The organism is Plantibacter sp. ME-Dv--P-095 (assembly GCF_030209365.1).
In the GTDB taxonomy this organism is placed as follows: Bacteria; Actinomycetota; Actinomycetes; order Actinomycetales; family Microbacteriaceae; genus Plantibacter.
Genome location: NZ_JARVSB010000007.1, coordinates 396,174 through 452,529, shown reverse-complemented (window position 1 = coordinate 452,529; position 56,356 = coordinate 396,174). Strand labels below are relative to the sequence as shown.

The 56,356-nt window shown below is 69.6% G+C and carries 52 protein-coding genes and 2 tRNA genes (2 of these 54 only partly in view); 20 read left to right on the top strand and 34 right to left on the bottom strand.

Features of this window, described 5'->3' with window-relative positions; translation table 11 throughout:
• From QRN26_RS12120 to QRN26_RS12090, 7 genes are all read right to left on the bottom strand, one after another.
• Positions 1-641 carry the 5' portion of an ABC transporter ATP-binding protein gene (locus tag QRN26_RS12120; protein WP_056007581.1) on the bottom strand. It extends 229 nt beyond the left edge of the window, so the window shows 641 of its 870 coding nt (coding positions 1-641); it begins with the start codon at positions 639-641; its stop codon lies off the left edge, out of view.
• 207 nt (positions 642-848) lie between these two features.
• Positions 849-2,333 carry an aromatic amino acid lyase gene (locus QRN26_RS12115; protein WP_285037026.1) on the bottom strand — a complete coding sequence of 495 codons (1,485 nt, stop codon included), beginning with the start codon at positions 2,331-2,333 and terminating at the stop codon, positions 849-851.
• 198 nt (positions 2,334-2,531) lie between these two features.
• A complete protein-coding gene (locus QRN26_RS12110) occupies positions 2,532-3,287 on the bottom strand; it encodes an ABC transporter permease (RefSeq protein WP_056778494.1) in 756 nt (251 codons plus the stop codon).
• Positions 3,287-4,198, bottom strand: a complete 912-nt coding sequence (locus QRN26_RS12105) for an ABC transporter ATP-binding protein (RefSeq protein WP_285037025.1) — start codon at positions 4,196-4,198, stop codon at positions 3,287-3,289. Before QRN26_RS12105 ends, QRN26_RS12110 begins: the two co-directional genes overlap by 1 nt.
• Positions 4,195-4,506: a transcriptional regulator gene (locus QRN26_RS12100; protein WP_056007592.1), complete on the bottom strand. Its 312-nt coding sequence runs from the start codon at positions 4,504-4,506 to the stop codon at positions 4,195-4,197. Before QRN26_RS12100 ends, QRN26_RS12105 begins: the two co-directional genes overlap by 4 nt.
• A gap of 3 nt (positions 4,507-4,509) precedes the next feature.
• Positions 4,510-5,172 (bottom strand): hypothetical protein, encoded by a 663-nt coding sequence (locus QRN26_RS12095; RefSeq protein WP_285037023.1) that lies wholly within the window; start codon positions 5,170-5,172, stop codon positions 4,510-4,512.
• Between the two features lie 86 nt (positions 5,173-5,258).
• Positions 5,259-6,530 (bottom strand): HNH endonuclease signature motif containing protein, encoded by a 1,272-nt coding sequence (locus QRN26_RS12090; protein WP_285037022.1) that lies wholly within the window; start codon positions 6,528-6,530, stop codon positions 5,259-5,261.
• A gap of 186 nt (positions 6,531-6,716) precedes the next feature.
• Between QRN26_RS12090 and hrpA the strand changes: the two genes are divergently transcribed.
• Entirely contained in the window at positions 6,717-10,592 is a 3,876-nt protein-coding gene (gene hrpA / locus QRN26_RS12085) for an ATP-dependent RNA helicase HrpA (protein WP_285037021.1), read from the top strand.
• Positions 10,593-10,610: 18 nt separating this feature from the next.
• Here hrpA and QRN26_RS12080 read toward each other — a convergent pair whose 3' ends face one another.
• Positions 10,611-11,462 (bottom strand): sulfurtransferase, encoded by an 852-nt coding sequence (locus QRN26_RS12080; protein ID WP_285037019.1) that lies wholly within the window; start codon positions 11,460-11,462, stop codon positions 10,611-10,613.
• 210 nt (positions 11,463-11,672) lie between these two features.
• Here QRN26_RS12080 and QRN26_RS12075 point away from each other — a divergent pair, with 210 nt between their 5' ends.
• From QRN26_RS12075 to QRN26_RS12065, 3 genes are all read left to right on the top strand, one after another.
• On the top strand, positions 11,673-12,308 hold the full coding sequence (locus tag QRN26_RS12075; RefSeq protein ID WP_502927479.1) for a flavin reductase family protein: 636 nt from the start codon (positions 11,673-11,675) through the stop codon (positions 12,306-12,308).
• Between the two features lie 95 nt (positions 12,309-12,403).
• The gene (locus QRN26_RS12070; RefSeq protein ID WP_285037017.1) at positions 12,404-12,784 is read left to right on the top strand and encodes a DoxX family protein; all 381 of its coding nucleotides are present in this window, start codon (positions 12,404-12,406) and stop codon (positions 12,782-12,784) included.
• 118 nt (positions 12,785-12,902) lie between these two features.
• Complete coding sequence (locus tag QRN26_RS12065) at positions 12,903-13,130, top strand: hypothetical protein (protein WP_157579816.1); 228 nt, start codon at positions 12,903-12,905, stop codon at positions 13,128-13,130.
• Positions 13,131-13,221: 91 nt separating this feature from the next.
• Here the strand turns inward: QRN26_RS12065 and nrdF are convergent, their stop codons facing one another.
• The 4 genes from nrdF to nrdH form a co-directional block, all read right to left on the bottom strand.
• Positions 13,222-14,196 carry a class 1b ribonucleoside-diphosphate reductase subunit beta gene (nrdF, locus tag QRN26_RS12060; RefSeq protein WP_056007612.1) on the bottom strand — a complete coding sequence of 325 codons (975 nt, stop codon included), beginning with the start codon at positions 14,194-14,196 and terminating at the stop codon, positions 13,222-13,224.
• Between the two features lie 120 nt (positions 14,197-14,316).
• On the bottom strand, positions 14,317-16,422 hold the full coding sequence (gene nrdE, locus QRN26_RS12055; RefSeq protein WP_056011398.1) for a class 1b ribonucleoside-diphosphate reductase subunit alpha: 2,106 nt from the start codon (positions 16,420-16,422) through the stop codon (positions 14,317-14,319).
• 23 nt (positions 16,423-16,445) lie between these two features.
• Positions 16,446-16,859 (bottom strand): class Ib ribonucleoside-diphosphate reductase assembly flavoprotein NrdI, encoded by a 414-nt coding sequence (gene nrdI / locus QRN26_RS12050; protein ID WP_082455879.1) that lies wholly within the window; start codon positions 16,857-16,859, stop codon positions 16,446-16,448.
• An 84-nt stretch (positions 16,860-16,943) separates the two neighbouring features.
• On the bottom strand, positions 16,944-17,177 hold the full coding sequence (gene nrdH / locus QRN26_RS12045) for a glutaredoxin-like protein NrdH (RefSeq protein ID WP_056007615.1): 234 nt from the start codon (positions 17,175-17,177) through the stop codon (positions 16,944-16,946).
• Between the two features lie 354 nt (positions 17,178-17,531).
• Here nrdH and QRN26_RS12040 point away from each other — a divergent pair, with 354 nt between their 5' ends.
• Positions 17,532-18,740 (top strand): MFS transporter, encoded by a 1,209-nt coding sequence (locus QRN26_RS12040; protein WP_056007618.1) that lies wholly within the window; start codon positions 17,532-17,534, stop codon positions 18,738-18,740.
• A 28-nt stretch (positions 18,741-18,768) separates the two neighbouring features.
• Here QRN26_RS12040 and QRN26_RS12035 read toward each other — a convergent pair whose 3' ends face one another.
• A complete protein-coding gene (locus QRN26_RS12035) occupies positions 18,769-19,335 on the bottom strand; it encodes an NADPH-dependent FMN reductase (protein WP_285037015.1) in 567 nt (188 codons plus the stop codon).
• A 47-nt stretch (positions 19,336-19,382) separates the two neighbouring features.
• Here QRN26_RS12035 and QRN26_RS12030 point away from each other — a divergent pair, with 47 nt between their 5' ends.
• The 3 genes from QRN26_RS12030 to QRN26_RS12020 all read left to right on the top strand — a co-directional run bounded on the left by QRN26_RS12030 (position 19,383) and on the right by QRN26_RS12020 (position 22,356).
• Positions 19,383-20,234, top strand: a complete 852-nt coding sequence (locus QRN26_RS12030) for an aldo/keto reductase (RefSeq protein ID WP_285037013.1) — start codon at positions 19,383-19,385, stop codon at positions 20,232-20,234.
• A 23-nt stretch (positions 20,235-20,257) separates the two neighbouring features.
• Positions 20,258-21,106 carry an alpha/beta fold hydrolase gene (locus QRN26_RS12025; RefSeq protein ID WP_285037012.1) on the top strand — a complete coding sequence of 283 codons (849 nt, stop codon included), beginning with the start codon at positions 20,258-20,260 and terminating at the stop codon, positions 21,104-21,106.
• 113 nt (positions 21,107-21,219) lie between these two features.
• Entirely contained in the window at positions 21,220-22,356 is a 1,137-nt protein-coding gene (locus QRN26_RS12020) for an acyl-CoA dehydrogenase family protein (protein ID WP_369796476.1), read from the top strand.
• 15 nt (positions 22,357-22,371) lie between these two features.
• On the opposite strand, the gene QRN26_RS12015 is transcribed toward QRN26_RS12020, so the two are convergent.
• Positions 22,372-22,650, bottom strand: coding sequence for a metal-sensitive transcriptional regulator (locus QRN26_RS12015; RefSeq protein ID WP_056007632.1), 279 nt, complete (start codon positions 22,648-22,650; stop codon positions 22,372-22,374).
• 82 nt (positions 22,651-22,732) lie between these two features.
• Here QRN26_RS12015 and QRN26_RS12010 point away from each other — a divergent pair, with 82 nt between their 5' ends.
• Positions 22,733-24,010, top strand: coding sequence for a DUF445 domain-containing protein (locus QRN26_RS12010; RefSeq protein WP_056007635.1), 1,278 nt, complete (start codon positions 22,733-22,735; stop codon positions 24,008-24,010).
• Between the two features lie 12 nt (positions 24,011-24,022).
• Here QRN26_RS12010 and QRN26_RS12005 read toward each other — a convergent pair whose 3' ends face one another.
• Positions 24,023-25,048, bottom strand: coding sequence for a hypothetical protein (locus QRN26_RS12005; protein WP_285037010.1), 1,026 nt, complete (start codon positions 25,046-25,048; stop codon positions 24,023-24,025).
• Positions 25,049-25,178: 130 nt separating this feature from the next.
• On the opposite strand from QRN26_RS12005, the gene QRN26_RS12000 reads away from it, so the two are divergent.
• Genes QRN26_RS12000 through QRN26_RS11990 form a run of 3 tightly spaced genes read left to right on the top strand, consistent with a single transcriptional unit; the run spans position 25,179 to position 27,820 of the window.
• Positions 25,179-26,525 (top strand): MFS transporter, encoded by a 1,347-nt coding sequence (locus tag QRN26_RS12000; RefSeq protein WP_285037009.1) that lies wholly within the window; start codon positions 25,179-25,181, stop codon positions 26,523-26,525.
• A 49-nt stretch (positions 26,526-26,574) separates the two neighbouring features.
• Positions 26,575-27,543 (top strand): aldose 1-epimerase family protein, encoded by a 969-nt coding sequence (locus QRN26_RS11995; protein ID WP_350223922.1) that lies wholly within the window; start codon positions 26,575-26,577, stop codon positions 27,541-27,543.
• A 25-nt stretch (positions 27,544-27,568) separates the two neighbouring features.
• The gene (locus tag QRN26_RS11990) at positions 27,569-27,820 is read left to right on the top strand and encodes a hypothetical protein (RefSeq protein ID WP_056778523.1); all 252 of its coding nucleotides are present in this window, start codon (positions 27,569-27,571) and stop codon (positions 27,818-27,820) included.
• Between the two features lie 35 nt (positions 27,821-27,855).
• On the opposite strand, the gene QRN26_RS11985 is transcribed toward QRN26_RS11990, so the two are convergent.
• Positions 27,856-29,352: a serine hydrolase domain-containing protein gene (locus tag QRN26_RS11985; RefSeq protein WP_285037006.1), complete on the bottom strand. Its 1,497-nt coding sequence runs from the start codon at positions 29,350-29,352 to the stop codon at positions 27,856-27,858.
• 229 nt (positions 29,353-29,581) lie between these two features.
• On the opposite strand from QRN26_RS11985, the gene QRN26_RS11980 reads away from it, so the two are divergent.
• Positions 29,582-31,045 carry an MFS transporter gene (locus tag QRN26_RS11980; protein ID WP_285037004.1) on the top strand — a complete coding sequence of 488 codons (1,464 nt, stop codon included), beginning with the start codon at positions 29,582-29,584 and terminating at the stop codon, positions 31,043-31,045.
• 13 nt (positions 31,046-31,058) lie between these two features.
• Here the strand turns inward: QRN26_RS11980 and QRN26_RS11975 are convergent, their stop codons facing one another.
• From QRN26_RS11975 to galU, 8 genes are all read right to left on the bottom strand, one after another.
• Positions 31,059-31,721 (bottom strand): MurR/RpiR family transcriptional regulator, encoded by a 663-nt coding sequence (locus QRN26_RS11975; protein ID WP_285037003.1) that lies wholly within the window; start codon positions 31,719-31,721, stop codon positions 31,059-31,061.
• Positions 31,722-31,906: 185 nt separating this feature from the next.
• Complete coding sequence (locus QRN26_RS11970) at positions 31,907-33,082, bottom strand: mechanosensitive ion channel family protein (protein WP_056007653.1); 1,176 nt, start codon at positions 33,080-33,082, stop codon at positions 31,907-31,909.
• A 123-nt stretch (positions 33,083-33,205) separates the two neighbouring features.
• On the bottom strand, positions 33,206-34,381 hold the full coding sequence (locus QRN26_RS11965) for a N(5)-(carboxyethyl)ornithine synthase (RefSeq protein ID WP_285037001.1): 1,176 nt from the start codon (positions 34,379-34,381) through the stop codon (positions 33,206-33,208).
• Positions 34,382-34,558: 177 nt separating this feature from the next.
• Positions 34,559-34,635, bottom strand: a tRNA-Ala gene (locus QRN26_RS11960).
• Positions 34,636-34,686: 51 nt separating this feature from the next.
• Positions 34,687-35,301, bottom strand: coding sequence for a hypothetical protein (locus QRN26_RS11955; RefSeq protein ID WP_285036999.1), 615 nt, complete (start codon positions 35,299-35,301; stop codon positions 34,687-34,689).
• 146 nt (positions 35,302-35,447) lie between these two features.
• Positions 35,448-36,473, bottom strand: a complete 1,026-nt coding sequence (locus QRN26_RS11950; RefSeq protein ID WP_285036997.1) for a hypothetical protein — start codon at positions 36,471-36,473, stop codon at positions 35,448-35,450.
• Between the two features lie 97 nt (positions 36,474-36,570).
• Positions 36,571-37,224, bottom strand: coding sequence for a GNAT family N-acetyltransferase (locus QRN26_RS11945; RefSeq protein WP_285036995.1), 654 nt, complete (start codon positions 37,222-37,224; stop codon positions 36,571-36,573).
• Positions 37,225-37,345: 121 nt separating this feature from the next.
• Positions 37,346-38,239: a UTP--glucose-1-phosphate uridylyltransferase GalU gene (gene galU / locus QRN26_RS11940; RefSeq protein WP_285036993.1), complete on the bottom strand. Its 894-nt coding sequence runs from the start codon at positions 38,237-38,239 to the stop codon at positions 37,346-37,348.
• Positions 38,240-38,392: 153 nt separating this feature from the next.
• Between galU and QRN26_RS11935 the strand changes: the two genes are divergently transcribed.
• Genes QRN26_RS11935 through mscL form a run of 3 tightly spaced genes read left to right on the top strand, consistent with a single transcriptional unit; the run spans position 38,393 to position 39,849 of the window.
• Positions 38,393-38,992 (top strand): 5-formyltetrahydrofolate cyclo-ligase, encoded by a 600-nt coding sequence (locus QRN26_RS11935; protein ID WP_056780934.1) that lies wholly within the window; start codon positions 38,393-38,395, stop codon positions 38,990-38,992.
• 32 nt (positions 38,993-39,024) lie between these two features.
• A complete protein-coding gene (locus QRN26_RS11930; RefSeq protein WP_285036992.1) occupies positions 39,025-39,351 on the top strand; it encodes an FmdB family zinc ribbon protein in 327 nt (108 codons plus the stop codon).
• Positions 39,352-39,402: 51 nt separating this feature from the next.
• Entirely contained in the window at positions 39,403-39,849 is a 447-nt protein-coding gene (gene mscL / locus QRN26_RS11925) for a large conductance mechanosensitive channel protein MscL (protein WP_056778539.1), read from the top strand.
• A gap of 37 nt (positions 39,850-39,886) precedes the next feature.
• Here mscL and QRN26_RS11920 read toward each other — a convergent pair whose 3' ends face one another.
• The 3 genes from QRN26_RS11920 to QRN26_RS11910 all read right to left on the bottom strand — a co-directional run bounded on the left by QRN26_RS11920 (position 39,887) and on the right by QRN26_RS11910 (position 45,170).
• Complete coding sequence (locus QRN26_RS11920; protein WP_285037046.1) at positions 39,887-40,102, bottom strand: hypothetical protein; 216 nt, start codon at positions 40,100-40,102, stop codon at positions 39,887-39,889.
• A 16-nt stretch (positions 40,103-40,118) separates the two neighbouring features.
• Entirely contained in the window at positions 40,119-43,856 is a 3,738-nt protein-coding gene (locus tag QRN26_RS11915) for an AAA family ATPase (protein WP_285036991.1), read from the bottom strand.
• Positions 43,857-43,955: 99 nt separating this feature from the next.
• Positions 43,956-45,170, bottom strand: a complete 1,215-nt coding sequence (locus QRN26_RS11910) for an ROK family transcriptional regulator (protein ID WP_082498492.1) — start codon at positions 45,168-45,170, stop codon at positions 43,956-43,958.
• Between the two features lie 116 nt (positions 45,171-45,286).
• On the opposite strand from QRN26_RS11910, the gene QRN26_RS11905 reads away from it, so the two are divergent.
• Positions 45,287-46,489 (top strand): glycosyltransferase family 4 protein, encoded by a 1,203-nt coding sequence (locus tag QRN26_RS11905; RefSeq protein WP_082498493.1) that lies wholly within the window; start codon positions 45,287-45,289, stop codon positions 46,487-46,489.
• On the opposite strand, the gene QRN26_RS11900 is transcribed toward QRN26_RS11905, so the two are convergent.
• Positions 46,452-47,486 (bottom strand): Gfo/Idh/MocA family protein, encoded by a 1,035-nt coding sequence (locus tag QRN26_RS11900; RefSeq protein ID WP_056778541.1) that lies wholly within the window; start codon positions 47,484-47,486, stop codon positions 46,452-46,454. The two genes, QRN26_RS11905 and QRN26_RS11900, sit on opposite strands and share 38 nt — an antisense overlap.
• Before the next feature lie 165 nt (positions 47,487-47,651).
• Here QRN26_RS11900 and QRN26_RS11895 point away from each other — a divergent pair, with 165 nt between their 5' ends.
• Positions 47,652-48,149: a LysM peptidoglycan-binding domain-containing protein gene (locus QRN26_RS11895; protein ID WP_056778544.1), complete on the top strand. Its 498-nt coding sequence runs from the start codon at positions 47,652-47,654 to the stop codon at positions 48,147-48,149.
• 36 nt (positions 48,150-48,185) lie between these two features.
• Here the strand turns inward: QRN26_RS11895 and QRN26_RS11890 are convergent, their stop codons facing one another.
• Positions 48,186-49,610, bottom strand: a complete 1,425-nt coding sequence (locus QRN26_RS11890) for a CitMHS family transporter (RefSeq protein WP_056011421.1) — start codon at positions 49,608-49,610, stop codon at positions 48,186-48,188.
• A gap of 228 nt (positions 49,611-49,838) precedes the next feature.
• On the opposite strand from QRN26_RS11890, the gene QRN26_RS11885 reads away from it, so the two are divergent.
• Together QRN26_RS11885 and QRN26_RS11880 are read left to right on the top strand one after the other, a co-directional pair.
• Positions 49,839-51,578, top strand: coding sequence for a sensor histidine kinase (locus tag QRN26_RS11885; protein ID WP_285036984.1), 1,740 nt, complete (start codon positions 49,839-49,841; stop codon positions 51,576-51,578).
• Positions 51,578-52,249, top strand: coding sequence for a response regulator (locus QRN26_RS11880; RefSeq protein ID WP_285036982.1), 672 nt, complete (start codon positions 51,578-51,580; stop codon positions 52,247-52,249). The genes QRN26_RS11885 and QRN26_RS11880 overlap by 1 nt, the downstream gene beginning before the upstream one ends.
• Before the next feature lie 208 nt (positions 52,250-52,457).
• On the opposite strand, the gene QRN26_RS11875 is transcribed toward QRN26_RS11880, so the two are convergent.
• The 5 genes from QRN26_RS11875 to QRN26_RS11855 form a co-directional block, all read right to left on the bottom strand.
• Positions 52,458-53,117, bottom strand: a complete 660-nt coding sequence (locus QRN26_RS11875; RefSeq protein ID WP_285036979.1) for a ScbR family autoregulator-binding transcription factor — start codon at positions 53,115-53,117, stop codon at positions 52,458-52,460.
• A 219-nt stretch (positions 53,118-53,336) separates the two neighbouring features.
• Positions 53,337-54,179, bottom strand: a complete 843-nt coding sequence (locus QRN26_RS11870) for a LysR family transcriptional regulator (RefSeq protein WP_056007693.1) — start codon at positions 54,177-54,179, stop codon at positions 53,337-53,339.
• 115 nt (positions 54,180-54,294) lie between these two features.
• A tRNA-Arg gene (locus QRN26_RS11865) sits at positions 54,295-54,369 on the bottom strand.
• A gap of 26 nt (positions 54,370-54,395) precedes the next feature.
• Positions 54,396-54,893 carry an HNH endonuclease gene (locus tag QRN26_RS11860; protein WP_056007696.1) on the bottom strand — a complete coding sequence of 166 codons (498 nt, stop codon included), beginning with the start codon at positions 54,891-54,893 and terminating at the stop codon, positions 54,396-54,398.
• Positions 54,894-55,322: 429 nt separating this feature from the next.
• Positions 55,323-56,356 carry the 3' portion of a CHAP domain-containing protein gene (locus tag QRN26_RS11855; protein WP_285036975.1) on the bottom strand. Its footprint extends 130 nt past the window's final position, so only the last 1,034 of its 1,164 coding nucleotides appear in the window; the start codon falls outside the window, past its right edge; the stop codon is at positions 55,323-55,325.

Genomic DNA, 56,356 nt, shown 5'->3' with positions numbered 1-56,356 from the left:
TGGCCGCCCTTCTGCAGGATGACGACCTGGTCGCCGAGGAGGAACGCTTCGTCGATGTCGTGGGTGACGAACACGATCGTCTTGGCGATGTCGCGCTGCAGGCGGAGCAGCTCCCGCTGGAGTTCAGCCCGGACGAGCGGGTCGACGGCGCCGAACGGCTCGTCCATCAGGAGGATGTTGGGGTCGATCGCCAGACCTCGCGCGACCCCGACGCGCTGCTGCTGCCCGCCGGACAACTGGCTCGGGTAGCGGTCGGCGAGCGAGCGGTCGAGTCCGACGGTGTCGAGCAGGGTGAGGGCGTCCGCCCGGGCCTGCTTCTTGTTGATGCCGGTGAGCATGGGCACCGTGGCCACATTGTCGATCACGGTGCGGTGCGGGAGCAGGCCGGAGTTCTGCATGACGTACCCGATGCGGCGACGCAGCCGGACGGGGTCGACCGCCGAGACGACCTCGTCGTCGATGACGATGCGGCCCTCGCTCGGATCGACCATGCGGTTGATCATGCGCAAGAGGGTGGTCTTGCCGCAGCCGGAGGATCCGACGAAGACCGTGGTGGACCGCGACGGGATCGTGAGGGAGAAGTCGTCGACCGCGAGGGTGCCGTCGTCGAAGCGCTTGGAGACGTGTTCGAAGGAGATCATGCTGGACCGATGCCTCTTCTCTGCACGGCTGTTCGTGACAGGTCGTCTTCCAAGGGTCGTCGCCGCCGCGGTCGGTGGCTCGCTGAACGTCTCTCGGTCGGTGGTCCGAACCTACCGGAGGGTACCGACATCGCCCACCCCCTCGACACGTGTCGAAATACATGGCATGCGACGGCGCGCACCGGCACCGTCCGGCCGACGGGTCCCTCAGGAGCGGTCGACGCCGAGCGCGGCGAGCGCCGCCGCGACGAGCTGCTGACCATGCTGCTCCTGCTCGATCGCCGACCGGAGGCCAGCGTGGGCGACCGAGAACCCGACGGACCACTCGTCGTGCTCCGCCGGACCGAGCGCGTCCGCTGCGACGACCGCCTCGACCGCCAGGACGTCCGCGAGGAGGGCGGTCGAGCGTTCCAGCAGTCGGAGGGAGGTCCCGGCGAACGAAGCAGGATCGTCCGCGGCCTCATCCGGCACGCCGGTGGCGACGACCGGGGTCGCGAGCACGCGGAGCTCGGCGACGAGGTCCGCCGCCGACTGCCGGAGCCGATGCGGGACGAGCCGGTGCCCGGTTTCGCGGTGGTCGACCTCACCTCCGTCGATGCGTGCGAGCCGTCGCTCGGCGGCAGCGGCGGTGTGCGCGACGGCCGCGCGGAGCCCGTCGAAGGCACGGGCGAGCCGCGCGCCATGCAGCAGACCGCCGCTCCGGAGGACACCCGACGCCTGATCGACGAGCGGATCATCCGAGGCCGTTGCGAGCGTCGCTTCGACGAGCAGGACGGCCGCCGTGACCTCGTCGGCGAGGGCACCGTTGATCTGCGGGGTCGCCCGGAGCCGCAGTCCGTCCGGATCCCGTTCACCGCGCGCACCGTCCGCGCGCACCGGCGTCGCCAACAGCTCGGTGATCCGCTCGGCGCTCGCCCGGGTGCCCGCCGACGGGCTGCCGGCGAGGACGGTCGCGTCGAACGCCGGTCCTCGCTCGCCGAGTCCTGACGGCGCACCGGCCCGCGACGAGAGTGCGCTCGTGGTGTCGGCCAGCCGACTGAGCGCACCGAGCCGGTGGAGCGCGAGTGCGCCGACGCCGAGGGAGTAGGCGTTGTGGTGCACGAACGCGAGCGCCTCGTGCACCGCGAGGCCGAGCGGTGCGAGCCCGACCCGCGACAGGGCGACCCGTGCGGAGAGCCGCTCGCCCGCGAGGACCGCCTCCCCCTGTCCGATCACGAGCGTCGCGACGGGCGCGAGGTGGGTCTGGTCGCCGTCACCGACGGATCCGATGGACGGGATCACCGGGGTCACGCCACGGTTGAGGAGTTCCGCGACGAACACGGCGGTCTCGAGGCGGATCCCGGATGCGCCACGCGTCCATCCGGCGAGCCGGGCGGCGACCACCGCCCGAGCTCGGTCCACGGACAGCGGGAGACCGATGCCGCCACGGCGGTCATGGACGACGCGCTCCTCCACCGCCGACGCGTCGAGCGTCGCGGTGCGCGGGGCCACTCGTCCCGCGCCCGGGCCTCGGGACGGTGGGCCCGGCGCGTCGACTCCGACCGCCGCCGTCTGCCGGTCGACGATGGCCCGCCCCGCACCGATGCGGTCGAGCGCCGCCGTGTCGAGGACCACGATCGCGTCGTCGCGGGACACGGCCACGAGGTCGTCGACCGAGATCGGACCGGTGCCGAACACCACAGGCGCTCCCATCAGCGCGCACCGGTCGGCCGGTCGGCGGCGTTCATCTGGTCTGCGCTGCTGGACACGGGTCGCTCCATCCGCTCGTCGAGGGGCCGTGGACCGGCCGGGATGGACGTCAGCGTACGAGCGCCTGGCGACCGGCGCACGGCGTGTGTCGACGTATGACGGGACGTGGGGACGGCCGGAGCGACGGGGTGCCGGCGGACCTCAGCGGTAGCGGCGGCCCTCGTCGCGGCGGTAGAGGGCGAGGACCACGACGGTGAGGACGAGCGTCCACGCGAGGACCCCGACCCACGACCACCACGGCAACTCGCCGCCCTGGACCGCCCAGACGACGAGCTCCCGGGTCTGGCGGCTCGGAAGGAACATCGACAACCGGTCGAGCCACGGGGCGAAGAGGAACGGCGGGATGAACAGTCCGCCGGCGAAGGCCAACGAGAACATGGCCACCTGCACCACCGCGATCGCGGCCTTGCTGGGGAGGGCGTACCCGATCGCGGTGCCCAGGAGCATGAACGGCATGGCACCCACGATGAGCGCCACGACGCCGCCGAGGAGTCCCAGCGGGGTCGCGGTGGCCGCGGTCAGGAGCGCACCGAGCACGACGACCGGTACGACGGCCGCGAACCCGAGGAGGCCGACCGAGCAGAGGTGCGAGAGGACCCGGGCGACACCCGTCACCGGGAGCGTGCGGAGATACGGATCCCACGCCTGCTCCCTCGCCTGGGCGATGGTCAGCCCGAAGCCGAACAGGGCGTTCGCGAGCACCGCGAAGACGATGAGGGAGATGACCGCCTGGGTCGCGATGCGGGGGTCGCCGGCGACCTGCGCCTGCGGGACGACGAAGAACAACAGCGAGAGCGCCGGGAACACGAGCGAGCCGATCACCGCGATCGGGACGCGCACCGTTTCGAGCAGGGAGTACCGGGCGTGCAGGGTGGTGAGCTGGAGCGTCGTGGCCATCAGGCGGCGCTCCGTCCGACGATCGCCCGGGCGTCCGCGGTGAGGGTCAGGAACGCCTCCTCGAGGGTCGCGCCGCGGACGGCGAGATCGGTGAACGGGACCTGCGACCGGACGAGATCGCGCACGAACGCGTCGGCGTCGCGGACGTCGAGTTCGACGGCGTCCCCGTCCCGGCTCGCCTGGACGACCCCGGCGAGCCGCTCCACCGACGCGGGGTCGGTGCTGCGGAGTCGCACCCGGTGGATGCCGACCAGCCCGAGCACCTCGCGCAGCGGCGCATCGGTGATGACCCGTCCGCCGCCCAGCACCACGACACGCTCGGCGAGTGCCTCGATCTCCTCGAGGTAGTGGCTGGTGAGGACGATCGTCGCACCGAGCTCGCGTTGCCGGCGGATCGCGTCCCAGAGGGTGCGGCGTGCGTCGACGTCGAGGCCCGTCGTCGGCTCGTCGAGGAGCACGAGACGCGGTTTTCCGACGAACGCGAGCGCGACCGCGAGGCGCCGCTGTTGGCCGCCCGAGAGCGAGCCCGTCTGGCGTCGGATGAGCTCGCCGAAACCGAACTGCTCGGCCAGGACGTCCGTCGGCACGCGGTCGGCGAAGTGCCGTCCGACGAAGTCGACGACCTCGCCCACCCGCAGCGTCGGCGGGAGTGCCGTCTCCTGCGGGGTCGATCCGAGCCGGGTGCGGTTGACCGCCTGGGCGGGATCGCCACCGAAGAGGGTCACGGTGCCGCTCGTCGGACGTCGCGTGCCCTGCAGCAGGGAGAGCACGGTGGACTTGCCGGCGCCGTTGGGGCCGAGGAGCCCGACGAGCGAACCCGGCTCGATCCTGAGGTCGACGTCGTCCAAGGCGGTCACGTCGCCGTAGCGTCGCGTCACGCCCTCGAGGGTGGCCAGTGGTGTGGTCGTCATGATGTCCCCGTTCCCGTCGCGCCGCCGAGCATCGCTCGGAGCCCGGTCATGTAGTCCTCGAACGCGCGGCGCCCGAGCGTGGTGAGTTCCAGGTAGGTGACCGGAGTGCGTCCCCGGTGGGTCTTGGTGACGAGGACATAGGCGCCGTCCTCAAGTTTCCGCAGGTGGGTGGACAGGTTTCCGGCGGTCATGTCGAGCATCTCCTGCAGGCGGGGGAACGACATGCTGCTGTCGGCATCGATCGCCGCGAGTGTCGACATGATGCGCAGGCGGGCTTGTGCGTGGATGAGGGGGTCGAGTTCGTCCATCGGTCACACCGCCGATCGGTGGGCACGCCGACGGCGGGTCGCCTCGAGGAAGGTCGCGTACACGAGGAAGCCGCCTCCGCCGGCGATCGCCATGATGAGCGCGTTGCCCGGCGAGCCGAAGAACGGCGCGGCCATGCCGACCACGATGATCCAGATGCCCATGCCGTACATGAGGCGGTCGCGCCACACCGCTCCACCTGCGAGGTACAGCAGCCCGACCACGAGGCTGTAGATGGCCGGGTAGAAGATGGCGGCGAGTGCGGGTGCCATCCCCGCAGCGAACAGGGCGCCGCCGAACACGGCCGCGGCCGTGCACCCGATCGCCCAGGCGATGCCGTACATGGTCCCCTGCACCTGCTGGGCTCCCTGGATACCCCGCGACACGCGGGAGCCGATGATCGACGACGAGACGATGCCGCCCACCATCAGGATCCCGAAAAGCCACCCGGCGACCATCGGCGGCGTGGTGAACCAGGGGTTCTCGTCGCTCGCGGACCAGAGCGCGAGGAACCCGACGGTCCACGCGACACCCCAGATGTACACGATCGCGATGGTGGGCCTCGTGAAGATGTCGTCGACGCGGCTCGCCTGTCGCTCCTGCAGCGCGAGCATAGCGGCCGGGTCGAGCGCGTCCGAACCATCGGTGGGTTCCATCGGTGAAGTCATACCTACTTTGTAACGCAAACCACTCTGCGATGCAACCCTATTTGCAGCACGAGCACCTCTCGACAGGCTCAAGGACCGGCGGGGGTTCAGAACGGTGCGGGGTCCGGCTCGGTGCGGTGGTGTTTGCCGTCGGGTGTCGTCCAATCGAGGACACCGCCCGGCCGGTGCTCGAGGTCCCAGCCGGGAAGGTGCTTCATGCGGTGGTGATGTCGGCACAGGCAGGCGAGGTTCCCGACATCTGTGGTCCCGCCGTCCTGCCAGGCGACGGAATGGTCGAGGTCGCAGGCCATGGCTCGTCTTCCGCAGCCGGGTGCGCGACAGGTGCCGTCTCGGAGGCGCACTGCCCGTTGCAGGTCGGCGGGGACTTGGTACTGGCCGCGACCGACCGAGAGGACGGCGCCGGTTTCCGGCTGGACCAGGATGCGGGTCATACTGGGCGCGTTGACTGCGATGCGGGCGGCGGTCTCGGGGTCGATCGGCCCGTATCCGTCGAGGGTGGCGGGTGCGTCGGAGACACCGGCCATGCTGAGTGCCGGGACGGTGATCTGCACGGTCGGCTTGATGTGTTCCTGCACCTCGATCGGGTGCGGGAGGACGGGGTTCGATGCGACGTCATCCGGGGTGACGCCGGTGAGCGCCAGGGCCGCGAGCGCGTCGGCCTGCAATTGCCCGCAGGTGCGCTGGTCGCCCGCGCGACGCGCTTCGGACGCTGCGCTCTCGAGGCGCTCGACGATGCCCTGCGCGATGGGTGCCGTGGTGAACAGGTGCACCCAGGCCATGCCGTCTGAGGCCGGCTCGAACTCGATGCGGCGGTCAGCTTCGGAACGCAGTGCACGCGCGGTGATGGACTCGGGGTGGAGTCGCTCGCGGAGGTCCTTTGCGCGCTTTTTGAGCCGCGCGGCGGTCAATCGCTCGGCCATCGGGAGCACCTCGGCGAGGAAGGACGCGCGACCGGCGGACGGGACCTCACGCAGTTGGTCGGTGATCGTGCGCGCATGCCGCCCGGAAATCGTGCCCGCTTCGAGCGCCACCAACACAGACGGCGCCTCGTTCACGAGCCGCTCGGCGTCGTCCGTCGCGTGCAGGACTGTCCGCTCGGCCGAACGGGTCGCCATCGCGAGCATCGCGCACGTTGAGCGGCGCGACAGTGCCCGGCGCTCTGCGGGCGGATAGATGGCGGGAACCACCGTGTCTGCGAGGGCGTCGGCGTAGGCCGCCGACCGGGCCAGCAGCCGGGCCTCCTCGGCGTCCAGAGCCGCGCGCCGGCGGTGGATGTCCGCGAACGTGTCCGAGAACTCCGCGAGCTGCGCGGCGTACTCGTCGCCAGCTCGAACTACGGACGTGGTGCTCTCGGCCATGGATCGAGTCCACCACGGACCACTGACATTCCAGATGCCGAGTTCGCGCTGGTGTGGACGTGTCCCGTGAGCACGTCGACAAGCTCAGTGACCGGGTCTGGTCGGAGGGATTCGACCGGGTCGCTGAGCCGCTCGGCCACCGGGAACGGGCCTCACCGTCGCCCAGCCCGATACGATGGAGGGCTGATGTCCGACCTCCGAATCTCCTACCCGCCCGAGCTGCCGGTGAGCGCCGCCCGTGCGGACATCGCGCGCGCCATCTCCGAGAACCAGGTGGTCATCGTGGCGGGGGCCACCGGCTCGGGCAAGACCACGCAGCTGCCGAAGATCTGCCTCGAACTCGGTCGGGAGTCGATCGGGCACACGCAGCCGCGTCGTCTCGCCGCCCGCACCATCGCGGAGCGCATCTCCGAGGAACTCGGCCAGGAGCTCGGTGGCATCGTCGGGTACCAGGTGCGCTTCACCGATCAGGCGTCGAAGGCGACGAAGATCAAGCTGATGACCGACGGCATCCTCCTCAACGAGATCCACCGCGACCGGCTGCTCCGCAAGTACGACACGATCATCATCGACGAGGCGCACGAACGCAGCCTGAACATCGACTTCCTGCTCGGCTACCTCAAGCAGCTGCTCCCCCAGCGCCCCGATCTCAAGGTCATCATCACCTCGGCCACGATCGACCCGGAGAGCTTCTCGCAGCACTTCGACGGCGCCCCCATCGTCGAGGTCTCGGGCCGGACCTACCCCGTCGAGATCCGCTACCGCCCGCTCGTGGCCGACGAACCCTCCGACGACGACGAGGACGCCCCGGAATCGGAATCGGCGGACCGCGACTACCTCGAGGGCATCAACGCGGCCCTCGACGAGCTCGCCCGCGAATCGATGGGCGACGTGCTCGTCTTCCTGTCCGGCGAGACCGAGATCCGCGACGCCGCAGACGCGATCCGCGGCCGGAACCTGCCGGGCACGGAGGTGCTGCCGCTCTACGGGCGCCTGTCCTCGGCCGACCAGCACCGCGTCTTCCAACCATCCTCCGTGCCGGGCCTCCGCCGCCGCATCATCCTCGCGACCAACGTCGCTGAGACGAGCCTCACCGTCCCCGGCATCAAGTACGTGATCGACGCCGGCACGGCCCGCATCTCCCGCTACAGCGTCCGTTCGAAGGTGCAGCGACTCCCGATCGAGGCGATCTCGCAGGCATCGGCGAACCAGCGCTCCGGGCGCTCCGGCCGCACGAGCGACGGCATCGCGATCCGCCTGTACTCCGAGGAGGACTTCGCGAAGCGACCGGAGTTCACCGAGCCCGAGATCCTCCGCACCAACCTCGCCGCGGTCATCCTCCAGATGATCTCCCTCGGCCTGGGCGACATCGCTGCATTCCCGTTCCTGCAGCCGCCGGACGCCCGCGGCATCAAGGACGGCGTCGACCTCCTGGCGGAACTCGGCGCGATCGAGACCCGGACCTTCGCCGACGGCTCAGCTCGCGGCGGCGGCCCCCGCCTCACCCGGGTGGGACGCGACCTCAGCCGCCTCCCCATCGACCCGCGGTTCGCCCGGATGGTCGTCGAGTCGAAACGCCACGGCGTCTCCCGCGAGGTGCTGGCGATCGTCGCCGCCCTCACCATCCAGGATCCCCGCGAGCGCCCACTCGAACACCGCCAGAAGGCCGACGAGTTGCATCGCCGGTTCGTCGACCCGACGAGCGACTTCCTCGCGCTGCTCAACCTCTGGAACTACCTCGAGGAGCAGCAGGACGAACTCTCGTCGAGCGCGTTCCGCCGGCTCTGCAAGAACGAGTTCCTGAACTACCTGCGCGTCCGCGAGTGGCATGACGTCTACCGCCAGCTCCGGCAGCTCGCGAAACCGCTCGGCCTGACCATCGGCGAGGCGTCCGTCAACCCCGACGGCATCCACAAGTCGCTGCTCGCCGGCCTCCTCTCCCACATCGGGTTGAAGGACCAGACCGTCGCGCCCGTCGTGAAGGGTCGTGGGGCGCCGCCGGCGACGAAGACCGCCAAGAAGGGCGACTACATCGGCGCCCGCCAGACGCGGTTCGTCCTGTTCCCGGGCTCCGCGCTCGCCAAGAAGCAGCCGAACGCCGTCATGAGCGCCGAGTTGGTCGAGACGAGTCGGCTCTTCGCCCGCACCAACGCCTCGATCGACCCGGCCTGGGCCGAGCAGATCGCCGGCGACCTCTGCAAGCGCTCCTACAGCGAACCGCACTGGGAGAAGAACCAGGGTTCCGCCGTCGCCTTCGAGAAGGTGACGCTGTTCGGCGTGCCCATCGTGCCTCGGCGTCGGGTGCAGTTCGGGCGCATCGACCAGGAGCAGGCGCGCGAGCTCTTCCTGCGCCACGCCCTCGTCGACGGCGAGTGGACGCACGACATCGGCCGCGACAAGCTGTTCGACTTCCACCGGGCGAACCGCCGACTGCGCAAGGAGCTCAGCGAGCTCGAGGAACGGACCCGCCGCCGCGACATCCTGTTCGACGACGAGGCCGTGTTCGACTTCTACGACGCCCGGGTGCCGGCGGACGTCTCGACCACGCGCGGCTTCGAGTCGTGGTGGCGCAAGACCCGCACGGAGCAACCCGAACTGTTGACCATGCGTCAGGAGGACCTCCTCCCCGAGGACGCCCCAGCCGTGGACGAGGACCGCTTCCCCGCCGAATGGGTGCAGGCCGACCAGCGACTGAAGCTCAGCTACCGCTTCGAGCCGGGTAGCGACGACGACGGCGTCACCGTCATCGTGCCCCTCGCCCTCCTCGACCGGCTCTCGCCCGCCGGGTTCGACTGGCAGGTCCCCGGACTCCGGCGCGACCTCATCACCGCGATGATCAAGGCCCTCCCGAAGGCGCTACGCCGCAACATCGTCCCGGCGGCCGACTGGGCGACGAAGCTCATCGCCGAGCTCCCGGCCGACGTCCCCGCGGTCTCGGCCGACCGTCCCTCCGCCGAGGACTCCTTCGCCACCCGGCTCGCGAACGCCATCAAGCGACTGTCGTACATGGACATCTCCGCTTCGGACTTCGAGATGGAACGTGTCCCGGAGCACCTGCTCGTGACCTTCCGGGTCATCGACGAACGCGGGCGCGCACTCGCCCGCGGCAAGGACCTCGTCGAACTGCAGCACCGGTTGAAGCAGCGCACGCGCGCGAGCGTCGCGAAGGTCGCCGCCGCCCGGGTCCCGAACGCGATCGAGCGCTCCGGGTTCACCCGATGGGACTTCGACGACCTGCCGCGATTCATCGACATCAGGCAGGAGGACGGCGTCATCCGGGGCTACCCCGCGATCGTCGACGACGGCACGAGCGTCTCCATCCGGATCATGAGCACGGAGGCCGACCAGGCACGCGCCATGCCGTCCGGTGTCCGCCGGCTGCTGCTGCTCGCGATCCCCTCACCGACCGCCTACGTGCAGCAGCACCTCAAGCCGAACGAGAAGCTCGCCCTCGCGACGAGTCCGTACCGTTCGACCCCCGCGCTTTTCGAGGACTGTCTCGCCGCCTGTATCGACGACGTCCTGTACCGGGTTGTGCCGGACGGCCAGGTGTTCTCGAAACTGCAGTACGAGACGCTCCGCGACCGCGTGTCGGCGTCGGTGATGGACCGGATGTTCCAGACCGTCGCGATCGTCGCCCGCATCCTGCAGGCCGCGCGCGACACCGAGAAGGCGATGAAGGCGGCGACGAGCATGACCCTGCTCGCCGCCCTCACCGACATGCGCGGGCAGCTCGACGGTCTGGTGTTCCCGGGCTTCGTCTCCCGGACGGGGTCCGCTCGACTCGAGCACCTGCCGCGCTATCTCGCCGGCATCCGCTATCGCGCCGAGCGCCTGACGGACAATCCGAACCGCGACCGCGTCTGGATGACCGAGGCCCAGACGGCGCTCGCCCGGTTCGAGGCGGCCGGCGGCACGATCCCCCTGCCCGCCGAGGCGCCTGAGCACCTCGTGAAGGCGCGGTGGATGCTCGAGGAGCTGCGGATCAGCCTGTTCGCCCAGCAGTTGGGCACGGCCGAGTCGGTGTCGCTGCAGCGCCTGCAGAAGGTCCTCGCGGGCTAGCGTGCCCGCGGCACGCGCTCAGGCGTCGGGGCCCGTCGCCACCGGACGTTCGGGGTGGTTGGCCCACTCGCTCCAGGACCCCGGGTAGAGGACCGGTTCGAAGCCGGCGAGCGTGAGGGCGACGGCGTTGTGCGCTGCCGTCACGCCGCTCCCGCAGTACGTGGCCACCGCCGCACCCTCCGTCACGCCCGCAGCGAGGAACTGGTCGCGGAGCACCTCCGGCGACAGGAACCGTCCGTCCTCGTCGACGTTGGCCGTCGTCGGCGTGTTGATCGCGCCGGGGATGTGGCCGGCACGCGGATCCACCGGTTCGACCTCCCCGCGGTACCGCTCGCCGGCGCGGGCATCGAGCAGCACGCCGCCGTCGCGCGTCCACGTGGCAGCGGCATCGATGTCGATGCTCGGGAGGCCATCCGGCGTCAGCGTCACCGTGCCCGGCTCCGGCACGACCTCGCCGCGTTCGACGGGCAGTCCGGCGTCCGTCCAGGCCCGGAACGCCCCGTCGAGGATCCGGACATCGGCGACACCGGCGTTCCGCAGCACCCACCAGGCTCGCGCGGCCGACAGGCTCTTCAGGTCGTCGTAGACCACGACGACTTCGCCGTCGTCGATCCCCCACGACCGTGCGGCGGCCTGGAGCGCTTCGAGAGCGGGCAGCGGGTGACGGCCATCGACCGGCTGCTGTCCGGTGGGCACGTGGTCCGCCAGCTCGTGGTCGAGGTCCACGTAGACCGCGCCGGGGAGGTGTCCCTCGAGGTAGGCGGGCCGTCCGTCCGGAGCGTCGAGTCGCCACCGCACGTCGAGGACACGCACCGGCGTCTCCGAGGCGATGAGGGCTGCGAGGTCGTCCGGCGCGATGAGGAGGGGCATGCCCTCCAGCGTACGCAGCCGGAGTGGCGGCGTCCGCTGCGGACCCGTCCGTCCGCCGTCACACCGGGTAACAGAGTTGCAGTGGCTCCCGGATGCGCGAAACGTAGCCTGTGCAGCGTCCGCGGAATCGGACGCCGCACCAGCCGTCCACAGCCGTTCGAAGGATCCCCCGTGAGCTCAGTCCACCCGGCAGCCGCCTCCGTGACCGCCTTGCCGTCCCCCGTCGACGGCGGTGAGGTCGCCCCCGGTTTCGCGTCCCTCTCCCCCGACGACTTCAAGGCCGCCTTCAGACAGCACCCGGCCGGGGTGTCCGTCATCACGGCGGACGACGGTTCCGGACCCGTGGGCCTCACGGCCACCTCGGTCTTCTCGGTGAGCGCGGAGCCACCCCTCCTCGTGTTCTCGGTCTCGTCGCTGTCGTCGAGCGCACCGACCATCACCGCCTCCGACACGGTCGTCGTCCACCTGCTGGGCTCCGAGCAGCTCCACATCGCGAAGCTGTGCGCCACGAGCGGGATCGACCGGTTCGCCGACACCTCCATCTGGGACCGCCTCCCGACGGGTGAGCCGTACTTCACGGGCAACGGGGTGTGGATCCGCGGGCGCATCGTGAACCGCATGGAGGCGGGGACGTCCACGGTCATCGCGGTGCACGCCCTCGAGTCGAGCGTCTCGCAGACGCAGGCGGAGACGCAGACGCCGGCGGACCCGGCCCGGACCGAGTCGGCCGCGGCGGCTCCAGCCCCGGCCACGCCGGCGTTCAGCCCCAGCTTCGACGGAGCGCCACTCGTGTACCACAACCGTACCTGGCACCGTCTCGACGCGAACTCGCAGATCGACGGCTGAGGTTCGGCGGCTGAGCATCTGTGCAGGCCGAACCGGCGTCGTGCCCGTGATCTGCGGATAGCGTGGTGACATCACCATCGTCGAGAGGACCCCGCATGGCTGGATCGAAAGCCCGTACCGCCGCCCGTCTGCTGCTCGGAGGCGCCCTCGTCTTCGCCGGCATCAGCCACCTGACCTTCGCCCGCAAGGACTTCCAGGCGCAGGTGCCGGAATGGGTGCCGGTCGACGAGGACACCACGGTGCTGGCATCGGGCGTCGTCGAGATCGCCCTGGGTGCAGCCCTGGCCTCAGGCGTCAAGCGGAACCTGGTGGGCAACGTGGCCGCGGCGTTCTTCACCGCGATCTTCCCCGGCAACCTGTCGCAGTGGATCAACCGCCGCGACGCGTTCGGCCTCGACACCGACAGCCGCCGGTTCACCCGCCTCTTCTTCCAGCCGGTGCTCATCGCCTGGGCACTCTGGTCCACCCGCCGCTGAGCTCGTGAACGGCGCATCCGACGCCGCCGGGCATCGGATGTCCCGATCCACCGGCGAGTCGACGATTCCTCCCGTCACGGCAGGTATGGTCGACAACACCGCACACCCAGGGAGAACGATGCTCACGACCGAAGCGACCATGGACGAGCTGCTCGTCGCCGAACCCGTCGACGCTCCGAGCGCCGGACGGAACGGCGTCGTCAGCCTGGTGTCGCTCGCCGTCATCATCACGATCGTCGTGACGGCCGTCGCCGTCCTCTTCTTCCCGGTCGTCCAGGGCGTGACGGCGTTCTTCTACTTCTTCCTCGCCGCGGCCGGCGGCATGGGCGGCGCGCTCGGCGGCTGACGCCGAACGATCGACCCCGGAAACGACCGAGGGCCGGATGGAATCATGGATTCCATCCGGCCCTCGTGCATGCAGCGCGGGTGCGCGGTGACTAGAAGTCCCAGTCCTCGTCTTCCGTGACCACGGCCTTGCCGATCACGTAGGAGGAGCCGGAGCCCGAGAAGAAGTCGTGGTTCTCGTCGGCGTTCGGCGAGAGCGCCGACAGGATCGCCGGGTTCACGTCGGTGACCGTCTTCGGGAACATGGCCTCGTAGCCGAGGTTCATGAGCGCCTTGTTGGCGTTGTAGTGCAGGAACTTCTTGACGTCCTCGGTCAGGCCGACCTCGTCGTAGAGGTCCTGCGTGTACTGCACCTCGTTGTCGTAGAGCTCGTAGAGCAACGAGAAGGTGTAGTCCTTGACGTCGTCGCGCTCGGCCTGCGTCAGCTTCTCGAGGCCCTTCTGGAACTTGTAACCGATGTAGTACCCGTGCACGGCCTCGTCGCGGATGATGAGGCGGATCATGTCGGCCGTGTTGGTGAGCTTCGCGCGGCTGGACCAGTGCATGGGCAGGTAGAAGCCGGAGTAGAACAGGAAGGACTCGAGGAGCGTCGAGGCGGCCTTCCGCTTCAGCGGGTCGTCACCGTGGTAGCGGTCGAGGACGATGGACGCCTTCTTCTGCAGGTTCGGGTTCTCGACCGACCAGCGGAACGCCTCGTCGATCTCCTTCGTGCTGCTGAGCGTGGAGAAGATCGAGGAGTAGCTCTTGGCGTGCACCGACTCCATGAACGCGATGTTCGTGTAGACGGCCTCCTCGTGCGGGGTGATCGCGTCGGGGATGAGCGCGACGGCACCGACGGTGCCCTGGATCGTGTCGAGCAGGGTGAGGCCCGTGAACACCCGCATGGTGAGCTGCTGCTCCTGCGGCGTCAGGGTGTTCCACGACTGGACGTCGTTCGACAGCGGGATCTTCTCGGGCAGCCAGAAGTTGTTGACGAGGCGGTTCCAGACCTCGACGTCCTTCTCGTCCTCGATCTTGTTCCAGTTGATCGCCTGGACGCGGTCGACCAGCTTGAGCTTCTCTGACATGAATTGGTGTCCTCTATGGGGAAGTGGGGTCGGCCCGTCGACGAGCTCAGGGACCGGGGTGACGCGGGTGGCCCGCCGACAGGCTCAGGGACCATTCGGTTCCTGAGCCTGTCGAAGGGGTTAGAGCATGCAGCTGACGCAGCCGTCGACTTCCGTGCCCTCGAGCGCGAGCTGGCGGAGACGGATGTAGTAGATGGTCTTGATGCCCTTCTTCCACGCGTAGATCTGCGCCTTGTTGATGTCGCGCGTGGTGGCGGTGTCCTTGAAGAACAGGGTCAGCGAGAGTCCCTGGTCGACGTGCTGCGTCGCCGCGGCGTAGGTGTCGATGATCTTCTCGGCGCCGATCTCGTAGGCGTCCTCGTAGTACTCCAGGTTGTCGTTCGTCATGAACGGCGCCGGGTAGTACACGCGACCGAGCTTGCCTTCCTTGCGGATCTCGATCTTCGACGCGATCGGGTGGATCGACGACGTGGAGTTGTTGATGTACGAGATCGAACCGGTCGGCGGCACGGCCTGGAGGTTCTGGTTGTAGATGCCGTACTCCTGGATAGACGCCTTGAGGGCGACCCAGTCGGCCTGCGTCGGGATCTGCACGCCGGCCTGCTCGAACAGCTCGCGGGCACGGGCCGTCTCCGGCTCCCAGACCTGGTCGGTGTACTTGTCGAAGAACTCACCGGACGCGTACTTCGAGTCGGCGAAGCCGTCGAAGGTCTCGCCGCGCTCCTTCGCGATGAGGTTCGAGGCGCGCAGCGCGTGGAACACCACCGTGTAGAAGTACATGTTCGTGAAGTCGATGCCCTCGGCGCTGCCGTAGTGCACCCGCTCACGGGCGAGGTAGCCGTGCAGGTTCATCTGGCCGAGGCCGATGGCGTGCGACTTGTCGTTGCCGTCCTCGATCGAGCGCACCGAGGTGATGTGGCTCTGGTCGGACACCGAGGTGAGGCCGCGGATGGCGGTCTCGACGGTGCGACCGAAGTCGGGCGAGTCCATCGTCAGCGCGATGTTCAGCGATCCGAGGTTGCAGGAGATGTCCTTGCCGATCTCCTTGTAGGAGAGGTCCTCGTTGTACGTGGTCGGCGTGTTGACCTGCAGGATCTCCGAGCAGAGGTTCGACATGTTGATGCGGCCCTTGATGGGGTTCGCCTCGTTGACGGTGTCCTCGAACACGATGTACGGGTAGCCGGACTCGAACTGGATCTCCGCGATGGTCTGGAAGAACTCGCGGGCGTTGATCTTCGTCTTCTTGATGCGCGAGTCGTCGACCATCTCGTGGTACTTCTCGCTCACCGAGATGTCGCCGAAGGGCACACCGTAGACGCGCTCGACGTCGTACGGGGAGAACAGGTACATGTCCTCACCCTTCTTCGCGAGCTCGAAGGTGATGTCGGGGACGACGACGCCGAGGGACAGCGTCTTGATCCGGATCTTCTCGTCGGCGTTCTCACGCTTGGTGTCGAGGAAGCGCAGGATGTCGGGGTGGTGCGCGTTCAGGTACACGGCACCGGCGCCCTGGCGGGCACCGAGCTGGTTCGCGTAGCTGAAGGAGTCCTCGAGGAGCTTCATCACGGGGATGATGCCGCTCGACTGGTTCTCGATCTGCTTGATCGGAGCACCGGACTCGCGGATGTTGGACAGCGACAGTGCGACGCCGCCGCCGCGCTTCGAGAGCTGCAGCGCGGAGTTGATGCCGCGGGCGATCGACTCCATGTTGTCCTCGATGCGGAGGAGGAAGCAGGAGACGAGCTCGCCGCGCTGCGCCTTGCCCGAGTTGAGGAAGGTCGGCGTCGCCGGCTGGAAGCGTCCGGCGATGATCTCCTCGACGAGCGCGATCGCGAGCTGCTGGTCGCCGTCGGCGAGGCCGAGGGCGGTCATGACGACGCGGTCCTCGAAGCGCTCGAGGTAGCGCTTGCCGTCGAACGTCTTCAGCGTGTACGAGGTGTAGTACTTGAACGCACCGAGGAAGGTCTGGAAGCGGAACTTCTTCGAGTAGGCCAGGTCGTTGAGGTCCTGGATGAAGTCGAACGGGTACTTGTCGAGCACGGCCTGCTCGTAGTACTCCTTCTCGACCAGGTAGTCGAGCCGCTCCTTCAGGGAGTGGAAGAACACCGTGTTCTGGTTGACGTGCTGGAGGAAGTACTCCCGCGCGGCCTCACGGTCCTTGTCGAACTGGATCTCGCCGTTCGGGCCGTAGAGGTTGAGCATCGCGTTGAGCGAGTGGTAGTCCATCTGGCTCGTCGACGGTGCGTCGATCACTGAAACTGGCGCTGCTGCCAAAATGATTCCAATCCATTGTGGACGGTGGTGACATCGTCCTGGGTTCCGAAGAGTTCGAAGCGGTACAGGTGCGGGACCTTGCATTTGCTGGCGATCACGTCGCCGGCGAGACCGTAGGCCTCACCGAAGTTCGTATTGCCGGCGGCGATGACCCCGCGGATCAGGGAGCGGTTGGCCTCGACGTTGAGGAACCGGATCACCTGTTTGGGCACCGCTCCGTCGCCGTTTCCCCCGCCATAGGTGGGGGTCACGAGGACGTAGGGCGCCGTGGCGTGCACGGCTTCGTCTTTCGCATACAGCGGGATCTGCAGTGAGGGCAGATCGAGCTTCTGCATGAAGCGGTGCGTGTTGCCGGAGATGCTGGAGAAGTAGATCAGCCGTGGTTCCACGGTGGGCCTCCTCGTCGGATTCCGGACGGGCGGATGGTGCGGTGCTGCTGGGGCCGGCTCATGGTGACGCCTGCGACCGAGGGCTCAAGCCAGACGTGCAGCGAGCTCTTCGATCTTGTCGGGACGGAAGCCCGACCAGTGGTCTTCCTCGGTGATGACGACGGGCGCCTGGAGGTAGCCGAGCGCCTTGACCTGCTCGAGCGCGTTCTCGTCGACCGACAGGTCGAGGATGTTGTACTCGATGCCCTTGTTGTCGAGTGCGCGGTACGTCGCCGTGCACTGCACGCAACTGGGCTTCGTGTAGACCGTGATTGCCATAGCTCTTCGTGCCTTCCCCTCTAAATCCTGGTGATTCCCGCGGCGTCTGGCGCCGGGGTTCCAATACTACATATAGATGAAGACCTTCGGGCCAACCACAAGGGCTAGTAGTTACAGCCCTGTAGTTTTCCACCGGGTTCTCCACCGTTTCGGGCGAGTTATCCACCGGTTCTCCACTGGGTACAACGCTCGGCGGCGACGCGAAAATCCCGGATTCTCGGCCTTTTCTCCCCCGTGTGAGGGATATCTATCCACAGGTGGAATTCTCCTCGGGACCACCGACACCGACCGCCGTCTTGGGCGTGTCGTGGGCGTGTCGCGGACGTCCGGACGGGTCCATAGACTGGTCTCCTTGTGAGCAGCTACCGTGACCTTCTTCGTACCCCCGGCGTCGCCCGGATCATCGCAGCGCAGCTCACGGCTCGCTTCCCGTTCGGGATGCTCTCGCTCGCGTTCCTCCTCCACATCGAGCAGGTCACCGGGTCCTACGGCGCAGCCGGACTCGTCCTCGCCGCGACGAGCATCGGCCAGGCGATCGCCGGCCCGCTGACGAGTCGGTGGATGGGCGTGTGGGGTATCCGCAAGGTGCTCCTCCTGACGCTGGTGGTCTGCGCCGTCTCGGTCACGACCATCGCCCTCGTGCCCATGAGCGTCCCGGCGTACATGGCGGTCGGGTTGGTCGCCGGCCTCAGCACCCCGCCGGTGCAGCCCGCCGTGCGCACCATCTACCCGAAGCTCGTGACCTCCCAGCAGCTGACGCCGCTCTTCTCACTCGACGCCTCGGCCCAGGAGATCATCTGGGTCCTCGGGCCCGTCGTGACGACCTTCGTCTCCACGCAGGTCGGCACCGTCTGGGGCATCGTCCTGGCCGCCGCGATCATGATCGTCGGCTGCCTGTGGTTCATCTTCTCCCCCGAGGTCGGTCGGGTCCGCATCCCGAGGAGCCGTCGCAAGCTCGGTCAGGTGCTCAAGCGTCCGCCGGTCCTCCTCGCCACGGTGGTGGGCTTCCTGCTGATCGGCGCCTGCTCGGCCGTCGAGGCGGGCGTCGTCGCGACGTTCGGCCACGACGGCCTCGAAGCGGGCATCGTCCTCGCGATCTTCTCGGTCGGGTCCCTCGCGGGCGGTCTCGCCCTCGGGCACACCCCCATCGGCCCCTACGCCCTGGCCCGCCGCATCTTCATCGTCTTCGCCGGACTCGCCGTCGCGAGCCTCTTCCTCAACGCCTGGTGGTTGTCGGTCACGCTCTTCGTCGCCGGGATCGGCATCGCCCCGGCCCTCGCCGTGCTGTTCGCCATCGTCTCGGCGAGCGTCAAGTTCAGCGACACGGCGGAGGCCTACGGCTGGGTCGGCACCGGTCAGCTCATCGGAGCGGCCATGGGATCCGCGGCCGCCGGGTTCCTCATCGACGGTTCAGGAGCCGTCGGCGCATTCTGGGTCGCCGGGATCTTCGCGCTCTTCGGCTTCGTGATCCCCTGGGTCGGTCACCGCTGGCACCCGGACCTCCGCGGACGCGATGCGAGCCCCATCCCCGACACCGAGCCGATCAACACGCACCCGTCCTGATCGTCGAGCGGGTCGGCCCGCCGGTCCGTCAGTCGGCGGAACGCAGGGGCGCGAGCGCTCCATCGAGGGCGGACACCTCGTCGAGCAGCATCGGCAGCACCGCCGACTGACGGTCGTTCGGCGAGAACACCCCGTCGGCCATCTGCCGGGCGACGTACGGGATCTCGACGTTGGCACCCGTGCTCACGAGACCGAGGGCCTGGAGCACGGGCCGCAGCGCGACCACGCCCCTCGTCCCACCGGACAGCCCGCCGTAGCTGACGATCCCGACGGGCTTCCTCGCCCACTCGTGCATCAGGTAGTCGAGTGCGTTCTTCAGCGCCGGTGCGAAGCTGTAGTTGTACTCGGGCGTCACGAACACGAAGGCGTCGGCCCGGTCGACCCGCTCGCTCCACGCGATCGTGTGCTGCTTCGTATACGCGCGCTTCCGAGGATGCGCCGGTTCGTCCATGAAGGGCAACGCCAGCTCGCGGAGGTCGACCGCGTCGACGGTGAACCGCTCGTCGGCGCGGGCCACACCCACGACCCAGTCGGCGACGGCACCCCCGACCCGCTCGGAACGGACACTCCCGGTGACGATCATGAGGTGCGGCATGGGCTCCCTTTCGACGGCGACGGTGCCCTGTCGAGGATACTGGTGACATGGCAGCCACCACCCCGACCGTCGTCCTCAACGACGGGCGTTCCATCCCCCAGCTCGGCTTCGGCGTCTACAAGGTCGCGGACGCCGCCAGCACGGACATCGTCCGGACCGCGCTCGAGGTCGGGTACCGACACATCGACACCGCATCCCTCTACGGGAACGAGCGGGGTACCGGCGTGGCGATCCGCGAGTCCGGACTTCCCCGCGACGAGCTGTTCGTCACGACCAAGGTCTGGAACACCGACCAGGGCTACGACGAGACGCTCCGCGCGTTCGACACGAGTCTCGACCTCCTCGGCCTCGATCACGTCGACCTCTACCTGATCCACTGGCCCGCGCCGAAGCAGGACCGCTATCGCGAGACCTGGCGCGCACTCGAACGGCTCAGGGCCGAGGGTCGGGCCCGTTCCATCGGCGTCTCGAACTTCCACCGCAGCCATCTGGAACGCCTCCTCGAATCCGCCGAGATCACGCCGGCCGTCAACCAGATCGAACTGCACCCCTTCCTCCCCCAGCGCGAACTGCGTGCCGTGAACGCCGCTCACGGCATCGCGACGGAGGCCTGGTCGCCGCTCGCGCGCGGCCGGTTCTTCACCCCCGCCACTGACGGTTCCGACGCCACGAGCGACCTCGGGGCGATCGCCCGCAAACACGACCGCACGGTCGCGCAGGTCGTCCTGCGCTGGCACCTGCAGCTCGGCAACATCGTCATCCCCAAGTCGGCCACGCCGGCGCGGATCGCCGAGAACTTCGCGGTGTTCGACTTCACCCTCGACGCCGACGACCTCGCCGCCATCTCGGCGCTGGAGAACGGCGAGCGCACCGGCACCGACCCGGACCGGCTCGACTGAGCTCGAGACCGTAGGCTGAACGCATGACCGAGCCCGTCGTCGACACCGCGTCCAGCCTCGCCGCCCGCACGATCACCCCGGTGGCGCTTCCGCGCCACCGTTGGGGTCGTCATGACGCTCCTGCCCGCGCGCTCGTCGTCCACGGCCTCGGGAGCAACGGACCGAGCACGTGGCGGATCTGCGCCGCCCTGGCAGACCGCGGGTGGCTCGTCGAGGCGGTCGACCTGCGCGGACACGGCCTGGCCCCACGATCGTTGGACTACCGCGTCGAGGCGTACGCCGCGGACCTGCTGGCGACGCGACCAGTGCCGTCGGCGATCGACACCCGGGGCAGCTGGGATCTCGTCGTCGGGCATTCGCTCGGTGGAGCGGCCACGGCGGTCGCGGCGGCGGCGGATCCCCGCTGGACCGCGGCGCTCGTGCTCCTGGATCCGGCCATCGCCCTCGACGACCACGACGCAGAGACCATCCGGGCCAGCCAGGAGGCGGCGTTCGCCGACAACACGGCCGCATCCGTCCGCGCGAAGAACCCGGAGTGGCACCCGCTCGACGTCGAGCTCAAGGTCCAGGCGGTGTCGCAGGCGAGCCGGTGGGCGATCGAGCAGACGAGCGAGCAGAACCACCCGTGGGATGTGCGGCCGGCGGCCACCTCCCTCCGGAACCCGACCTTCGTGATCGCCTCCGACCCAGAGGTGTACAGCCTCGTCCGCGGCCCGCTGGCCGCACAGATCCTCGCCAATCGTCAGGTGAGTCTCACCGTCATCCAGGGCGCCGGGCACAACGTGCACCGGGACCGCCCCGCCGAGACCACGAAGGCGATCGGCGACTGGGCCGAGTTGCAGCTCGAGCAGCGATCTCGTCACGAGGTCTGATCGCCGCACCGCCCGCAGACACCCGTGTCATCGTCGGACCCCGGTGCGACAATGGTCCCGTGACCGTTCCCACGCAGTCAGACCCCGCCGCTCGCGCGTTCGATCCCAGCTCCGTGCTCGGCGACCAATTCATCGAGCGCATCCGTGAACGCGCGGCCGTGGCCGACCGCGAGAACGCCTTCTTCGACGAGGACCTCGTCGAACTGCGGGCGTGCGGGTACCTGCGCGCCCTCGTCCCCGTGGATCTCGGTGGTCTGGGCCTCGGGCTGAGCGAGGTCACGCAGCTGCAATCGCGGCTCGCCACCGCAGCCCCCGCGACCGCGCTCGCGGTCAACATGCACCTGGTGTGGACGGGTGTCGCGCGGCTGCTGCACGAACGGGGCGACGACTCGCTCCGGTTCGTCCTCGACGGCGCGGCGGGCGACGAACTCTACGCGTTCGGGGTGAGCGAGGCCGGGAACGACCTCGTGCTGTTCGGGTCCGACACCGAGGCCCGGCCGGGTCCCGACGGTTCGTACCGATTCCACGGTCGCAAGATCTTCACCTCCCTGTCCCCGGCCTGGACCTGGCTCGGGACGACCGGCCTCGACTCGACCTCGGCCGACGGCCCGAAGGTGGTCTACGGGTTCGTCGAGCGCTCTCGGGGCGGCTTCGAGATCCTCGACGACTGGGACACCGTCGGGATGCGCGCCAGCCAGAGCCGGACGACCCTGCTCCAGGGCGCCGAGGCGAGCGCCGAACACGTCGTCCGCCGTCTCGACCCCGGGCCGAACCCGGATCCCATCGTGTTCGGCATCTTCGCCTGTTTCGAGACCCTGATCGCCGCGGTCTACACGGGTGTCGCGGAGCGTGCGCTCCGGCTCGCCGTCGAGACCGCGCACCGCAAGACCTCGAAGAAGGCCGGTGGCGCGAGCTACGCCTCGGACCCGGACATCCGTCGCCGGATCGCCGCTGCCGCCATCGCCTACGACGGCATGCTGCCGCAGCTGGCGAGCGTGGCTCGAGACCTCGACGACGGCGTCGACCACGGGTCCCTCTGGTTCCCGAAGCTCGTCGGGCTCAAGGTGCGCGCGACGGAGACCGCCCGCGAGGTCGTCGACCAGGCGATCAGGGTGGCCGGCGGCGGGAGCTACTTCGCTGCGAGCGAGCTCGGCCGTCTCTACCGCGATGTCCTCGCCGGGATGTTCCACCCCTCCGACGACGAGTCAGCGCACGCGACCGTCGCGAATGCCTGGCTCGGCCCCGCCTGACGTCCTGCGCCGGGGTCAGCCCCGGTTGTTGCTGAGCTCGAAGACACGCAGGAGCTCGGCGACCGCAGCGTCCTTGCTGTCGCCACCCTCCTCGAACATCTGCGTGACGTGCGTCAGCAGGTGGTTCTCGACGAGGAGCTTGTTGAGCGAGCCGAGCGACTTCTGGATGGCGAGCGACTGCGTGATGATGTCCATGCAGTAGTCCTCGTTCTCGATCATCTTCTCGAGCCCGCGCATCTGTCCTTCGAGGATCTTCGTGCGGTGGAGGGCGCGCTTCTTGATGTCTTCGATCACCGGCTCAGGGTACCACCAGGGGGTACATCAGCGGCCTCGCGAGGGGACGCTCTCCCACACCGCGCGAGCCTAGGATGGGCGGATGACGAGCTCCCCCGCCCTCGAACTCACCGCCGCCGACGCGGACCGCGCCAGAGCCCTGCGCTCGATGAAGCGCCTGGCCACCGGGCTGCTCCTCGTCATGGCGGTCATCTTCGCCGTCGCGTTCGCGCTCGAGGGTCGCTACCCGTGGCTGGCGTACGTCAGAGCCGCCTCGGAGGGCGGGATGGTGGGCGCCCTCGCCGACTGGTTCGCGGTCACCGCCCTCTTCCGCCACCCCCTCGGCATCCCGATCCCGCACACGGCGATCATCCCGAAGCGCAAGGACGAGATCGGGGTCAGCCTCGGTGAATTCGTCGAGGACAACTTCCTCTCAGAGGAGGTCGTGCGACAGAAGCTCGCCACCGTCAGCCTCTCGGAGAAGCTCGGTGGGTGGCTGTCCGAGCCGGCCAACGCCGAACGCGTCACCGCCGAGGCGTCGGTCGCGGTCCGTGGGCTCCTCGAGACCCTGTCCGACGACGACGTCCGCGAGGTCATCGAGGCGCTCGCATCGAAGCACCTCATCGATCCGCAGTGGGCGCCGAACATCGGCCGGTGGGTCGAACACATCGTCGGCGCCGGAGCGCACCACGACGCGGTCGACCTTCTGCTCGACCGGACGGGCGAGTGGTTGGGCAGCAACCCGAAGGCGTTCGAACGCCTGGTGTCGAGCCGGCTCCCCACGTGGGTGCCGTCGTTCGTCGACCGGCTGGTCGACGACAAGCTCTACCGCGAGGCCGTGTCGTTCGTGCACGCGGTCCGGGCCGATCCCGACCACCAGCTCCGTCACGCGCTCGACGGCTACCTGGCCGAGCTCGCCGAGCAGCTGCAGACCGACGAATCGACGATCGCGCGCTTCGAGAACGCGAAGCACGAAGTCATCGACAGTCCGCGGGTCCGCGAGGTCGCCGGGAAGACGTGGACCGCCGCGAAGACGGCCTTCCTCGAGGCGCTGGACGCCCCCGACAGCGAGCTCCGCAAGCGTGTCGCCGGCACCATCGCGGACGTCGGCCGACGACTCTCCACCGACGAGGCGTTCGCGACCCGGGTCGACACACGCGTCGCCGACGCCCTGTCCTATGTGGTCACGCGGTACCGGCACGACATCGCCAGCATCATCACCGAGACGGTCGAACGCTGGGACGCCCGCGAGACGACGCAGAAGATCGAGCTGCTCGTCGGACGCGACCTGCAGTTCATCCGCCTGAACGGGACGATCGTCGGCGCCCTGGCCGGCCTCGCCATCTTCACGATCGCGCAGGCCGTCCTCCGGGCGTTCTGACGGCCCGTCCCGTCAGCGCTTCGGGAGGAGCTCGACGGAGATGAGGTTGACGACGTCGCTCGCGAGCTGGTCGAGTGCGGCCTGATCACGGCAGGTGAAGGTGAAGACCACGAGCGTCCCCATCTTCGTGAGTGAACGGACACCCCAGTAGGTGCGCTCCCCCGACGCCTGCGTCCACGACAGCACGCGGAACTCGATGAGCCCACCGCCGCTGTTGTAGTTGAGCTGTTCCGTCGTGCCGTCGGCCTTCACGTAGTCGGCGCCGACGTACTTCGCCAGGTAGGCGTCGCTCGAGCGCTCGTCGTCTCCGACGGCGATCTCGTCCTGCGTCAGCGCGATGTTGCCGAGCCGGACCTCGCACGAGGTCGAGGCGTTGGTGTAGATGTCGATGCCGTTCTTGTCCTTGCCACCGGCCGCCCACGACGAGTCGAAGTCGTTCGTCAGGTACGCCGTCCACTCGGTGGGGACCTCCTGTCCCGCAGCGAAGTCGAGATCCGGCGGGATGGAGACGTAGGTCTTCGTCGGCTCCGGCGTGGCGTCGGTCTCCGACGGCGTCGGCGACGCGGTCTTCGTCGGCGTCGCCGAGCGGGTCGGGCTCGGGTCAGCCACCGGCGCGCCGCCCTGCGCGAGCACGAGGGAGACGACCGTGATGATGGCGGCGATCACCACGACGGGGACGCCGACGGCGAGCGCGATGATGAGGCCGGTGCGCTTGTGCTTCGGCGGTCCGTAGGGCGGCTGCTGCGGCGGCTGCTGGCCGTACGGGTTCTGCTGCTGCGGCTGCTGGCCATACGGGTTCTGCTGCTGCCAAGGCTGCTGGGGCTGCTGCTGCGGGGTCGGCTGCTGCTGCCAGGTGGGCTGCTGGCCATTCGGCTGCTGCTGCCAGTTCTGCTGCGGGTTCGGGTTCGGCTGCTGCTGCTGCTGCCAGTTGGGCTGCTGGCCGTTCGGCTGCTGCTGCCAGTTCTGCTGCGGCGGGTTCGGCTGCTGCGGCGGCCGGCCGTCGGGGTACTGCGGGTCGGGCGGCGGGACATCGGTCACGGCAGTGGCCTTTCGACGGAACGGCGGGCGGAGCGGCTGAACTGCCCGGCCGCATGCCTGCAGTTCGTTGCCGTCAGCCTATCTGCGACAGAGCGGCCCCGGTGGGTGCATCCTGCACCAGAATGGTGACGTGTCCACCGCGCCCACAACCCCTCGCAGCCGCAGCGAGCGCCTCGATGCGCTCCCGTTCACGAAGGCGCACGGACGACTCCTCGTCGGTTCCGGTGTCGGATGGGCCCTCGACGCCATGGACGTCGGGCTCGTCTCCTTCGTCCTCGCCCAGCTCGCCGTCCAATGGCAACTCGGGAACACCGAGCTGTCCTGGATCGCCTCGGCCGGGTTCCTCGGGATGGCCATCGGCGCGACGCTCGGCGGGCTCCTCGCCGACCGCGTCGGCCGCCGCCACGTCTTCGCCATCACGCTGCTCGTCTTCGGCATCGCGACGGGCGCCTCGGCGCTGGCCTGGGGGCTCGGGGTCCTGATCGTGCTGCGCTTCGTCGTCGGCCTCGGGCTCGGCGCGGAACTCCCCGTCGCCTCGACCCTCATGAGCGAGTTCGCACCGCCGCGGATCCGCGGCCGGATCATCGTCTTCCTCGAGGCGTTCTGGGCTGTCGGGTGGATCGCCGCCGCGCTCATCGGCTACCTCGTCGTGCCGACGAGCGACGACGGCTGGCGCTGGGCGCTCGCCATCGGCGCGCTCCCCGCGATCTACGCCGCCATCGTGAGGACACGCCTGCCGGAGTCGGTGCGCTTCCTCGAATCGCGCGGCCGCCACCGCGAGGCCGAAGCGGTCGTCCGCGAGTTCGAGGCCTCCGCCGGCGTCGACCACGTCGAGGTTCCCGGCGGCACCGCGGGCGACACCCCCGCGAGTTCCGGCCTCTCCGCCGGGCAGCGGCTGCGCGGCCTGTGGGTGCCGGAGCACCGCCGAGACACCGCATCGCTCTGGATCGTGTGGTTCTGCGTGAACTTCTCCTACTACGGAGCGTTCATCTGGATCCCGACGATCCTCGTCGCCTCCGGTTTCTCGCTCGTCCGGTCCTTCGGCTTCACGCTCATCATCACGCTGGCCCAACTCCCCGGCTACGCGGTGTCGGCCTGGCTCATCGAGGCATGGGGTCGGAAGCAGACCCTCGCCACCTTCCTCGCCGGTTCGGCCGTGTCCGCGGTCCTCTTCGGCACGGCGACGACCGAGCCGATGATCATCGTGTTCGGCATGTGCCTGTCCTTCTGCAACCTCGGCGCGTGGGGCGCGCTGTACGCGACGACGCCGGAACGGTATCCGACCCAGCTGCGCGCGACCGGCGCCGGGTGGGCGGCCGGGATCGGGCGCATCGCGTCGATCATCGCCCCGCTCTCGGTCCCCGTCCTGCTCGTGGCCGGCCACGCGCTGCTCTTCTCGGTGTTCGCGGCGTTCTTCGTCGTCGCCGCGGTGGCCGCGCTGTTCCTCTCCGACCGGCGCGGGCGCTCCCTCGACTGAGCCGCCGGACGACGCGCTCGGAGCGGCCGCCGTACGACAGAATGGGGCCGTGATCGAATCCACCCCCGCCGCGTCCCCGTCCGCCACCGTCGACCGCCGACCGATCTCGGGTCGACGTGTCGACCTCACCCATGGGGCGTACACCGCGTCGATCGCGTCGGTCGGCGCCTCCCTGCGGTTCCTGCGGCACGAGGGACGCGACCTGGTGGTCCCGTTCGACGCCGACGAGGTCCGTCCGGCCTTCCGGGGTGCGATGCTCGCCCCGTGGCCGAACCGTGTGGTCGACGGCCGGTACACCTTCGCGGGGGTCGAGTACCAACTCGCCCTGACGGAGCCCTCGCGCGGGCACGCGCTCCACGGCCTCGCCGCCTGGTCCGATTGGGAGCTCGTGGCCTCGTCGACCGCGTCCGCGACGTTCCGCGTCGTCATCGAGGCGCAGGACGGCTACCCCTTCCGCGTGCAGGTGGCTGCGACGTACACGCTCGACGACGACGGGCTGCGCACCGAGGTCGAAGCGGTGAACCTGGGCGACACCGACGCCCCGTACGGCACGGGACCGCACCCCTACCTCGTCGCCGGCGAGGGTCGGGTCGACGACTGGACCCTGGAGCTCCCGGCATCGACGGTGCTGACGGTCACCCCCGACCGCCTGAGCCCCGTCGCCGTGGAGGACGTGGACGGCGCCGACACCCGGCACTTCGACTTCCGGACGCCGCGCAGCATCGGCGACACCTTCATCGACCACGCGTTCACGGACCTCGCGACGGACGCCGACGCCGGTCAGGTCGTGGTCCGGGTGACCTCGCCTGCCGGCACCGGCGTCACCATGCACTGGGGCGACGGGCTGCCGTGGGTGCAGGTCCACACGGCCGACCAGCCCGTCCCGGAGCTCGACCGGCTGGGCCTCGCCGTCGAGCCGATGACCTGCCCGCCCGACGCCTTCTCGACCGGCACGGACCTCGTCGTGCTGGCCCCCAATACACCACACCGGGTGTCCTGGACCATCGCAGCACTCTGACAGCGGTCGGCGTTAGGCTGACGACATGTCACAGACGCTTGCGAAACTCATCGGTGGTCCGCTCGACAGCGAGATCATCCCGCTCGAAGACGGCCAGGACGGCGAACTCGTCCTCCCCTACGGCGAAGGCCAGCTCATCTACCGCCCCGCCGGCGAGGCCACGAACACCGGCGACCACGACGGCCCGACGACGACCGCGTACGAGTACGTCGAGTCCACCGAGGAGATCTCACCGACCAACCGCAACGGGAACGGCGACGACGACTCGATCGGCTGACCCGACCCGACCATCCGGACGCCGGCGACTGATCCTCAGTCGTCGGCGTCCGTCGTCTCCGGTCCTTCGTGATCGACCGTCACGGTGAAGGTCTGGACCCGCAGCGGCACCACCGGGGTCATGCGGACCTCCAGTCGGAGCCTCCCCTGCTCTCCCTCGACGAACCAGACGAGATGGTCCGGCGAGTCGCAGACGGGCATGGCCCGGCCGGACGCCACCTCGGCGATACCGCCGACCGCCGCGACGGCCGCCTCGGCCGCGGTGCGGCGTTCGTCCAGCGGGACGTCGAGCGCGACGTTCTCGGCGAACAACGACGCGGCGACCCGGTCGTCCCAGTGCGACAGCAGCCCGGTCGCGGTCATCGACGCCACCAGGGTCTCCGGCCACGGACGGATCGCGGGTTCGGCGAGTTCGCCGGATGCCTGCGCTTCGGCGAGCGCCAACCGGAGCACCTGTTCGGCGGGCTTCGCCACGGCCGCGTATCCGGCGTTCTCGAACGCGACGACCCCGAAGCCCGAGGCCGGGTGCCAGCGCATGTGCGCGCTGTAGCCCGGGTATCCACCGGAGTGCGACACGAGCGGCCCGAGCGTGGCGTCCTCCTCCACGAAGAGCCCGAAGCCGTAGCCGAGCGCGAGGCGCGGCGGGAGGCCGTCGAGCGAGGGGCGCGGCGGGGCGAGGCGGTGCAGCTGCTGCATCTCGCGGCGACTCGCGCTCGACAGCGGACCGCTCTCGTCACCCGTCCAGGCGGCGTCGAGCCAACGGACCCAGCCGATCAGGGTCGTCGCCGAGGCGAAGAGTCCGCCGATCGCGGAGAAGACCCCCGGACCCGAGAACGGGACCTCGACGAACCGGTCGTCCGCGTCGACGGCTCGGTCCCGTCGGACGCGGTGACCGATCGCCGTGACCGCTCCGCCGTCCTCCGGGTGCTCGCGGTCGGGTCGCTCGAACACGGCACCGAGCCCGAGCGGCTCCAGCAGGAGTGACGTCACCGCGTCCACGAACCGCCCGCCCGTCACCCGCTCGATCACCTGACCGAGGAGCGCGTAGCCGAGGTTCGAGTAGGCGAACGCCGTCCCCGGCACGGTGACGCACCGCACGCCGCGCACCAGCAGCCGACGGAACTCCGCAGGGGTGATCGACTCCTGGCGGTCGGCCCACGGATCGTCCGTCCCAAGCCCACCCGACATCGTGAGCAGCATCCGGACCGTCGGCCGGACGGCCGTCCCACCGGGCGTGGCCGGGGCGAACTCCGGGACGAACGCGTCCACCGGGGTGTCGAGGTCGAGCCGACCGGTGTCGCGGAGGATGAGGAGGACGGCAGCGGTGAAACTCTTCGTGCAGGACGCGATGCGGAAGAGGGTGTCCTCGTCGGGCACGTCGCCACCTCGGGTGCTCTCGCCGAAGCCGCGCGAGAAGCGGATCCGATCGCGATCGAACACCGCGACGTACGATCCGGGAGCGACGCCGCCGGCGATCCGGTCCTCGAACACGCGGGCGATACCCGTCTCCGTGCCGTCCTCCACCAGGTGCATCTCGTCTCCTCCTCGGCGGCGGCGCACCGCCGTCCGCGGTCCACTCGCCGTTCGAGCGTACGACCATTCCGCGACGACGATCACCATCGGCCGGGGTGCCGGGCGTACTGTGCTCCTCCGTTCAGATGAAGTCAAGGGGGCGAGATCCGCTGCGTCGGATCCGCGCCTCGGGAGTAGCGTCATCTCCCGGATCGACCGTCGAGGGGACGGCCGTGGAAGGAGTCGTTCCATGTCGAGCACGTCGACCTCCGGGCAGCCGGGTCCCGTCAAGAGTCTCGTCCCCGCCAGGATGGACCGATTGCCCTGGACCAGGTTCCATTGGATGATCGTCGTCGGTCTCGGGTTCTCCTGGGTGCTCGACGGACTCGAGATCCAGATCGTCGCCTCGGCCGGCTTCCAGAAGTCCCTGGGGCTCTCGGCTGCCGAGGTCGGGCTGCTCGGGACGATCTACCTGCTCGGCCAGGTCACCGGCGCCCTCGTCTTCGGGCGGATGGCGGACCGACTCGGGCGGAAGAAGCTCTTCATCCTCACGCTCGCGATCTACCTGGTCGCGAGCGGGATCGCCGGCCTGTCGCCGACGTTCTGGTTCCTCGCGATCTTCCGTTTCTTCGCCGGGATGGGAATCGGCGGTGAGTACGCCGCGATCAACTCGGCCATCGACGAACTCATCCCGTCGAAGTACCGAGGCCACGTCGACATCGCCATCAACGGCACGTACTGGGGCGGTGCCGCACTCGGATCGGCCGCGAACCTGTTCCTGTTGAACACCGACTACTTCGCCGAGGACGTCGGCTGGCGGATCGGCTTCTTCATCGGCCCGGTCCTCGGCCTCATGATCATCTTCCTCCGGCGGCACATCCCCGAGAGCCCGCGCTGGCTCATGACGCATGGCCGGGAGCAGGAGGCGGAGGCCACGGTCGACGACATCGAGGACACGGTCCGCAAGCAGGGCGGCACGATCGACCCCGTCGACGACTCGAAGGCGCTCACGGTGCAGGCGCAGGGGCACATCCCGATCCGCACGATCTTCGGCGTGCTCTTCCGGACCTACCCCAAGCGCACCTTCGTCGGGCTCGCGATGATGATCACCCAGTCGTTCCTGTACAACGCGATCTTCTTCACCTACGCGCTCGTCCTCCAGAACTTCTACGGCACGAGCCCGTCGTCGACCCAGTACTACTTCTTCCCGTTCGCCATCGGGAACCTGCTCGGGCCGCTCCTCCTCGGACGACTCTTCGACACCTGGGGTCGTCGCCAGATGATCTTCCTGACGTACGGGGTCTCGGGCGTGGTGCTCGCCGTGTCGGCCGTCCTCTTCAACGCCGGCGTCCTCGATGCGACGACGCAGACGATCTTCTGGTGCGTGTCGTTCTTCTTCGCCTCGGCAGGAGCATCCAGCGCCTACCTCACGGTGAGCGAGATCTTCCCGCTCGAACTCCGCAGCCAGGTCATCGGGTACTTCTTCGCGATCGGTCAGATCGCCGGCTCGGTCGCGCCACTGCTGTACGGGATCCTCATCGGCGACGGCACGGACCGGGGCCCGCTGACGGTCGGGTACTTCGTCGGCGCCGGGGTGATGATCCTCGGCGGTCTCATCGCCCTCATCTTCGGCGTCGACGCGGCCCGGAAATCGCTCGAGGACATCACCGAACCGCTGTCGATCGTCCGGGACGGCAAGCGCCCCGGGAACTGACCGTGGCCGCGGTTCAGCCCTCCTCGTCCACGTAGACCCCGAGGGTCTCGGCCAACCGCTCCCGCTCCACCGCACGTCGGCCGGCGCCCTTGGCGCTGGCCGTCGTGAGCGTCGCGAGGAGGTGCAGGGTGAGCGCGATCCCGATCGAGGAGCTCGGGTGACCGTCGTCGGCTCGCCCGACCACGATCGTCTCGTCCGCGTAGGGGGTCAGCGGGGAGTCCGGGGCGTCGGTGATGAGGACGAGGCTGCCGCCCGCCTGCGCGAAGGGGACGGCGGAGGCGATCGTGTACTTGCGGTACCGCCGCAACGACACGGCGATCATCACATCGCTCGATCGCACGTCGCTGAGGACGTCGAGGGGGCGGACGATGGTGCCGTCGATGAGGGTGACGTTCGCCAGACCGTAACTCAGGTCGGCGGCGAGCAGGGACGCGTAGGTGAACGACTTCGACGCCCCGATGAGGAACCGTCGGCGGGCGGACACGATGAGTGCAGCCGCACGTTCGAGTGCGCCGTCCGTCTTCGCCCAGGCGAGCGAGTCGTCGAACTGCTTGCGCTCCTGGTCGAGCAGCCGGTGCTTCAGCACGGAGGCGGACCGTCGTTCGAGTCGCTGCTCCGGCCGCTCACCCGGGACGGCCGTGTCCTCCTCGGTGAGGAAGCGGATGTCGTGGTTCACGCGGGGTCTCCTTCGCCTGCAGACACCGTCGTGCGATCAGGCGTCGTCCGTCCAGGTCGGCAGGGGCACCGACGGCCCGCCGGCAGGTCGCCCGGCGAGGTTCCCTCGATGGTAGCGAGCGGAAGCGCATACAAGATCGCCGGAACGACAACGATTCGGTGCAGACCGACGCGGCCGGTCCGCGATCAGCGTCCGCCCTGCTCGTCCGCCTCGGGCAGCGTGATCGAGGAGGTGAAGAGGCTCGCGCGCTGCTCGGCCTCCACGCTGCCGCTGAACAGCCCGACCGGTTCCGTCACCGGACCGCCGCGCTTCGGGACCGGGCGCGGCTCCTGCTCCACCATCTGCACGCGGTTGCGCGGGATCGCCGACGGGTTCTGCGCGAGGATCCACTCCACCATCTGCTCACGCACGAGGCAGCGCAGGTCGAAGAGTGTCGGTGCGTCCACCGCTGTGACGAGGATGCGGATGCGCACGTACCCGCCGACGGCGTCGGTGACCTGCAGCACCTGGGCCCGGCCGTCCCAGAGGTCGGTGCGGTCGAGGATGCGCTCCAGCTCGGTGCGCATGACGGCGGGACTCACCCACCAGTCGAGGTCGAACTCCACCGAACCGAGCAGCTCGCTGGTGTTGCGGGTCCAGTTCTGGAACGGCGTCGACGTGAAGTAGGTGGAGGGCAGCACCATCCGCCGGTCGTCCCAGATGCCGACGACGACGTAGGTGAGCGTGATCTCCTCGATCCGCCCCCACTCCCCCTCGACGATCACGACGTCGTCGACGCGGATGGCGTCGCTGAAGGCGAGCTGGATCCCCGCGAAGACGTTGCCCAGGACGGACTGTGCGGCGAGGCCGGCGACGATGCTGACGACGCCGGCCGAGGCGAGCACACTCGCTCCGACGCCCTGCACGCCGGGGAACGTCAGCAGGATCGAGGCGACGCCGACGATGACGACGACCGCGATCGCGAGCCGCCTGACGAGCGCGAGCTGCGTCTGCATGCGTCGGGCGACCTTGTTGTTCGGGACGTCGATGCGGTACCGGGCCTGTCCGAGCCCGATGACGAAGGCGAGGAGCGCGGCGACCAACCAGGTGGCAGCGGCGATCACGGCGATCCGGAAGCCCTGATCGATGAGCCCGCGGACGTTCTCGTCGGGCAGCGTCGCCGCCACCGCCAGCCACACCGCCACGAGGATCACGAGCGCGCGGAACGGGTGCCGTGCGCTCCCCGCGAGCGCGGCCGGCCAGTCGCGCCGTCTTGCCGCCAAGCGGAACGACACCGAGACGACGGCGAGCACGACGAGTGCTGCGACGGTGGCGATCCCCGCCGCTGCGGCGACACCCCACCAGCTCTCCCAAACGAACATCCGTGCCTCCTCGAGCTGGTCCTGCAGTCCTTGGTCGCGCCCTGCTCCTGCAGCGCGCAAGCGTCAAGCGTAGGGGCGCTCGTCCGCCGGGATCGACCGCTTGTGCGGCCTGCCACGAACCTCTCAGGCCGAGATGATCGGGTGCGGGTACTCCATCGTCCGATGCTGGAACTCGGCGATGGCCTCGTTCCGGAGGACACCGTCCTGGATCTCGACGGCGCGGTCGACGGTCAGGTTGTCGGCCCACGCCGCCGGCCCGGCGAGCACGACGGGCAGGAACGGCAGGAGGGCCTCGCTGTTCTCCCAGCTGGACGAGTTCCAGAGGAGCGAGGGACTGTGGTCGACGGCGTAGTAGTTGATCTCGCCCCGCCCGACGGTGAACATCGGGTCGTCGAAGCCGGTCGTCCGCGCCCACTCGAAGGCCATCCCCTCGTCGCAGGAGACGTCCACGATGAGGCTGCCGGGGCGGAAGGCACCCAGGTCGTCCTCTCGCAGGTACAGCAGCGGGGCGTTCGGGTCCTGCAGGGTGCAGTTCACGACGATGTCGCTCTCCGCGAGGAACGGGGCGAGCGGGACGCGCCCCTCGTCGGTGATCACCTCGCTGAGGTAGGGGCCGTCATCGTGGTCGAACTGGATCATGCGGGCGGAGTGGATGGGTGACGCCACCGCCGCCACCCGACGGTTGGTGAGCACCCGCACATCGTGGACGCCGTGGGCGTTGAGCGCGGTCACCGCGCCTCGGGCGGTCGCGCCGAAGCCGATGACGACGGCAGTCAGGCGACGACCGTAGCTGCCGGTGGAGCCGCAGAGCTCCAGGGCGTGGATCACCGAGCTGTAGCCCGCGAGTTCGTTGTTCTTGTGGAAGACGTGCAGCCCGAAGCTGCCGTCGGCGGCCCAGTGGTTCATCGCCTCGAAGGCGATGAGGGTGAGCCGTTTGTCGATCGCGAGCTGGGTGAGCGGGGTGTCCTGGACGCAGTGCGGCCAGCCCCACAGCGTCTGCCCGTCGCGGAGTTGCTGGACATCCTCGAGCTGCGGCTTCGGGAGGAGGACGACATCGGCCTGCGCGATGACCTCGGCGCGCGTCGCGAACGAGCGGACGTACGGTGCGATCTCCTCGTCGGAGACGCCGAATCGGGTGCCATACCCATGCTCGACGACGATCCGGGACCGGAACTCCTCCGGGATGCGTTCGAAGTGCGCCGGGTGGATCGGGACGCGCCGTTCGTCGGGTTTCAGCGAGGTGCCGACCACCCCGAGGACGCTGTCGTGCTGCACGGTCGGTTCGGATCCTGCTGGCATGACTGCTCGTCCCGTTCACGGGAGCCGAGGCGGCGCCGTGCCCCTGACCGTACAGGACGCAGCGCGGAGGGGACGCTCGGGGGCACGCGCGCGGCCCGGGAACACGACCGCTCCGAGAAGACGACCGCTCCGGAAGACGACAGCCCCACACCGTGAGGTGCGGGGCTGTCGTCGTGTTGGTGGACCCAAGGGGATTCGAACCCCTGACCCCCTCGATGCGAACGAGGTGCGCTACCGGACTGCGCCATGGGCCCAACTACTCGTCCAGGCTAGCAGACCCCGCGACCCGTTTCGAACCGGCGGAGCTACTCCTCGTAGGGGTTCGGACCGTCGTCGACCGGCATGCGGCCGTCCTGTGGATTCGCCGCGATCAGCGCCGCGAGGTCCAGGTCGCGGAACCACCGGAGCCGCTGACTCCTCGCGCGCCGGTAGTGCTCGTCGACGACCGGTTCGTCGAGCACGCGGTCGAGTTTCGCCTGGATGGCACGCTCCAGATCGCCCCAAGCCCGCTCGCGGGCGGACTCCGCGATCGCCGCGACGAAGGCCTCGTCCTGGCTCACCCGACGGAGTTCTGCGGCGAGCCCCGAGTAGACCTCGCGACGACGCGACAGCGCACTCAGATCGCCCGCGCGGTAGTCGTGCTGGTGGCGGGCGCTCCCCCGACGCTGGAACGCCGTTTGGCGGGCCTCCCGCGCCAGGTCGGCGTACTCCTCCTGCTCGTCCGCCATGCGCCCGAGCTCCCGGCGGACGGCGGCCTGCGTCGCCTCGGCGTCGTAGGAGGCGCCATCGCGGAGCGCTCGCTCGATGATCCAGTTCGTGACCTCGACCACCGTCCACGAGCGGGCGATCAGCAGGCCTTCCTCGACCGCGTGCTCGACCGGCGGCGGAGCGACCTCGGGAGGCGCGACGTAGGGCTTCATCGGCTTCCGCCGGCCTTTGCGCCACACGCCCATCGGTCACCTTTCGCGTTCCAGGGCGCCGACGAGACTGGATCGACGAACCCCCTCCACGAGTCTATCCGGAGCGGGTGACCGGTTCATGAACGACCGGAGCGGAGGGCCGTCGGTCAGCCGGCAGCGCGGCGACGCTGCAGGAGCGTGGAGCCACCGGCGGCGATCTCACCCTCGTCGACGACGCCCATGGCGGCGAACCGGCTCGGAGCCGGCTGTGGCTCGATCCGTTCGGGCTGCGGGGCGGCCACGGGCTCCGGGCGACGGACGATCGTCGGCATGGCCGGAGCGAGTCGCTCGGCTCGCGAGGCGATGGCCTCCTGCATGGCGGCCTGACGGAGCCGGTCGTACGCGTCGGCTTTCGCCAGCTCGGCTGCAGCGGACGAGCCCTCTGAGAGGTGCAGCGGCTTGGGGATGGCCGTCGGGGTCCACGTCTGCGCCTGGGAGGCCGCCTTGACGGGCTCGTTGTACTCGAAGAGCGCCGACTCGACCCGCCTGGTCGTGACCGCGACCGCGGGCACCGGCGCGACCGCACGGTGGGCGATGCGCGACATGCGCGAGAGGGCGGACAGCGCGAGCAGCCCGACGACGGTGGACGTGACACCGAGGACGAGGCCCCCGCCGGCCAGGAAGGAGGTGACACCGGAGCAGAAGCCGATGATCGAGGCGACGAGCACCGTGGTGGCGAGCAGCCGCGAGCGGCGTCGGCTCCTTGCGAGCTTCGCGGCCCGCGCATTGCGCTGGACGGCTCGGGCTGCGGCGGCGGCTGCACGACGAGCGTCCTCCGCGGCACGAGCGGCGGCCTCGGCCTGCACGGCCTTCGCCTCTTCCTCGCGCCGGATGCGGTCGGCTTCGGCGAGTTCGACCCGCGCCGCGGCTTCCGCCGTCGCCTTGGTCCTGGCTTCGAGCTGCTTCAGCAGCTTCCGCTGGGCCGCGACCTCGCGCGAGGTGGCCTCGAGGCGGACGGCCTCCGGCACCTCGGCGGTCTCGGCCAGCACACGGAGCGTCTGCTGGAGTCGGATCGCGTTCCGCTCACTGGCGGAGAACTGACTGTCACGCACCCATGAGGGCACCAGGTACACCAGCCACAGCATCGCCGCGACCAGAATGATCACCCCACCGCTCAGGAATCCGCCGTCCATGTTCATGACCGTAGCGGGTGGACACCCGTTGACCGATCACCGGCGGGGTGTGTCCGCGGATGGATCTCCAAACCGACCGAGGTGGGGTGGAGCGGCGTCAACGCCCGGGGAAGGGCACGGACGCGGCGATGCGGTCCGACTCGGGGATCACACAGGCGTCCTTCGGGACCTGGCCGTCCAACCACCGGTTCAGGACACCACCGGGGACCTCCTCGCGCACGAGCGCGAAGCAGAAGTGGTCGCGCCAGTCGCCGTCGATGTGGATGAACCGACGCCGGAGTCCCTCGTAGCGGAAGCCCAGCTTCTCGACCACGCGGAGGCTCGGTGCGTTCTCCGGGCGGATGCAGATCTCCAGGCGGTGGAGCTGGAGGGCGGTGAAGCAGTGGTCCGTCGCCAGGGCCGTGGCGATCGGCGTGGCGCCGAGCCCGGCGAAGCGCTGCGATACCCAGTACCCGATCGATGCGGACGCCAAGGAGCCGTAGGTGATGCCGGAGACGTTGAGCTGGCCGGCGAACTCGCCGTCGACCTCGATGACGAACGGGAGACCGGCACCGGAACGTGCGTGATTCTGCAGCGACCGGATCGCCGCACGACTGTCGGCCGGGACGGGGCCGTAAGGACTCGTGGCCTCCCACCGGCGCAACCAGGCGCGGTTCTCCGCCAGCTCGCGCTCGAGCGGCCTCGCATCGCGGACCTTGATGGGCCGGATGCTCACTCGTCCGCTGCTCAGAACGGGTACGACCTGCACCACCTTGCCACCCCTCTCGCGTCCTGTGGCGAGCCTAGCGGAGCACTCCCCGAGTCACTGACGCAGCCGCGCCCCGACGCCCGCTTTCGCGGGCCCGGGGCGCGTCGTGCGTCGCCGACCGTCCTCAGTCGAGGTCTCCGGCGAAGTCCTTGAGCCACGGCCGCAGCTCGGGACCGAGGTCCTCGCGGTCGACCGCGAGCTGCACGATCGCCTTGATGTAGTCGAGGCGGTCGCCCGTGTCGTAACGACGGCCGCGGAAGATGACGCCGTAGACACCGCCGGTGCCTTCGACGTCGGAGGCCATCTCCTGCAACGCGTCCGTGAGCTGGATCTCGCCGCCCTTGCCCGGCTCGGTGCGCTCGAGGATCTCGAACACCTCGGGCTTCAGCACGTAGCGTCCGATGATCGCGAGGTTGGACGGGGCGTCCTCCTTGGCGGGCTTCTCGACCAGGCCGGTGACCCGCACGACGTCGGCGTCGTCGGTGGCCTCGACGGCAGCGGCGCCGTAGAGGTGGATGGAATCGGGGTCGACCTCCATGAGGGCGATGATCGTCGCGTTCCGCTTGTCCTGCTCGTCGAGCATGCGCTCGAGGAGGACGTCGCGCGCGTCGATCAGGTCGTCGCCGAGGAGCACCGCGAAGGGCTCGTTCCCGACGTGGCGCTTGGCGCGGAGGACGGCGTGGCCAAGTCCCTTCGGGTCGCCCTGGCGGAGGAAGTGGATGTCGGCGAGTTCGTTGGACTCGTTGACCTTCTCGAGGCGCTGGGTGTCGCCCTTCTTGGCGAGGTTGAGCTCGAGCTCCGTCACGCGGTCGAAGTGGTTCGCGAGCGCGTTCTTGTTCCGGCCGATGATCATGAGGACGTCGGCCAGGCCGGCGCTGACGGCCTCCTCGACGACGTACTGGATGGCCGGTTTGTCGACGACGGGGAGCATCTCCTTGGGCAGCGCCTTCGTGGCCGGGAGGAACCGGGTGCCGAGACCTGCTGCGGGGATGACTGCTTTGGTAACTCGAGTGGTCATAGGGGAAAACCTATCGTGTGGAGCCGGTGAAGTCGCCGAAGAGGGCCTCGAACGGGGGTGAAATCCCCTCGACCCCTGGACGAGGCGGCAGTTGTCGGGTATGTCGCCGCGCAACGAGCCGAGGCCGACGCCGAGCCGTTTAGAATGGGACCCATGACGAGCCCCGCAGAGCACGAGAAACGAGCGCTCCGCGCCGAGCTCCGCGAGCGGCGTGAGCTGCTCACCTCGCTTGAGAAGGAGCGGTCGACGACCGGGCTGACCGACAACCTTAGAGCCCTCGTCTCCCGACTCGGAGCGACCTCCCTGGCCTGCTACCTCGCCTCACCGAGCGAACCGGACACGCGTCCGTTCCTCCAGTGGGCCCAGGAGGCCGGCATCCGCATCCTCTTCCCCGTGACCCGCACCGACGGACTCCTCGACTGGACGATCGGCGAGGACGGCATCGAGACGGTCGGCTTCGCCGGCACGCCTGAGGTCGTCGGCACCACGCTCGGTCCCATAGCCATCAACGACGTCGACCTGATCCTCGTGCCGGCAGCGGCCGTCGACGGCAGTGGCATGCGGATGGGCTGGGGTCGCGGCTACTTCGACAAGACGCTCGGTTCGATGGAGCGCTGCCCACCCGTCTACGCGGTCCTCTACGACACCGAGATCCTCGACGAGGTCCCGAGCGAGATCCACGACGAGCCCGTCGGCGGCGCGGTCACCCCGAGCCGCATCATCGACTTCGACCAGGTCCGACCGCGCCGCTGAGCGCGCCGACCCGCCACATCCCAGGAGACCCCGTGCCCACCTACGCGTACCGCTGCACCGAGTGCGGCAATGCCTTCGACATCCAACAGGCGTTCACCGACGACTCGCTCACCGAGTGCCCGGCCTGCTCCGGCAAGCTGCGGAAGCTCTTCAGCGCGGTCGGCGTGACCTTCAACGGGTCAGGCTTCTACCGCACGGACTCCCGCGCCGGTGCCGGCAAGGGGTCGAGTTCCATCCCCGCGTCCTCGGGCAGCTCGGAGGGTGCGTCGAAGTCCTCCTCGTCCGACACAAAGGGCTCCTCCGGTGCGTCCTCGTCGTCGAGCCCGGCTCCCGCGTCGACTGGGAGCAGCTCGTCCTGAGCCGGTAGCGTAGCGAGGGTCCGTTCCATCCCCGATCATCAGGGAGACCCCATGCTCAAAGGTTTCAAGGAGTTCATCCTCCGAGGCAACGTGATCGACCTGGCCGTGGCCGTCGTGATCGGGGCCGCGTTCACCGCGATCGTCAACTCGCTCGTCGAGAACATCTTCAACCCGCTGCTCGGCGCACTCTTCAAGGCCGAGAGCCTGAAGGACGCTTTCGTCGTCAAGATCCCGACGCTCGACGGGCAGACGGCTGACTTGCAGTTCGGCGCCTTCCTCGGTGCCGCGATCCAGTTCGTGCTCATCGCAGCCGTCGTCTACTTCGTCATCGTGCTGCCGATGAACCACTTCAAGCGCGTCACGACCAAGCCGACGATCGCGGACGAAGCGGCGGCTCCGAGCGAGTTGTCCCTGCTCACCGAGATCCGCGACGTCCTGAAGACCGGCACGAGCGCACCCCTGCCGCCCGCACGCGACGACACGACCGACGGCCGCTAGCCTGCAGCCTGGCAGTCCTGTCGACGTCCCGTCCCACTCACCAGTGGGGCGGGACGTTGCGTTGCAGCTCGGCGTCGTTGCCACCGCCGCCGGCGGGTTTCGCCGGACCGCCCCAGGCCTCGTCGGTGTCCTCGGAGGCCTTCACCGGGCCAGCCGGGAGCTGCGGCGCCGGATCCGTCCCGGGAGCGCCGGGCCGGATCGCCCGCCTCGACCCTCGCGGGCGGACGATTCGCGGCTCCTGATCGTCCTGCATGATCAACGTCCGATCATCAGTGGCGCGGGACCTGCACGGCGATCGGCGCGGTGTCGAGGTGTTCGGTCGTCGTGAGCCCGAGCACGCCCGCGACGCGCTGGGCGACCGCCTCCGCGTCGGCGAACAGGTCGAAACTGTGCACGCGGACGTAGTGCCAACCGAGACGGCGGAGGACGTCGGGGCGGAGCCGCAACGACTCACGAAGGCTCGCGTCACCCAGTTCCTCGTCGCACTCGACGACGACGGCCCGGCCACCCCATGAGGCGACGAGGGCGAGCTTGCCGCGGTAACCCATGTCGACCCGCATCCCGAGCGTCTCCAGACGCGTGGCGAGGTCGACGAGCATCGGCTCGGCCTCGTGCGTCGCCTGGTCCTCGGAGGCACGCCGGGACGTGTCCGTGAGGATGCGGGCGAGCGCGAGGATGCCGTGCTGGATCCGGTTCTGATCGAGGTCCTCAGGACGCACGCAGGAGACGATCACCATGGACCGTCGGGCGCGCGTCATCCCGACCGCGAGCAACCGGTCGCCACCGGGCTGGCCCAGCGCACCGAAGTCCGACAGGACCCGACCGTGCGGCGTCAGTCCGTATCCGATCGAGAAGATGACCCGATCGCGGCTCTCGGCCACGGACTGCTCGAGCGTCAGGACGGTGAAGGGTTCCGCGCGCTCGCGGAGGAGGAAGTCGGAGAGGTCGGCACGACGCGCGAAGGCGGCGAGGACGGCCTGCTGGACGCGCACCGCGTGCTTGTCGCTCGCCGTGACCACCATGAGCGACTCGCGCGGACGGTTCGACGCGTGCTCGAGGACGAGTTCGACGACCCGTTCGACCTCGACGTCGACGCTCTCGACGGCGCCGGTGACGGGGTCGGGCATGCCGAGTCCACCGGGCACGTAGTCGAGGCTCAGGCTGCCGTGCCCCAGGAACGAGCCCGCCCACGGGAGGGAGTCGATCTGGCCGCCGTAGAAGCGCTCGTTGACGAGCTCGGCGAGGTCCTCGCCGCCGGCGCGGTAGGACCGCGTCAGCATGAGCGTCGGCAGGACGGAGCTCAGCTGCTCGAGCGCGGACTCGCGGTGCAACTCGGCGAGGTCGGCGTGCGGCTCCGGCGTCGCCTCCTGATCCGTCAGGCGGATCTCGAACGGGGACGGGCTCTGCGTGACCGGGTCGCCGAACGCGACGACCTGACGTGCGCGGCGGATGGCGTCCACGTTCTCGGCGAGCAGGGTGGCCCCGGCGTCGACGAGGAAGACGGCGTCGAAGGACGCGCTCTCGGGGATCCGCGGCACCTCGTACGGCGAGACGAGCCAGACCGGCGCGAGGACGCGTGAGAGCGTGGGTGCCGCCTGCTCGAGCTCGGCGGCTCGAAGCGGTCGGTCGCGCTTCAGGAGCGACCGGAGGGCCATGCCCTCGGTCGCGTGGTCGACGAGGCCGATCTTCCAGGTGTCGGCGAGCAGCGAGGCGAGCAGCTGACCGGAGGCGGAGGCGTGCGCTTCGTCCACGAGTCGGAAGTCGGACTCGAGGCGCTCGACGACACTCGTGTTCGCACCGAGCAGACCGCGGTCCTCCGTGAGGACGAGTTCGAGCAGGGACTGCCACCAGGCGAGCTCGAGCTCGTCGGCCAGGCGCGTCCGCGGCACGTGCCGCTGGGACAGGTCGATGATGAGCTCGCCGAGCCCCTGCTCACGCAGACCCGCGAGGATCGCGGTGCGCTCCTGGAGGTTGTGCAGCACCTCGGATTCGGCGGCGAGCTCGGAGATCGTCCGGACGAGGCTCGGGATGGCGAGGCGTCCGAGGCGGTCCGGGGTGTCGGCGATGCCGAGCGGCTGGTCGACGAGTTCGAGCTTCCCCGCGACCATGGTGTACGTCTGCTCGACGTCCGCGATGCCGAGCGGCACCTCCGGGGGCGCGCCGGTCGTCACGTAGCGCTGCCAGAGGGTGCGCTGCTGCTGGATCCTGCGGAGCGCGGCGTTCATGTCCGGTACGTGCGCGCCGGGTCGCAGGTACTCCTTGGCGAGCGCCTTGAGACGACGACGGCTGGCCGAGGACATGGCCGTCGAGTCCTTCCGTGGGCTCGTCGCGACGATGAGGTCGGCGAGCGAACGGTCGAAGACGTCGGGCTGGAAGCGGTCGAGCGTCTCGCGGATGTCGGCGAGGAGTCGGAGGTAGATGCCGAGTTCGTCGATCGACTCGAAGGGACGCATCTGCGTCTGGCCGATGAGTCCGTAGGCGCGCTCGAGCAGCTGCGGCAGATCCTTGCGGTGCAGACGCTTGGCGAGCTCGTGGGTCTCCTGCGCCTCGGCGGTCGTGTCGAACGAGGCGCCGTACCACGGCGAGTCGCCGGGACCGTATCGGAACTCACCGAGGGCGGCTGCGCCCTCGAGCGCCTCGGCCGCGCGAGAACGACCGGCGGCGAGCCCCACGAGCGTCTGGCGGTCGAGGCGGACGAGGGTCCCGGGCGGGTTCGGCAGCTTGGAGAGCTTGGAGAGCGCCTCGAGGGCGTCGATGACGGAGACCCGGAGGTCCGGGTCCTTCGCCTGCAGCGAGGTGCGGTAGTCGATGAGGACCCGACGCAACCGCACGAGGGCGTCGTCGACCTCCCCCACCTGCGGCGGGATCGCGCGCTCGTTCCGCGTGATCGCCTGGATCAGGTCGCGGCGGAGGGTCGACGGCGACGCGCACAGGCCGGGGAGTCCGACCTTCGTCAGCCGGTGGCGGATGCCCTCGAGGGTGGAGCGGCGAGGGCTCACCACGAGGACGCGCTTGTGCTGGGAGGCGAGCACGCCGATGGCGTTCACGATCGTCTGGGTGCCGCCGGTGCCCGGGAGCGTGGTGACGACGAGCGAGTTGCCGGCGCCGATCTGCGCGATGACGTTCTCCTGCTCCACGTCGGCGTCGAGCAGCAGGGTGTCGGTCGACGGCGGGCGGTCGTCCTGTCCGGGCGCGTCCACCGGGGTGAAGCTGCTGCGAACGAGACCGACGGCGCCCTCGTCGCCGGCGACGGCGTCGAGGATCGGATGGTCGAGCTTGGCGGCGTCGTCCAGCAGCGAGTGCCCGACCGCGGCGAAGGACGAGACGAGCAACCGGGGCTGGACCGTGAACCATTCGAGCCCTGCGGCGAGCGAGCGGAGGCGGTCGATCACGGGCTGCGGCTTGAAGACGCCACCGGACTCGCTCAGGGCGACGAACTCGTCCGGGTCGAGGACGATGCCGAACTGCTCACGGAGCGCACGGACGAGCTCAGGGTTCGCCGTCGTGGTGCCGCGGAGTTTGACCTCGAAGTCGCGGCCGTATCGCCGGATGGCGAGCGGCCGCAGGAGGACCGGGGCGCTGAAGTCCTCGCCCTGGTGCGTCCACTGGGCCAGCCCGACGGCGAGGTGCACGGCGTCGATGCCGCGGACGGTCGCAAGCTCGATGCCCTTCGTGGTGATGCGGTCGGCGGCACGCTTCGCTCCGCGGAGGGCGATCTCGTCGCGGATGAGGTTCGACAACAGCGTCGACTTCCCCGAGATGAACTGCGGCAGGCCGCCGGGGTGGGTGGAACTCAGTTCGACCCGGGTCGTCGGAGCATCGACGAAGTGCAGCAGGGGCGAGGGTCCGCCGACCGTGCTGAGCTGCTGACGCCACGCGTTCAGCGCCGTGTCGACCACGCCCGCCGATGCCGCGACGGGACCCTCGCGGAGTTGCGACTCCGCTGCTTCCCGTTCGACTCCGGACGTCACGTCGCCGTCATCCCGTCTCTTCTCTAGCCGCCACACCCTTGCACCATACGTGCCAGGTAGGCGAAACGCCGGGAAGCAGTACGGTTTTTCGTCGAGTCGGTCCAGGAATTGTGCGACGCGCGCGGCCGGCGTCCGTCAGGAGACGCCGAGGAGGCCGGAGAGCACCATCACCGCGGTCCCGCGCAGGACGATGTCCGAGCCCTGCTCGCTCATCCGGATGCGGACACCGCTGTGGAACTCGGTCATGGTCCGCGCCCGGACGGTCTCGATCGCCGCGTCCAACAGCACGCCGCCGAGCAGCTCCTCCGGACCGCTCACGACGATCTCCGAGAGGTTCAGGGCACCGACGATGGCGGCGAGCGAGATGCCGAGGCGTTCCCCGGCCGCCCGGAGGATCTCGTCGCGGCGACGTTCGACCTCGGTGATCGGCAGGCCACTCCCGTCGACCTCGTCGAGCAGTTGCCGGAGGTGCGGGACGGCCAGCCAGGCCTCGAGGCACCCGCGCTTTCCGCAGGCGCAGAGGGGGCCACCATCGGTACCGACGACCACGTGGCCGATCTCGCCGGCCGCGAACCGACTGCCGAACAGCGGGTGGCCGCCGACGAGCAACCCGGCGCCGACGCCGTTGCCGACGCTCACGAGCATGAGGTCGCCGTCCGCCCCACCGAAGCTGTACTCCGCGAGCACCGCCGCGTTGGCGTCGTTCGCGACGAGCACCGGGACCTGGGCGACCTGTTCGATCGCGCCCTGGAGGTCGACGTCCGTCCAACCGAGGTTCGGGGCGCTGCGCACCGTGCCGGTCATGTCCACGACGCCCGGCGAACCGACGCCGAGGCCGAGCACCTCCACCGTCGCCTCGTCGACGAGGTCGGCGGCGAGCGCCACCGCCTTCGCGATCGCGGCCTCCCCCGTCGCCCCGTCGAGCGGCACCTGCAGCATCGTCACGATGTCGCCGTCGAGCGTGAGGACGGCACCGCGGAACAGCTCGGTGTCGGAGAGGTCGAGGCCGACGATCTGGAACTCGGCGCGGTTGATGTCGATGAGGGTGGCGGGTTTGCCCGGGCGCGCGGTCTCCCGCAAGCCGACCTCGACGATGAGGTTGTCGGCGATGAGCGAGGCGACCAGATCGGAGATGCTCACCCGGGTGAGGCCGGTGGCACGCGCGATGTCGGCACGGCTCATGGCGCCGCTCGCGAAGAGCGTCTGCAGGACGAGCGCTCGGTTGTGGCCGCGGGCGTGCTCCGGCAGGACCTTGGCGTTCGGCCGCAGCCGTCGAGCCGGGGTGTACGGGAAGGACTCGATGCGCTCCGACGCGATCCCGCCGCCGTGTCCGAATCCGCCTGCAGTCATGCGATAAGTAAAGCAGGCTGCGCTTCATCGTGCGGCACCGCGATGTCACCCGATGGTCACCGTCGCGTCTCCTCTCGGGCACCTCCGGGACCCGTCCGGCGCGGAGCATCATGGGTGTGAGGATCGCAATCGTGACCGAGTCGTTCCTGCCGCAGATGAACGGCGTCACCCACTCCCTGCTCCGCATCATGGAGCATTTCGCGGACCGCGGTGACGAGGTGCTCGTCATCGCCCCGGGTGCCGGCGCCTCGACGCCGAGCCACCACGAGGGGTTCCGGGTCGACGGCGTGCCGTCGATCCCCCTCCCCCGGTACCGCAACGTGCGGGTGGCCGCGGGTGGTGTCGGCCGTATCACCGAGCTGCTGCGCGGCTTCCGGCCGGACGTCGTCCACCTGGCCTCCCCGTTCGTGCTGGGGTGGCGCGGGGTGCAGGCGGCCGAGCGACTCGGCGTCCCGACCGTCGCGGTCTACCAGACCGACATCCCCGCGTACGCCGGACGCTACGGGTTCCCGGTGGCGGAGTCACTGCTCTGGCAGCACGTCGAACGCCTCCACGGCAAGGCGACGATCACCCTCGCACCCTCGCGACAGTCGATCGCGCAGCTGGAGGCGCACGCGATCCCCCGCGTCCGCCTCTGGGTCCGCGGTGTCGACGCGGCCCGGTTCTCACCGGAGCGGCGCAGCGAGGCCTGGCGTCGGTCCATCGCGCCGAACGGTGAGCGGATCGTCGGATACGTCGGGCGTCTCGCCGCGGAGAAGCAGGTCGCCGACCTGGCGGTCCTCGGCGGCCTCCCTGGCGTGAAACTCGTCGTCGTCGGCGAGGGACCGCTCCGCGCCGCACTCGAACAGCGGCTCCCCGACGCGGTCTTCACCGGGTTCCTCGGCGGCGAGGAGCTCGCGGTCGCGATGGCGGGACTCGACGTCTTCGTCCACCCCGGGGAGTCGGAGACGTTCTGCCAGACGATCCAGGAGGCGATGGCGTCAGGCGTGCCCGTGGTCGCGACCGGGCGCGGTGGTCCCGTGGACCTCGTCGACTCCAGCCGGACCGGGTGGCTGTACGAACCCGGCAGGCTCGAACAGCTGCGCGGCTTCGTGCAGGACCTCGTCGGCGACGAGGTGAAGCGTGCGGCGTTCGGAGCTGCGGCCCGAGCCGGCGTCCTCCCGCGCAGTTGGAAGAGCGTCAGCAGCGCGCTCATCGGCCACTACAGCGATGCCATCGAACTCCACCAGGGAGCGCGGGCACAGCGCGGTGGACTCGACCCTCGGTCGCCGGTCCCCCGCGTCATTCGTCCGGGTAGCGGACGCCGATCTGACGCCTGACCTCGTCGAGCGTCTCCATGATCGCGACCGTCTCGGCCAGCGGCATGATCTCACCGGAGAGACGACCCTCCGAGACGAGCCGTTCGAGCTCCCAGGCCTGGAAGTGCATGCCGCGACCCTCGACCTCGGAGCGGTAGGTCTCGACGACCTCCCCGCTCGTGTCGAACACCCGGAACGTGGTCGCCGTGTACCAGACCCGATCGAACTCGATCCATCCCTCGGTGCCGACGATGGCGGCGCGGTTCGGGCCGACGGTGTTGCTCGCGGAGAGGGTGTTCGCCACTTGACCGTCCGCGTAGCCGAAGAGCGTCGCGACCTGCATGTCGGCACCCGTGTCGCGCAAGGCGGCGGTCGCCTGGATCGACGTCGGGGTGCCGAAGACCGCCGAGGCGAAGGAGACGGGGTACACGCCGAGGTCGAGCAGGGCACCGCCGCCCAGTTCGAGGTTGTTCATCCGGTGCTGCGGGTCGTCGGAGAGCAGCTGTGTGTGATCGGCGACGAGGCTGCGCGGCTGACCGATCACACCGTCCGCGAGCAACTCGCGGAGGCGGATCATGTGCGGGAGGAACCGGGTCCACATCGCCTCGAGGACGACGAGGCCGCGCTCTGCGGCGAGCGCGACGACCGCCTGCGCCTCGGCCGCGTTGAGGGTGAAGGGCTTCTCGATGAGGACGTGCTTCCCGGCGTCGAGGGCGAGGACCGCCTGCTCGGCGTGGAACGGGTGCGGGGTCGCGATGTAGACGACGTCCACTTCGGGATCGGCGACGAGGGCCTCGTACCCGACGTGGACGTTCGGGATGTCGAACTCGGCGGCGAACGCGGCCGAGGTCTCGGCGGACCGCGAGGCGACGGCCCTGACGTCGAATCCGTGTCGGCGGAGGTCGGCGGTGAAGCTCTTCGCGACGCCCGCGGGGCCGAGGATGCCCCATCGCAGGCCGGCTGAGGAACCCGCGGCTGCACTCCCCGGGGATGGCTGGTCGGTGTGCTGATCCGTCATGGCTCTCCTTCGATGCGCGTTCCAGCAGCCTACTGGAGGGCGTCGATCAGGCCTCCGGGTTCGGGGATAGCCCTGCTCGCTCCAGCCGTGCTGCGCCGTAGGCTGAAGACTCGACCACGTCCGCCATCCCGCCGCGGACCCGGTCCGGCTGTTGGGGGAAGCACTGTGGGGGCAATCGAATCGAGCGGACGCCGACGCGCCGTCCGCAGCGCCCGGGCCGTCGCGCTCGGTGTCGCCGGGCTCCTCGCGCTGAGCGCCTGCGTCGCAGCGCCTGCAGCACCCCCGGTCACCGTTGTCGTCACCGAGCGGCCTGACCCGTCGCCGTCCGTCGCTCCCGTGCCGACCCAGACGGCACGCGACGCCCTGCCGCCCGAGCCGGCACCCATCGTCCCGAACGCCCCCGCGGAACCGGCGGAACCGATCCCGGAGGGTCCGGCGTACGACCTCGGACCGCGCGATGGGGCGCTCGGTCCGGTCGTCTCGGACGCCGACGGCAATCCCGTCAGCTACACCGTGGTCGCGGGTGACGTGTTCTTCGACATCGCCCAGCGCTTCGACCTGCCGCAGCAGCAGTTGCTCCGGATGAACCCGTCGATCCCGGGGTTCGGTCTCGACATCTACATCGGCGACATCGTCAACCTCGATTGGACGACCACGCGCTGAGTGCCCGGCCGGCCACCGCCGGTCAGCCCCTGCCGCTCAGCCGAACGGGATCGTGCCGACGAGCACGCCCACCACGAGCATCACGAGGGACACGATCGCCGCCCGCCAGAGGACCTTCTTGTGGTGGTCGCCCAGGTTCACACTCGCGAGCGAGACGAGCAGGAGGATCGCCGGGACGAGGGGGCTCTGCAGGTGGACCGGCTGTCCGGTGATCGACGCCCGCGCCATCTCGACCGGTTCGATGCCGAACGTCGACGCGCTCTCCGCGAGGACCGGCAGGATGCCGAAGTAGAACGCGTCGTTGCTCATGAAGAAGGTCATCGGGATGCTGAGCACGCCGGTGATGACGGCGAGGAACGGCCCGAGCTCGTTCGGGATGATGTCGACGATCCAGTCGGCCATCGCCGTGACCATGCCCGTCCCGTTGAGCACACCGATGAGCACACCGGCCGCGAGCACCATGGAGACGACGCCGACGATGCTCGGCGCGTGGGCGACGATCTCCTTCGACTGCTGGGCCAGCCGCGGGAAGTTCACCAGCAGTGCCACCGCGGTGCCCACCATGAACACGTAGGGCAGCGGCATCAGGTCGACGACCAGCAGGGTCATGACGGCGATGGTCAGGACGAGGTTCACCCAGATGAGCCGCGGTCGGAGCGTGTCGCGATCGGGGTCGAGCATCGTGTCGGCCATCGCGGTGTCGTCGGGCCGCACCAGGGTGGCGAGGCGCCCGCGGGCACTGGTCGAGAAGGTGGTCGCCATCCCACCGGTGAGCGGGTGGTCGGCGGGTCCCGAGCCGGAGCCCGGTGCTGCGACGCCCCTCGGGTCCGCTCCGAGGAGGTCGACGCCGGCGAGTCGCTTCCGCTCGCCGAGCCCGAGGAACCAGGCGAAGACGAAGACGAGGACGAGACCTGCGGCCAGGGACGGCAGCATCGGCACGAAGATCTCCGTCGGCGAGACGCCCAGTGCGGAGGCGGCACGGACGGTCGGCCCGCCCCACGGGACGATGTTGAGGGTGCCGTTCGCGAGCCCGGCGACACAGGTGAGCACGACGGGGTTCATCCCGAGGCGCAGGTAGATCGGCAGCATCGCCGCCGTGGTCACGATGAAGGTCGTGGATCCGTCGCCGTCGAGGGAGACCGCGCCGGCCAGGAGTGCCGTGCCGACGACGATCTTGGCCGGGTCGTTGCCGAGGGCGCGGACGATGAACCGGACGAGCGGGTCGAAGAGACCGACGTCGATCATGATCCCGAAGTACATGATCGCGAACATGAGCAGGGCTGCGGTGGGCGCGAGGCTCCCGATGGCCTCGATGACCATGTCTCCGAGACCGAGGCCGGCACCCGCGAAGAGTCCGAAGACCGTGGGGACGATGATGAGCGCCACCATCGGGGTGAGGCGCTTCGTCATGATCAGCACCATGAAGGTGAGGATCATCGCGAATCCGAGAATGACCAGCATGTCGACTCCTTCGTCTGCGTGCACCGCGGTGTGCACGACGTGACCCGTCGCGGTGGCGCGCACGAGGCGCCGGCTGCTGCGGGTGTTCACGGAACCGTACGGGAGCGGCGCCGAGCTGTCTCGCTTGTGGGCGTTCGGCGCGGATCTGCCAGTTCCGTCGACTTCTGCGCGTTCTGCTCATCCGGCCGCCTTCGGCACCGTTACCGCGAGCGCCGTACCATCGGAGCCATGATCGGCGATGGAGCGGCGAGGCCGGAACGGCGGCGTGCCCGACGCTCGAGCTTCGCGGCGCAGGTCCTCGTCCTCCAACTCATCGTGGTCACGGCCGTCGTCGTGGTGTGCACCGGGGTCTACGCCTGGATGAGCAGCGAACGCCTCGTGCAGGAGGCCCAGTCGACGGCCTTGGCGATCGCCCAGAGCGTCGCGAGCGACCCGGACGTCCGATCGGCCGTGACCCTCGAGGCACGCACCCCCGGGACGCCCGAGGCTGCCGATCTGCGGACCTCCACCCTGCAGGCGCTCGCTGCCGAGGTCCGTGTCCGGACCGGCGCGCTCTTCGTGGTCGTCACCGACGAACGCGGGATCCGTCTGGCGCATCCCGATCCCGACGAACTCGGACGCCAGGTGAGCACGAGCGCCGAAGCGGCGCTGTCCGGCCGGGAGTCCGTGTCGTGGGAGACCGGGACCCTCGGTCCTTCCGCGCGGGCCAAGGTGCCCGTGTTCGCGGCCGAGTCGACGGACACCGCGGGTGCCGTCGTCGGCGCAGGCGCCGGGGAGGTCGTCGGCGAGGTCAGCGTGGGGTTCGCCCCGCAGCGGGTCTTCGCCGACGTCGCGCGGGAGACGACGCTGGTCGCGGGGGCCGCCCTCCTGGCGTTGACCATCGGCCTGGTCGCGTCCATGCTCATCCGGCGCCGACTGCGGCGCCTGACCCTCGGCCTCGGCCCGGAGGAGCTCGCCGCCCTGGTGCAGAACCAGGCCGCTGTGCTCGGCGGCGTCGGCGAGGGGGTCGTCGGGGTCTCCCCGCGCGGGATCGTGACGGTGTGCACCGATCAGGCGGCCCGCCTGCTCGGCGTCGACGCGACCGTCGGACGCCCCTTCGCCGAGCTCGACCTGCCCGAGCGACTCATCGCCCTCGTGGCGGACGACGCACCCGCTCAGGTCCCGACCCAACTCGTCGTCGGCTCCCGTGTCCTCTTCATCGACGTCCGGACGGTGTCTCAGGACGGCGTGGACCTCGGCCGGGTCGTCGTCGTGCGCGACCGCACCGACGTCGAGGCGCTGACCCGCCGACTCGACGCCGTCGCGACGATGACCACCGCCCTCCGCGCGCAGCGGCACGAGTTCGCGAACCGTCTGCACGCGATCTCCGGCCTGCTCGAGACCGGCCAGGACGACGAGGCCCGTGGGTACCTCGCGAACGTGCTCGACCACGGCCCACTGCGATACCCCGTCCAGCACGCCGATCGACTCACGGAACCGTACCTGCAGGCGTTCCTCGGCGCGAAGGGGGTCGAGGCCGCGGAACGCGGGGTGCTCCTGACCATCGGATCGGAGACCCTCGTCACCGGATCGCTGTGCGATCCTGAGGACGTGACCACCGTGCTCGGGAACCTGCTCGACAACGCCGTCCGGGCCGCCGTCGCCGGTTCGGCACGACCGGCCTGGGTCGAGGTCGAGGTCCTCGACCACGGCTCCGAGCTGCACTGCTCCGTCATGGACTCGGGCGACGGCATCGTCCCGACCCCCGAGATCGGTGAGCGACGCCCACCCGAGGAACCCACCGTCGAGGATCCGGACGCGATCCACGGACAGGGGTTCGGTCTCCCCCTCTCCCGGGACATCGCGCGCCGGCGCGGCGGCGAGGTGTGGCTCGCATCGCCTGGCGCCCCAGGCAGCCACGGCGCGGTGTTCTGCGCGCGCCTGCCGGGGACCGTTGATCCGATCTCACCCGAAAAGAACGACGACTGATGCCTACCGAACTCACCGTCCTGGTCGTCGACGACGACTTCCACGTCGCCCGTCTGCACTGCCGGATCGTCGACGAACTGGACGGGTTCCGTGCCCTCCCGCCCGTGGGGTCCGCCGCGGAGGCCGCGCGGACCGTCGCGGCGGAGCGTCCCGACCTCGTCCTGCTCGACGGGTACCTGCCCGACCGGAACGGCCTCGACCTCCTCGTCGACCTCCCGGTCGACACCATCGTCGTCTCGGCCGCATCGGACGGCGCATCGATCCGGAGGGCATTGCGATCCGGAGCGCTGGGATACCTCGTGAAGCCGTTCGCCCCGCAGCTGCTGCAGGACCGACTCGCGGCGTACGCCCGCTTCCGGAACGTCCTCGGCGAGGCCGTCAACGCCGACCAGGAGACCATCGAACGGGCGCTGAGGATCCTCCACTCCGGGGACACCGCAGCACCGACGCGGTCGCGGTCCGCGACGGAGACGGCCGTCCTCGAGGCGGTGTCGGCCGTGGACGGCGAGCGCTCGGCAGCCGAGGTCGCGGAACTGGTGGGCGTCTCCCGCGCGACCGCCCAGCGGTACTTGTCGGCCCTGGCGGGCCGGGGCCTGCTCACGACGCAGCTGCGGTACGGAACGACCGGTCGGCCGGAACACCGCTACGCCCTCACCGACCGTTCGCGCTGACGCGGATCATGCCGGCGGCTGGGCGATCCCCCCACGACATCGCCCAGCCCGGCACGTGAACCAACTCTCCGCCGATGGATGACGACATGCCCCCGCACGTCCGTGATCCATCCGTCGTCACACGACGATCAGCAAAGTGAGTTAATCACCCTACTGATTCTAGAGTCGCGCTCCAGCGAGGGCGTCAGGGCTATCCCCTAACGTGCGTTCAGGCCTCTGCGGCCTGCGGGTCGAAGGCCGCATCCAGGACGGCCAGAACCTCCGGCTGTCGGTCCACGACGATGACCGCCGTGATGAGCAGGCGCCACATGGCGTCGACGGCGTTCAGCAGATCGCTCCGGCCCGTCAGCATGCTCGAGATCAACTGGGTGCCCGTGAAGAACGCCACGAACGACCGGGCGAGATCCGAGGGGTCCAGCGAGGAGCGCAGCTCTCCCAGCTCGATCGACGCCTGCACCTGCTGCTCGACGTTCGCGATCCACCGCTCGTGGAAGTCGGAGGTGGGAGCCTGGATCACGCCCTGCTCCAGCGACAGGCGGAGCCCCGCCCGTGCGATGGGGTCGGTGAGCAACAGTTCGGTGATCATCCGCGAGGCCTGCACGAGCGCACCGAACGGCGACGACGCCGTGGTCGGGGCGGTCAGGGCAGCGATGGAGCGCTGGCTCTGCTCGTTGATGACGGCGAGCGCCAACTCCTCCTTCGAGGGGAAGTAGAAGTAGAGCGAGCCCTGCGTCGTCCCCGCTTCGCGGGCGATGTCCGACAGGCTCGCCTGTCCATAGCCGACCCGGTCGAACATGCGCGCGGCACCTTCGACGACGGTCTGGCGTCGTTCATGACCTCGCTGCTGCTGTGGTCGTCGTTCGGGCATGTGCGTATCCTGCTTCTGTCATCCCCCGATTCAGACACCAGCGTAGCGACTCCGAGCTGGGAAGTCGGTGACGAATGCGTCGGAACGCAGGAACAAGTCGACCGACTTGTGTCCAGAGAACGCCCGGTCCCGGAGGGAAAGGACGCGCCAGGATGTCGACCGGGCCCGGCGGGCGCCACCTTCGCACCGACGCCCGACCCGCTCGTCAGCCCGTCGGGATCACTCGCGGCGGGTGACGAGTGCGAACCGCTCCCGGAGCTCGGGAGCGTCGGCGAACGGGCGCCAACAGAGGCCGTCGCCCTCGCGCATGGCGGCGACCGGCCGGAGCGCGACGAGTCGCTCGCCGAAGCGGAGCGCGTCGAGGAACAGGGTGTCGTTGCCGGCGTCGATGGTCAACGAGCGCGGGTACCAGCCGCGTGCGGCGAGTGCTCCGGCCAGCCACGCCGAGTACTCGGGGTCCTTGCCGGGCTCCGGGCGCAGCAGCTCCTGGTCGGCGAGGTCGGACCAGTCGATGGCGTCCTTCTTGGACAGCGGGTGCGCGGCACGCATGACGACCCCGAGCGGCAGCGCCGCGATCTCCTCGGCGGCGAGCGCCTCGGGCAGATCGATGGGCAGGCGCACGATGGTGGCGTCGAGGCGCCCCGTGGTGACGAGGTGGAGCTGTTCGACCGGCTCGATCGCCACGGCGACGGCCGGCACGTCGATACGACGACCGGCCTCGGACACCACGGCGTCCCAGGTGGTCGGTGGACGACCGACCCGGATGTGTCGCGCGGGCGATGCCGGATCCATGTCGGCGACCACGTCGATGAACGTCCGGGCCTTCAGCAGGAAGCGCTGCCCCTCGCGGGTCGGACGGTACTCCTCGCCGAGCACGCTGAAGAGCTCGACGCCGAGCGCGGCCTCGAGACGCCGCAACTGCTGGGCGAGACTCGGTTGTGCGACGCCGAGCAGGTTGGCCGCCGCCCCCAGGGTCCGCGTGTCCGCGACGACGACCGCTGACCGCAGCTGGCGGAGCGTGATGGCGTCGCGTTCGAGTTGGCGGTTGAGGTCGTGCGTCATGCTTCGAGCCTACGGCGTGCTCGACGCCCTATCCGACAGCCGACCCCCGACGCGAGTCCGCCTGAGTGACCCCAGCGCTCCGGGAGGGTGTCGCCGTTCGCGGGCCGTGCCCTGATGGTGCCCCTGGAGGGACTCGAACCCCCAACCCTTTCCTTAGGACGGAACTGCTCTTCCATTGAGCTACAGAGGCTGACCCCGTCGAGTGTAGCCGGTCGCTCAAGCGGCCGGCGCCAGGTACTGCTCCCAGTCGGGCTCCGAACGCTCGACACCGCGCACCATCCACTGGGACCCGTGCGGCGTCCCGGGCGACACACCCAGGCTCCAGTTCATCTCCGCCAGGGTGCGGTCACCCTTCACGTTGTTGCATCGCAGACAGCAGGCGACGAGGTTCTCCCAGCTGTCGACGCCTCCGCGCGACCGCGGCTGCACGTGGTCGATCGTGGTCGCCGCCTTCCCGCAGTACGCACAGCGATGACCGTCGCGCCGCAGCACGCCCCGTCGGGTGACCGGCACACGACGAGCGTGCGGGATCCGGACGTACCTGGTGAGGAGGATGACCGACGGCCGATCGTACGAGCCGCTCGCCGCCACGACGGGGTGCGAGGAGTCGATCTCGACGACGCTCGCCTTGTGGCTCATGACGAGCACGAGCGCCCGCTTGAACGAGACGATCGCGAGCGGCTCGTAGCCCGCGTTCAACACCAGTGTGCGCATACACGTTCCCTTCCGAAGGGCCGCGACGGCTGCCGCGACCGGTCGACGATCAAGACCTGCAGAACCACTGCGACATCGGATCGGGTCGTTTCCGGGCGACAAAAAAGGGCACCGTCGTCATGACGGCACCCTCTTGACCCACGGCGGAGCCGCGGCACGCTTGGCTGGAATGACGCAGCACGTAGAGGTCGCGACCGTTCGCGACCACCTGGCGGCATCTAGCGTGCATCAGCTCCTGAACCTCTCCGAGTTGCAGAGCACCAGATTAACCCACGAGGCCGGGATTTCCGCGGGTTCGGACAGATTTCCTCTGCGCGCCATGTCGCCGTCGCCTTCGGGCGGTGTCCGCCATCCGTCGACGGTCGGTCCGTGGACGACGAAGGACCGCACCCTCCGATGGAGGATGCGGTCCAGGTCGAGCGCTCGGAATCAGCCGACACCCGGTGGGTAGAGGTAGAGCGCCACGGCGCTCGCGGCGATGGTCCGCGTGTTGTAGCTGTGGCGGGCCGAACCCCAGTTGTACTCCTCCAGGGTGACCGTTCCGTCGGCATTGACCGACTGGACGTACGCGACGTGGTTGTAGTTGAACCAGGCGACGGAACCGGCGATGGCGTTCGTCCCCTTGTTGTACTGCCAGGAGTCCGCCCAGCCGTACGCGCTGCTCGGGGGCAGGCCGTTCCCCCAGGTGAAGGCCCAGTTGCCGCTCGGCGTGCCCGCGTCGCGGTTCAGGCGCCAGGCGACGAAGTCCACGCACTCGCGGTAGTAGTACCGCAGGGGCGACAGTCCGCCGCCCTCGTCGTCGGTCGCCTGGTCGAACCAGGGGTAGTCGTCGCCGGACTGGCGCGCGCCGACCGTGATCGAATAGGTGGCGTCGCTCGCGGCGGCTGCGGCGTCGAGCTTCCGCTGACGCTCGGCCAGTTCGTCCGGGGTGGTCGCGGTGTACAGGTCGCGGGAGATCGGTGCGTCGGCCACCTTGTCGGAGGCGACGACACTCTGGGCACCGGAGGTCTTGAGCTGCTCCGACGCGGATGTGCCGTACTCCGTCTGGGCGCTGCTGCTCGCCGCGTACGCGGGCAGCGCGACGGTTGCGAGCAACGCCGGCACCAGGAACGCCATCGTGGCGACTCCTCGGACCGAGCCGGGGCGGGCTCCGGTCGGCTTGGGCTTGCGGACGGCGATCGCCGGGGACACTGCCGTGTTCGGCTTCGGCTTGCGCGCGACGCGCTCGGCGCCGGTGCGCAGCGGCGCTGCGGTCGCGAGCGGGGAGCCAGACGTGGTGGAGACGGTGAACGACTGCTGGGGCGTCACCGCTGGAGCCGACGGCTTCGTCAGCGGTCGGTCGTCGAGGGCGATCTCACCGGTCGCCGCCGCGTCGTCGGTCTCCTCGACGAGTGCGTCGTCCAGGACGATCTCCGGGTGCTCTTCGACCGCTGCCTGCTCGGCATCGGCGGGAGTGGTGGCGG

Excerpts from the sequence above, each read along its gene's own strand:
- QRN26_RS12095 (WP_285037023.1), bottom strand. The coding sequence starts at position 5,172 with ATGACTTCACCGATGGAACCCACCGATGGTTCGGACGCGCTCGACCCG.
- nrdF (WP_056007612.1), bottom strand. The coding sequence starts at position 14,196 with ATGTCAGAGAAGCTCAAGCTGGTCGACCGCGTCCAGGCGATCAACTGG.
- QRN26_RS11910 (WP_082498492.1), bottom strand. The coding sequence starts at position 45,170 with ATGACTGCAGGCGGATTCGGACACGGCGGCGGGATCGCGTCGGAGCGC.
- QRN26_RS12035 (WP_285037015.1), bottom strand. The coding sequence starts at position 19,335 with ATGCCGCACCTCATGATCGTCACCGGGAGTGTCCGTTCCGAGCGGGTC.
- QRN26_RS11890 (WP_056011421.1), bottom strand. The coding sequence starts at position 49,610 with ATGCTGGTCATTCTCGGATTCGCGATGATCCTCACCTTCATGGTGCTG.
- QRN26_RS11965 (WP_285037001.1), bottom strand. The coding sequence starts at position 34,381 with ATGCCAGCAGGATCCGAACCGACCGTGCAGCACGACAGCGTCCTCGGG.
- mscL (WP_056778539.1), top strand. The coding sequence starts at position 39,403 with ATGCTCAAAGGTTTCAAGGAGTTCATCCTCCGAGGCAACGTGATCGAC.
- hrpA (WP_285037021.1), top strand. The coding sequence starts at position 6,717 with ATGTCCGACCTCCGAATCTCCTACCCGCCCGAGCTGCCGGTGAGCGCC.
- nrdE (WP_056011398.1), bottom strand. The coding sequence starts at position 16,422 with ATGGACTACCACTCGCTCAACGCGATGCTCAACCTCTACGGCCCGAAC.
- QRN26_RS11870 (WP_056007693.1), bottom strand. The coding sequence starts at position 54,179 with ATGACGCACGACCTCAACCGCCAACTCGAACGCGACGCCATCACGCTC.
- QRN26_RS11880 (WP_285036982.1), top strand. The coding sequence starts at position 51,578 with ATGCCTACCGAACTCACCGTCCTGGTCGTCGACGACGACTTCCACGTC.
- QRN26_RS11920 (WP_285037046.1), bottom strand. The coding sequence starts at position 40,102 with ATGCAGGACGATCAGGAGCCGCGAATCGTCCGCCCGCGAGGGTCGAGG.
- QRN26_RS11900 (WP_056778541.1), bottom strand. The coding sequence starts at position 47,486 with ATGACGGATCAGCACACCGACCAGCCATCCCCGGGGAGTGCAGCCGCG.
- QRN26_RS12065 (WP_157579816.1), top strand. The coding sequence starts at position 12,903 with ATGCTCACGACCGAAGCGACCATGGACGAGCTGCTCGTCGCCGAACCC.
- QRN26_RS11990 (WP_056778523.1), top strand. The coding sequence starts at position 27,569 with ATGTCACAGACGCTTGCGAAACTCATCGGTGGTCCGCTCGACAGCGAG.
- QRN26_RS12070 (WP_285037017.1), top strand. The coding sequence starts at position 12,404 with ATGGCTGGATCGAAAGCCCGTACCGCCGCCCGTCTGCTGCTCGGAGGC.
- QRN26_RS12105 (WP_285037025.1), bottom strand. The coding sequence starts at position 4,198 with ATGACGACCACACCACTGGCCACCCTCGAGGGCGTGACGCGACGCTAC.
- QRN26_RS12100 (WP_056007592.1), bottom strand. The coding sequence starts at position 4,506 with ATGGACGAACTCGACCCCCTCATCCACGCACAAGCCCGCCTGCGCATC.
- QRN26_RS12090 (WP_285037022.1), bottom strand. The coding sequence starts at position 6,530 with ATGGCCGAGAGCACCACGTCCGTAGTTCGAGCTGGCGACGAGTACGCC.
- galU (WP_285036993.1), bottom strand. The coding sequence starts at position 38,239 with ATGACCACTCGAGTTACCAAAGCAGTCATCCCCGCAGCAGGTCTCGGC.
- QRN26_RS11935 (WP_056780934.1), top strand. The coding sequence starts at position 38,393 with ATGACGAGCCCCGCAGAGCACGAGAAACGAGCGCTCCGCGCCGAGCTC.
- QRN26_RS12010 (WP_056007635.1), top strand. The coding sequence starts at position 22,733 with ATGACGAGCTCCCCCGCCCTCGAACTCACCGCCGCCGACGCGGACCGC.
- nrdH (WP_056007615.1), bottom strand. The coding sequence starts at position 17,177 with ATGGCAATCACGGTCTACACGAAGCCCAGTTGCGTGCAGTGCACGGCG.
- QRN26_RS12080 (WP_285037019.1), bottom strand. The coding sequence starts at position 11,462 with ATGCCCCTCCTCATCGCGCCGGACGACCTCGCAGCCCTCATCGCCTCG.
- QRN26_RS12110 (WP_056778494.1), bottom strand. The coding sequence starts at position 3,287 with ATGGCCACGACGCTCCAGCTCACCACCCTGCACGCCCGGTACTCCCTG.
- QRN26_RS11885 (WP_285036984.1), top strand. The coding sequence starts at position 49,839 with ATGATCGGCGATGGAGCGGCGAGGCCGGAACGGCGGCGTGCCCGACGC.
- QRN26_RS11860 (WP_056007696.1), bottom strand. The coding sequence starts at position 54,893 with ATGCGCACACTGGTGTTGAACGCGGGCTACGAGCCGCTCGCGATCGTC.
- QRN26_RS11955 (WP_285036999.1), bottom strand. The coding sequence starts at position 35,301 with ATGAAGCCCTACGTCGCGCCTCCCGAGGTCGCTCCGCCGCCGGTCGAG.
- QRN26_RS12115 (WP_285037026.1), bottom strand. The coding sequence starts at position 2,333 with ATGGGAGCGCCTGTGGTGTTCGGCACCGGTCCGATCTCGGTCGACGAC.
- QRN26_RS11875 (WP_285036979.1), bottom strand. The coding sequence starts at position 53,117 with ATGCCCGAACGACGACCACAGCAGCAGCGAGGTCATGAACGACGCCAG.
- QRN26_RS11985 (WP_285037006.1), bottom strand. The coding sequence starts at position 29,352 with ATGCACCTGGTGGAGGACGGCACGGAGACGGGTATCGCCCGCGTGTTC.
- QRN26_RS12025 (WP_285037012.1), top strand. The coding sequence starts at position 20,258 with ATGACCGAGCCCGTCGTCGACACCGCGTCCAGCCTCGCCGCCCGCACG.
- QRN26_RS11950 (WP_285036997.1), bottom strand. The coding sequence starts at position 36,473 with ATGGACGGCGGATTCCTGAGCGGTGGGGTGATCATTCTGGTCGCGGCG.
- QRN26_RS11970 (WP_056007653.1), bottom strand. The coding sequence starts at position 33,082 with ATGTTCGTTTGGGAGAGCTGGTGGGGTGTCGCCGCAGCGGCGGGGATC.
- QRN26_RS12030 (WP_285037013.1), top strand. The coding sequence starts at position 19,383 with ATGGCAGCCACCACCCCGACCGTCGTCCTCAACGACGGGCGTTCCATC.
- QRN26_RS11980 (WP_285037004.1), top strand. The coding sequence starts at position 29,582 with ATGTCGAGCACGTCGACCTCCGGGCAGCCGGGTCCCGTCAAGAGTCTC.